Origin of the sequence: Aneurinibacillus aneurinilyticus ATCC 12856, from assembly GCF_000466385.1 — a bacterium.
GTDB lineage: Bacteria > Bacillota > Bacilli > Aneurinibacillales > Aneurinibacillaceae > Aneurinibacillus > Aneurinibacillus aneurinilyticus.
Genome location: NZ_KE952847.1, coordinates 1 through 57,105, shown reverse-complemented (window position 1 = coordinate 57,105; position 57,105 = coordinate 1). Strand labels below are relative to the sequence as shown.

66 protein-coding genes and 1 pseudogene (1 of these 67 only partly in view) are annotated in these 57,105 nt (G+C 40.6%); 59 read left to right on the top strand and 8 right to left on the bottom strand.

What is annotated here, in order from left to right; all coding sequences use genetic code 11:
- The 4 genes in view from HMPREF0083_RS18310 to HMPREF0083_RS18295 are tightly spaced (at most 23 nt apart) and all read right to left on the bottom strand, a layout consistent with a single transcriptional unit that may run on beyond the window.
- Positions 1-631, bottom strand: the 5' portion of a protein-coding gene (locus tag HMPREF0083_RS18310) for a DUF2326 domain-containing protein (protein WP_021623134.1). 1,010 nt of this gene lie to the left of the window's left edge; only the first 631 of its 1,641 coding nucleotides appear in the window; it begins with the start codon at positions 629-631; its stop codon lies beyond the left edge, outside the window.
- Positions 609-848 (bottom strand): ABC-three component system middle component 7, encoded by a 240-nt coding sequence (locus HMPREF0083_RS18305; RefSeq protein WP_021623133.1) that lies wholly within the window; start codon positions 846-848, stop codon positions 609-611. Before HMPREF0083_RS18305 ends, HMPREF0083_RS18310 begins: the two co-directional genes overlap by 23 nt.
- Entirely contained in the window at positions 832-2,070 is a 1,239-nt protein-coding gene (locus HMPREF0083_RS18300) for an ABC-three component system protein (protein ID WP_021623132.1), read from the bottom strand. Before HMPREF0083_RS18300 ends, HMPREF0083_RS18305 begins: the two co-directional genes overlap by 17 nt.
- Before the next feature lie 23 nt (positions 2,071-2,093).
- Complete coding sequence (locus HMPREF0083_RS18295; protein ID WP_021623131.1) at positions 2,094-2,312, bottom strand: helix-turn-helix domain-containing protein; 219 nt, start codon at positions 2,310-2,312, stop codon at positions 2,094-2,096.
- Between the two features lie 488 nt (positions 2,313-2,800).
- On the opposite strand from HMPREF0083_RS18295, the gene HMPREF0083_RS18290 reads away from it, so the two are divergent.
- The 6 genes from HMPREF0083_RS18290 to HMPREF0083_RS18265 all read left to right on the top strand — a co-directional run bounded on the left by HMPREF0083_RS18290 (position 2,801) and on the right by HMPREF0083_RS18265 (position 7,622).
- Positions 2,801-3,370 carry an ECF-type sigma factor gene (locus HMPREF0083_RS18290; RefSeq protein WP_021623130.1) on the top strand — a complete coding sequence of 190 codons (570 nt, stop codon included), beginning with the start codon at positions 2,801-2,803 and terminating at the stop codon, positions 3,368-3,370.
- A gap of 46 nt (positions 3,371-3,416) precedes the next feature.
- Entirely contained in the window at positions 3,417-3,635 is a 219-nt protein-coding gene (locus HMPREF0083_RS18285) for a hypothetical protein (protein ID WP_000682242.1), read from the top strand.
- Entirely contained in the window at positions 3,610-3,933 is a 324-nt protein-coding gene (locus tag HMPREF0083_RS18280) for a hypothetical protein (protein ID WP_021623129.1), read from the top strand. Before HMPREF0083_RS18285 ends, HMPREF0083_RS18280 begins: the two co-directional genes overlap by 26 nt.
- Positions 3,926-5,074, top strand: a complete 1,149-nt coding sequence (locus tag HMPREF0083_RS18275; protein ID WP_021623128.1) for a DUF2800 domain-containing protein — start codon at positions 3,926-3,928, stop codon at positions 5,072-5,074. Before HMPREF0083_RS18280 ends, HMPREF0083_RS18275 begins: the two co-directional genes overlap by 8 nt.
- Entirely contained in the window at positions 5,067-5,615 is a 549-nt protein-coding gene (locus HMPREF0083_RS18270) for a DUF2815 family protein (RefSeq protein WP_021623127.1), read from the top strand. The genes HMPREF0083_RS18275 and HMPREF0083_RS18270 overlap by 8 nt, the downstream gene beginning before the upstream one ends.
- Positions 5,616-5,687: 72 nt before the next feature.
- Entirely contained in the window at positions 5,688-7,622 is a 1,935-nt protein-coding gene (locus HMPREF0083_RS18265) for a DNA polymerase (protein WP_021623126.1), read from the top strand.
- A 139-nt stretch (positions 7,623-7,761) separates the two neighbouring features.
- Here the strand turns inward: HMPREF0083_RS18265 and HMPREF0083_RS18260 are convergent, their stop codons facing one another.
- A complete protein-coding gene (locus HMPREF0083_RS18260; RefSeq protein ID WP_021623125.1) occupies positions 7,762-8,271 on the bottom strand; it encodes a MepB family protein in 510 nt (169 codons plus the stop codon).
- A 207-nt stretch (positions 8,272-8,478) separates the two neighbouring features.
- Between HMPREF0083_RS18260 and HMPREF0083_RS18255 the strand changes: the two genes are divergently transcribed.
- The 44 genes from HMPREF0083_RS18255 (at position 8,479) to HMPREF0083_RS18045 (ending at position 50,268) form a co-directional block, all read left to right on the top strand.
- A complete protein-coding gene (locus HMPREF0083_RS18255) occupies positions 8,479-9,231 on the top strand; it encodes a phage antirepressor KilAC domain-containing protein (RefSeq protein ID WP_021623123.1) in 753 nt (250 codons plus the stop codon).
- Positions 9,231-9,665, top strand: coding sequence for a DUF7768 domain-containing protein (locus HMPREF0083_RS18250; protein WP_021623122.1), 435 nt, complete (start codon positions 9,231-9,233; stop codon positions 9,663-9,665). The genes HMPREF0083_RS18255 and HMPREF0083_RS18250 overlap by 1 nt, the downstream gene beginning before the upstream one ends.
- Positions 9,662-12,028: a virulence-associated E family protein gene (locus HMPREF0083_RS18245; protein WP_021623121.1), complete on the top strand. Its 2,367-nt coding sequence runs from the start codon at positions 9,662-9,664 to the stop codon at positions 12,026-12,028. Before HMPREF0083_RS18250 ends, HMPREF0083_RS18245 begins: the two co-directional genes overlap by 4 nt.
- Positions 12,029-12,247: 219 nt before the next feature.
- On the top strand, positions 12,248-12,529 hold the full coding sequence (locus tag HMPREF0083_RS18240; RefSeq protein WP_040303634.1) for a VRR-NUC domain-containing protein: 282 nt from the start codon (positions 12,248-12,250) through the stop codon (positions 12,527-12,529).
- Positions 12,510-13,871: a DEAD/DEAH box helicase gene (locus tag HMPREF0083_RS18235; RefSeq protein WP_021623119.1), complete on the top strand. Its 1,362-nt coding sequence runs from the start codon at positions 12,510-12,512 to the stop codon at positions 13,869-13,871. The genes HMPREF0083_RS18240 and HMPREF0083_RS18235 overlap by 20 nt, the downstream gene beginning before the upstream one ends.
- On the top strand, positions 13,868-14,089 hold the full coding sequence (locus HMPREF0083_RS18230) for a hypothetical protein (RefSeq protein WP_021623118.1): 222 nt from the start codon (positions 13,868-13,870) through the stop codon (positions 14,087-14,089). Before HMPREF0083_RS18235 ends, HMPREF0083_RS18230 begins: the two co-directional genes overlap by 4 nt.
- Entirely contained in the window at positions 14,086-14,499 is a 414-nt protein-coding gene (locus HMPREF0083_RS18225) for a DUF1492 domain-containing protein (RefSeq protein ID WP_021623117.1), read from the top strand. Before HMPREF0083_RS18230 ends, HMPREF0083_RS18225 begins: the two co-directional genes overlap by 4 nt.
- 155 nt (positions 14,500-14,654) lie before the next feature.
- The gene (locus HMPREF0083_RS18220; RefSeq protein WP_040303629.1) at positions 14,655-15,014 is read left to right on the top strand and encodes an HNH endonuclease; all 360 of its coding nucleotides are present in this window, start codon (positions 14,655-14,657) and stop codon (positions 15,012-15,014) included.
- Positions 15,015-15,125: 111 nt separating this feature from the next.
- Positions 15,126-15,677: a P27 family phage terminase small subunit gene (locus HMPREF0083_RS18215; RefSeq protein ID WP_012102995.1), complete on the top strand. Its 552-nt coding sequence runs from the start codon at positions 15,126-15,128 to the stop codon at positions 15,675-15,677.
- A gap of 20 nt (positions 15,678-15,697) precedes the next feature.
- A complete protein-coding gene (metK, locus tag HMPREF0083_RS18210) occupies positions 15,698-16,873 on the top strand; it encodes a methionine adenosyltransferase (protein ID WP_148316014.1) in 1,176 nt (391 codons plus the stop codon).
- Positions 16,854-18,110, top strand: a complete 1,257-nt coding sequence (locus HMPREF0083_RS18205) for a site-specific DNA-methyltransferase (RefSeq protein WP_021623114.1) — start codon at positions 16,854-16,856, stop codon at positions 18,108-18,110. The genes metK and HMPREF0083_RS18205 overlap by 20 nt, the downstream gene beginning before the upstream one ends.
- A 100-nt stretch (positions 18,111-18,210) precedes the next feature.
- A complete protein-coding gene (locus HMPREF0083_RS18200; RefSeq protein ID WP_040303621.1) occupies positions 18,211-18,903 on the top strand; it encodes a hypothetical protein in 693 nt (230 codons plus the stop codon).
- Positions 18,900-19,127, top strand: a complete 228-nt coding sequence (locus HMPREF0083_RS18195; RefSeq protein ID WP_021623112.1) for a DUF4314 domain-containing protein — start codon at positions 18,900-18,902, stop codon at positions 19,125-19,127. The genes HMPREF0083_RS18200 and HMPREF0083_RS18195 overlap by 4 nt, the downstream gene beginning before the upstream one ends.
- A 23-nt stretch (positions 19,128-19,150) precedes the next feature.
- Entirely contained in the window at positions 19,151-19,339 is a 189-nt protein-coding gene (locus HMPREF0083_RS18190) for a DUF5049 domain-containing protein (RefSeq protein WP_021623111.1), read from the top strand.
- Positions 19,340-19,427: 88 nt separating this feature from the next.
- Complete coding sequence (locus HMPREF0083_RS18185) at positions 19,428-21,032, top strand: terminase large subunit (protein ID WP_021623110.1); 1,605 nt, start codon at positions 19,428-19,430, stop codon at positions 21,030-21,032.
- Positions 21,033-21,075: 43 nt separating this feature from the next.
- A complete protein-coding gene (locus HMPREF0083_RS18180; RefSeq protein WP_040303612.1) occupies positions 21,076-22,320 on the top strand; it encodes a phage portal protein in 1,245 nt (414 codons plus the stop codon).
- Positions 22,321-23,010 (top strand): head maturation protease, ClpP-related, encoded by a 690-nt coding sequence (locus tag HMPREF0083_RS18175; RefSeq protein ID WP_021623108.1) that lies wholly within the window; start codon positions 22,321-22,323, stop codon positions 23,008-23,010.
- A gap of 19 nt (positions 23,011-23,029) precedes the next feature.
- Positions 23,030-24,223 carry a phage major capsid protein gene (locus tag HMPREF0083_RS18170; protein WP_021623107.1) on the top strand — a complete coding sequence of 398 codons (1,194 nt, stop codon included), beginning with the start codon at positions 23,030-23,032 and terminating at the stop codon, positions 24,221-24,223.
- A 12-nt stretch (positions 24,224-24,235) separates the two neighbouring features.
- Complete coding sequence (locus HMPREF0083_RS18165; protein ID WP_000121277.1) at positions 24,236-24,448, top strand: head fiber protein; 213 nt, start codon at positions 24,236-24,238, stop codon at positions 24,446-24,448.
- Positions 24,449-24,474: 26 nt separating this feature from the next.
- A complete protein-coding gene (locus HMPREF0083_RS18160) occupies positions 24,475-24,795 on the top strand; it encodes a head-tail connector protein (RefSeq protein ID WP_000257312.1) in 321 nt (106 codons plus the stop codon).
- A gap of 1 nt (position 24,796) precedes the next feature.
- Positions 24,797-25,132, top strand: a complete 336-nt coding sequence (locus HMPREF0083_RS18155) for a head-tail adaptor protein (protein ID WP_019155112.1) — start codon at positions 24,797-24,799, stop codon at positions 25,130-25,132.
- Between the two features lie 5 nt (positions 25,133-25,137).
- Positions 25,138-25,569: an HK97-gp10 family putative phage morphogenesis protein gene (locus HMPREF0083_RS18150; RefSeq protein WP_040303601.1), complete on the top strand. Its 432-nt coding sequence runs from the start codon at positions 25,138-25,140 to the stop codon at positions 25,567-25,569.
- Complete coding sequence (locus HMPREF0083_RS18145) at positions 25,566-25,907, top strand: hypothetical protein (protein WP_021623104.1); 342 nt, start codon at positions 25,566-25,568, stop codon at positions 25,905-25,907. The genes HMPREF0083_RS18150 and HMPREF0083_RS18145 overlap by 4 nt, the downstream gene beginning before the upstream one ends.
- A gap of 3 nt (positions 25,908-25,910) precedes the next feature.
- Positions 25,911-26,501: a major tail protein gene (locus HMPREF0083_RS18140; RefSeq protein ID WP_018664396.1), complete on the top strand. Its 591-nt coding sequence runs from the start codon at positions 25,911-25,913 to the stop codon at positions 26,499-26,501.
- 11 nt (positions 26,502-26,512) lie between these two features.
- On the top strand, positions 26,513-26,899 hold the full coding sequence (locus HMPREF0083_RS18135) for a hypothetical protein (RefSeq protein WP_021623103.1): 387 nt from the start codon (positions 26,513-26,515) through the stop codon (positions 26,897-26,899).
- 47 nt (positions 26,900-26,946) lie between these two features.
- Positions 26,947-27,087 carry a hypothetical protein gene (locus tag HMPREF0083_RS28800; RefSeq protein WP_000525096.1) on the top strand — a complete coding sequence of 47 codons (141 nt, stop codon included), beginning with the start codon at positions 26,947-26,949 and terminating at the stop codon, positions 27,085-27,087.
- Between the two features lie 14 nt (positions 27,088-27,101).
- Complete coding sequence (locus HMPREF0083_RS18130; protein WP_021623102.1) at positions 27,102-29,522, top strand: phage tail protein; 2,421 nt, start codon at positions 27,102-27,104, stop codon at positions 29,520-29,522.
- A gap of 13 nt (positions 29,523-29,535) precedes the next feature.
- Positions 29,536-30,387, top strand: coding sequence for a phage tail family protein (locus tag HMPREF0083_RS18125; RefSeq protein ID WP_040303594.1), 852 nt, complete (start codon positions 29,536-29,538; stop codon positions 30,385-30,387).
- A gap of 2 nt (positions 30,388-30,389) precedes the next feature.
- The gene (locus HMPREF0083_RS18120; RefSeq protein WP_040303591.1) at positions 30,390-32,327 is read left to right on the top strand and encodes a siphovirus ReqiPepy6 Gp37-like family protein; all 1,938 of its coding nucleotides are present in this window, start codon (positions 30,390-30,392) and stop codon (positions 32,325-32,327) included.
- A gap of 17 nt (positions 32,328-32,344) precedes the next feature.
- A complete protein-coding gene (locus HMPREF0083_RS18115) occupies positions 32,345-32,848 on the top strand; it encodes a hypothetical protein (RefSeq protein ID WP_021623099.1) in 504 nt (167 codons plus the stop codon).
- 13 nt (positions 32,849-32,861) lie between these two features.
- On the top strand, positions 32,862-35,216 hold the full coding sequence (locus HMPREF0083_RS18110; RefSeq protein WP_040303656.1) for a phage tail protein: 2,355 nt from the start codon (positions 32,862-32,864) through the stop codon (positions 35,214-35,216).
- Between the two features lie 76 nt (positions 35,217-35,292).
- Entirely contained in the window at positions 35,293-35,733 is a 441-nt protein-coding gene (locus tag HMPREF0083_RS18105) for a phage holin family protein (protein ID WP_021623097.1), read from the top strand.
- Entirely contained in the window at positions 35,730-37,229 is a 1,500-nt protein-coding gene (locus HMPREF0083_RS18100) for a hypothetical protein (RefSeq protein ID WP_021623096.1), read from the top strand. Before HMPREF0083_RS18105 ends, HMPREF0083_RS18100 begins: the two co-directional genes overlap by 4 nt.
- A 17-nt stretch (positions 37,230-37,246) precedes the next feature.
- Positions 37,247-37,948: an N-acetylmuramoyl-L-alanine amidase gene (locus tag HMPREF0083_RS18095; RefSeq protein ID WP_021623095.1), complete on the top strand. Its 702-nt coding sequence runs from the start codon at positions 37,247-37,249 to the stop codon at positions 37,946-37,948.
- Between the two features lie 181 nt (positions 37,949-38,129).
- Positions 38,130-38,369: an SHOCT domain-containing protein gene (locus tag HMPREF0083_RS18090; protein ID WP_021623094.1), complete on the top strand. Its 240-nt coding sequence runs from the start codon at positions 38,130-38,132 to the stop codon at positions 38,367-38,369.
- 61 nt (positions 38,370-38,430) lie between these two features.
- Positions 38,431-39,993, top strand: a complete 1,563-nt coding sequence (locus HMPREF0083_RS18085) for a recombinase family protein (protein ID WP_040303587.1) — start codon at positions 38,431-38,433, stop codon at positions 39,991-39,993.
- Positions 39,994-40,407: a recombinase family protein gene (locus tag HMPREF0083_RS18080; protein ID WP_021623092.1), complete on the top strand. Its 414-nt coding sequence runs from the start codon at positions 39,994-39,996 to the stop codon at positions 40,405-40,407.
- 27 nt (positions 40,408-40,434) lie between these two features.
- Positions 40,435-41,982, top strand: a complete 1,548-nt coding sequence (locus HMPREF0083_RS18075; protein WP_429635944.1) for a recombinase family protein — start codon at positions 40,435-40,437, stop codon at positions 41,980-41,982.
- 154 nt (positions 41,983-42,136) lie between these two features.
- On the top strand, positions 42,137-42,658 hold the full coding sequence (locus HMPREF0083_RS18070; protein WP_021623090.1) for a hypothetical protein: 522 nt from the start codon (positions 42,137-42,139) through the stop codon (positions 42,656-42,658).
- Between the two features lie 2 nt (positions 42,659-42,660).
- The gene (locus tag HMPREF0083_RS26545) at positions 42,661-43,419 is read left to right on the top strand and encodes an HNH endonuclease (protein ID WP_021623089.1); all 759 of its coding nucleotides are present in this window, start codon (positions 42,661-42,663) and stop codon (positions 43,417-43,419) included.
- 168 nt (positions 43,420-43,587) lie between these two features.
- Positions 43,588-44,424, top strand: a complete 837-nt coding sequence (locus HMPREF0083_RS18060; protein WP_021623088.1) for a hypothetical protein — start codon at positions 43,588-43,590, stop codon at positions 44,422-44,424.
- A 19-nt stretch (positions 44,425-44,443) separates the two neighbouring features.
- The gene (locus HMPREF0083_RS18055) at positions 44,444-45,358 is read left to right on the top strand and encodes a hypothetical protein (RefSeq protein WP_021623087.1); all 915 of its coding nucleotides are present in this window, start codon (positions 44,444-44,446) and stop codon (positions 45,356-45,358) included.
- 25 nt (positions 45,359-45,383) lie between these two features.
- Complete coding sequence (locus HMPREF0083_RS18050) at positions 45,384-46,127, top strand: hypothetical protein (protein ID WP_021623086.1); 744 nt, start codon at positions 45,384-45,386, stop codon at positions 46,125-46,127.
- Between the two features lie 1,048 nt (positions 46,128-47,175).
- Positions 47,176-50,268 carry a DEAD/DEAH box helicase gene (locus HMPREF0083_RS18045; RefSeq protein WP_040303585.1) on the top strand — a complete coding sequence of 1,031 codons (3,093 nt, stop codon included), beginning with the start codon at positions 47,176-47,178 and terminating at the stop codon, positions 50,266-50,268.
- Between the two features lie 336 nt (positions 50,269-50,604).
- Here HMPREF0083_RS18045 and HMPREF0083_RS18040 read toward each other — a convergent pair whose 3' ends face one another.
- From HMPREF0083_RS18040 to HMPREF0083_RS18030, 3 genes are read right to left on the bottom strand one after another with little or no spacing between them, the layout of a single operon-like run.
- Complete coding sequence (locus tag HMPREF0083_RS18040) at positions 50,605-51,504, bottom strand: GIY-YIG nuclease family protein (protein ID WP_040303583.1); 900 nt, start codon at positions 51,502-51,504, stop codon at positions 50,605-50,607.
- A 27-nt stretch (positions 51,505-51,531) separates the two neighbouring features.
- Positions 51,532-51,753: a hypothetical protein gene (locus HMPREF0083_RS18035; RefSeq protein ID WP_021623082.1), complete on the bottom strand. Its 222-nt coding sequence runs from the start codon at positions 51,751-51,753 to the stop codon at positions 51,532-51,534.
- A complete protein-coding gene (locus HMPREF0083_RS18030; protein WP_148316013.1) occupies positions 51,750-52,016 on the bottom strand; it encodes a hypothetical protein in 267 nt (88 codons plus the stop codon). Before HMPREF0083_RS18030 ends, HMPREF0083_RS18035 begins: the two co-directional genes overlap by 4 nt.
- A gap of 242 nt (positions 52,017-52,258) precedes the next feature.
- Between HMPREF0083_RS18030 and HMPREF0083_RS18025 the strand changes: the two genes are divergently transcribed.
- The 9 genes and pseudogenes from HMPREF0083_RS18025 to HMPREF0083_RS17985 form a co-directional block, all read left to right on the top strand.
- Positions 52,259-52,483 (top strand): helix-turn-helix domain-containing protein, encoded by a 225-nt coding sequence (locus tag HMPREF0083_RS18025; protein ID WP_021623080.1) that lies wholly within the window; start codon positions 52,259-52,261, stop codon positions 52,481-52,483.
- 15 nt (positions 52,484-52,498) lie between these two features.
- On the top strand, positions 52,499-53,179 hold the full coding sequence (locus HMPREF0083_RS18020; protein ID WP_021623079.1) for a hypothetical protein: 681 nt from the start codon (positions 52,499-52,501) through the stop codon (positions 53,177-53,179).
- Positions 53,172-53,579: a DUF6508 domain-containing protein gene (locus HMPREF0083_RS18015; RefSeq protein ID WP_021623078.1), complete on the top strand. Its 408-nt coding sequence runs from the start codon at positions 53,172-53,174 to the stop codon at positions 53,577-53,579. Before HMPREF0083_RS18020 ends, HMPREF0083_RS18015 begins: the two co-directional genes overlap by 8 nt.
- Positions 53,580-53,596: 17 nt before the next feature.
- On the top strand, positions 53,597-54,577 hold the full coding sequence (locus HMPREF0083_RS27350) for a PD-(D/E)XK nuclease family protein (RefSeq protein ID WP_081696112.1): 981 nt from the start codon (positions 53,597-53,599) through the stop codon (positions 54,575-54,577).
- 2 nt (positions 54,578-54,579) lie between these two features.
- Positions 54,580-55,587: a hypothetical protein gene (locus HMPREF0083_RS18005; protein WP_021623076.1), complete on the top strand. Its 1,008-nt coding sequence runs from the start codon at positions 54,580-54,582 to the stop codon at positions 55,585-55,587.
- A 56-nt stretch (positions 55,588-55,643) separates the two neighbouring features.
- Positions 55,644-55,853: a hypothetical protein gene (locus tag HMPREF0083_RS18000; protein ID WP_021623075.1), complete on the top strand. Its 210-nt coding sequence runs from the start codon at positions 55,644-55,646 to the stop codon at positions 55,851-55,853.
- Between the two features lie 11 nt (positions 55,854-55,864).
- The gene (locus HMPREF0083_RS17995; RefSeq protein WP_021623074.1) at positions 55,865-56,212 is read left to right on the top strand and encodes an HNH endonuclease; all 348 of its coding nucleotides are present in this window, start codon (positions 55,865-55,867) and stop codon (positions 56,210-56,212) included.
- Positions 56,184-56,624 carry a hypothetical protein gene (locus HMPREF0083_RS17990; protein ID WP_021623073.1) on the top strand — a complete coding sequence of 147 codons (441 nt, stop codon included), beginning with the start codon at positions 56,184-56,186 and terminating at the stop codon, positions 56,622-56,624. Before HMPREF0083_RS17995 ends, HMPREF0083_RS17990 begins: the two co-directional genes overlap by 29 nt.
- 93 nt (positions 56,625-56,717) lie before the next feature.
- Positions 56,718-57,105, top strand: a pseudogene (locus HMPREF0083_RS17985) (transposase); the annotation flags it as partial.

The window sequence follows — 57,105 nt, the reverse complement described above, 5'->3', positions numbered from 1 at the left end:
TTTTTTGGTTACTTTCAATTTTCTCTATATCCACTTTCTGGCGCTGACGTGACTTAAGTTGTGATGATTTAATTCCGAGTTCTTCCTCCATACTTTTTATAGAAGCAAGAATTCTGTAATGCCCAAATAGCTTTAATAGAAAATCTACAGCTTTTTCATCCTGCTCACGTGGTTTTACCAGCAACGGATACTTTTCAAGTGTATTTTCACGACCATAGATACGGAAAAAACGCTCGGTTATTTCTGAAAATGTAAGGGCAGGAAGCTCAATTTTATATTCCTGAAACAGAAATTTCCGAAAATCTTCTAGCGATAATTTTGTAATGAATCGGCCCTCTTCATCGCTTCGATATACGTTTTTAGGATCATCCGTACTTCTATAGAAATAGTATGGCTGTTCATCAAACTCGAAAGTGAAATAGATGATATGCGAACCCATTTCCTTTTTTATATCATCAGTTAGGGAGTAATAGCTTTCACCGCCGAATACATAATCTATAATCCATAGAAATGTTGATTTTCCGATTGCGTTGCTACCGCCTGCGCTACCTAAAACTGTATTTAGGCCTGAATTAAACCGGATAACTCGATGATCCGGTGCAAATTTATCACACTGAATTTCCTTTAACATAGCGAAGCACCCTCCCTTCCTCAATTAATTCAATTTTACCTAATGCAAACAAGCAATTTAAAGCACTCAGGAAATCAGCCATGTCCTTTTTACGAAAAGTTGTTATTTCAAACAATTCTTTAGGGGACATGTCCTGTTGTGCCAATGCCTCTAAGATATCTGGGAACAGAGCAATAACGCTATTAGTATAGGGAATTACTTTATTTGGTAATCTCATCGAACACCTCACACCTTTGTACGAAGTAGGAGATTATAATCTCACACGCACCTCTATATTTGCGGCCTGTCTTTTCAAACAATGTTTCAACAAGCAGATAGTAAATTTCGCTTTGCGATATATGTGATTCACTTGCATCTTCATACATCCGCCTAACATTTCTAGCAAATTTATCAACGTTTAAACTGTTTTCTCCTGCAAGCCTATATAATGAATCGTTGACCCCTTCATATAACTGCCGAACATCTCCGAGCACCCGGTCTTTCAACCGTTTTTCGGTAATTTTATTTTCTACCTTAACAGGTTCGATTTTTAACTGTGTATCATCGGTTACATCCATTAAATCGACTTCCCGAAGTACTTGTTCAATTTGCTTCTCTATTACATATCGTGAAGTAGCATCTCTTGCCATCATAAGATTTTCCAAGTCACGCTTGTCCGAGAGTAAAGCCAATTTCTCTTCTTCGGAGGCACTTTGCATTTCACGTTCACAATCAACACATAGAACCACTTCATCAGTTTCTGAAAGGCGAACGACCTTAGCGTAGTTAATGTCGTTGCCTTCTTTTTTTATACCTAAAACTCTTCCGCACTTTTGGCATTTGCCCCCTGTTTCTGCAAGCAATACGAGGGAGTGGGCATCAATCGCAATTTCGTAAGCAGTCTTTGGAGTCAAATTACTATATGTATTAATAAGGCTTATGTCTAATCTTTTATCTTCAAAGGACTGTATGTATTCATTTGTTATCTCGCGAACACTACTTTCACAATTTCGATTTTCGACGTTAAGCACTGTATAAAGTAGGATGCCTGCAAGAAAGTCCTCTAATACAAAGGCATTACGCTTTATGATATCTTCCTTTGTCATGCTGTTTACTAATTCAACAACTGTATCAGGCTTGATAGAGTCATCAGATGCAATAATGTCCTTCAAGGCTAAAACGATTAGATTTCTCTTATTACTATCCAACATCTGGAGAATGTTTTGCTTAAAGTAATCTGAGATAGCATGAGGGTCTGCACCAGGAGCGGTATCGGTTACTATAGGGGATAAATTCTTTTTACCTAGTATTAAATCTGAAACGGTACCATCTTCTCCACTAATATCATAGGTAGGCGCAATAGAAAGCAGCATGGTACCACACAATCGTTTTTGTGAAATTCTTTTAGCCTTGCATCTCTTTAAAATTGTTGCAAAAGTACCAAAGCATAACTTTTTCATACATTGCGCCTCCTTCAATAGTTTTATTTCTTCGGAGTATCATCATCGATGTAGTCAACGATATCGCCTATGTTAACTTCAAGAGCTTTACATATTCTTCCTAACACATCCATGCTTACCGGTAAATCTTTCCCCATTTTTGCTAACGTTGTTGAAGTTAAATTTGTTCTTTCCATTAAATCCTTTTTCAACATCTTTTTATCAATTAAAAGTTTCCATAGTTTATTATAACTAAATGCCATTTTTAACGCCCTCCAAGCACTATTGGATGGTTTTTATTAATGCGTATTTACTATTATAGCAATTTACTAAGCGTGTTTCAATCAATAATCTAAAAATACTAAGTATTTCTTTACGAATGCTTAGTTTTTTGTCGTGGTGAAAATGAAAAAGATTTGCGGAGTATCAGCGGAGTATCAGCAGAGTGTCAGCTGAGGATTTCAGATGCCCAAATTAATAAAATTTAAATAGATGGTAAGACAAGCTTACTTTTAGCAAAAAAGAAAAACTCGTTCGCTTACCAGCTATAAAAATATCAAATGCCTGATTTGCAATAAGGGCAAAGGATACATATTGTTACGTTTCAGTCCGTTAAGGATTGTTATGCGTTGCAATAGAAGTACCTTACCTTGTTGCGCTCATTTTCAGGACAAAGGGTCTGTGTACTTCGAGGCACAGACCTATTTTTGTATCCTTTGCCGCCAATGCAGTCCGGCGGAAAGGATGCAAAATGAAAATTAGAATTATGTACGACAACAAACCTACCTATTTGGAGGTACCGGACGAGGACTTTACCTTAATGATTGATGCAGATTATGAGGAGAGGCTATCTTGTGCCGAAGATACGGAAACCGTGACTCGTCGTTCACCACAGGAGATTATGGACGAGCGTTTTAACAGGCCCGAGTACAATAACTGGCGTAAACTGGATCGTCATTCAGCTACTACTACCCCTCCTAAGAAACTTAATGGAAAAAAAGGCTACACAAAAGCCAATGACGATAATGAGGGTAAAAACATAAAGGAAAATACGATTGAGTTATATCCTGACAATTCAGATGAAGTGACTCGGGAGAAACAAGAGGAGTATGAATATCTCTGTGAAATTATCCGCAAGACCCTCAAGGAAAAACAAGCAGAGTTACTGATTGCTATATTCCTGGATGGCGTTTCTGTAACAGAGTATGCAGAGCGGGAGGGTGTTAGTAAAAGTGCAATTTCACACCGTTTAGATATAGCCAAGAAGAATTTCAAAAAAGTTTTTCCAGATTCCTCAACTTTCCCCTCTTGCCACGGCTAATAGGTAGAGGGCAGCACATAAACGCTCTCGGAAAGAGGTGAAGAACATGAAACACAACTTGAAAATCAGTGTTTCAAAAACTCCACAGTCTGGCGGGATTGTTTCCTGTCGTAATGTCACTATAAGGGAGCGTTTCCTTCGTTTCTTACTTGGTGATAAACAGAAACTGACTATTCTTGTTCCGGGTGACACCGTACAGGAACTCGCCATCAGTGAGATTAAGGAGGGAGGATTAAACCATGAGCAAAATCAAACTACTTCTTGATGTGGTTTCTGATATGCGCTCTTTGGCAGACAGCATACAAGCGGTTGCCGATGTAATGGCGGGCAATGAACCTGTCGAAGCAAAAGAACCGACTACACCTGTAAAAGAACCTGCGCCAAAGAAAAAGGAGATCACTCTGGAGGAAGTAAGAGCAAAACTCGCTGAAAAGAGTCAAGCCGGTCTTACTTCTCAAGTGAGAGAAATCATCAAAAAATACGGTGGCTCTAAATTAAGCGAAGTTGACCCAAAACATTATGCAGATATGTTGAAAGATGCGGAGGTACTAGGGAATGAGTGATCACGCAGTACTTTCCGCATCAGGGTCCCATAGGTGGTTGAATTGCCTACCATCTGCAAGATTGGAACTAGAATTTGAAAATAGCGAATCCAATGCAGCCGCTGAAGGTACCGCCGCCCATGCTCTCTGTGAACATAAACTTAAAAAAGCACTTCACATGAGGAGTAAGCGTCCTGTCTCGGCTTATAACACCGATGAGATGGAAGAACACAGCGATGCCTATGTGGAATTTGTAATGGAGCAGCTTGAACTGGCGAAACAAAGCTGTACGGACCCGTTAATACTTATTGAACAACGTCTTGATTTTTCCTGCTATGTACCACAGGGGTTCGGAACTGGTGACTGCATCATCATTGGTGACAAAAATCTTCACATAATTGATTTTAAGTACGGCATGGGTGTGTTGGTAGATGCGGTGGATAATCCGCAGATGAAATTGTATGCCCTTGGAGCTTTGGAAATCTACGATAGCCTGTATGACATTGAGGAGGTTTCTATGACCATCTTCCAACCCCGCAGGGAAAATGTCAGCACATGGACAATCCCGGTAAAGGAATTAAAAGACTGGGCAGAAAATGAACTGAAACCAAAGGCGAAGAAGGCATATGAAGGCGAAGGTGACTACCTTCCAGGTGAATGGTGTACATTCTGTCGTGCGGCTGTTAAATGCCGTGCAAGGGCTGAAGAAAAGCTGAAATTAGCACAGATGGAGTTTAGACTGCCACCCCTACTTACGGACTCTGAAATTGAGGAAGTTCTCTCTAAATTGTCCGACCTTTCAAAGTGGGCAAATGAAATCATTGCTTATGCTACGGATGCTGCCGTTAATCACGGGAAAGAGTGGCACGGTTTTAAGGTAGTCGAGGGTAGGTCTATCCGTAAATATAAGGACGAAGAGGCTGTGGCTGAAGCAGCCAAGGCAAACGGCTATAAGGATATTTACCGCCATAGCCTTATTACCCTTACGGAAATGCAGAAGCTGATGGGCAAAAAGAAATTTGAGCAAATTCTCGGTGGTCTCATACATAAACCACCGGGCAAGCCAACGCTGGTTCCAAATTCGGATAAGCGGCCAGCTATGAATATATCAAACGTAAAAAACGAATTTAACGAAATAACGGAGGAATTGGAATATGAATAATCAAAACAGAACTAAGGTTGTTACAAGCGTCAACACACGTCTTAGCTACTTTCACGGCTGGGAGCCCGTATCCATCAATGGCGGAGCGGAAAAGTACAGCGTATCCGTATTGATTCCCAAAACAGATAAGGAAACCATCAATGCTATCAATGCAGCAGTAGATGCAGCCATTGAAGAGGGCCTTGCAAAGTTTGGTGGTAAAAAGCCGAATAAGGCTGCTATCAAACTGCCACTTCGAGACGGTGACGTAGAACGTGATGACGAGGCTTACAAAGGACATTACTTTGTAAATGCCAACAGCAAGACTCCACCTCAAATAGTAGATAAAGCAGTCAGACCTATCTTGGATCGCAACGAGGTTTACAGTGGTTGTTATGCAAGAGTATCCCTGAATTTCTATGCTTTTAACTCTAATGGCAATAAGGGTGTTGCATGTGGTCTTGGCAACATTCAGAAGATTAGAGATGGAGAGCCTTTAGGCGGAAGAACCAATGCAGCTGATGACTTCACAACTATTGAAGATGATGATTTTCTAGCATAAAGAATAAATACAGACGAGGTGGTGGAGGTTGTTCTTCTGCCACCTCGTTTGCATTGGAAAGGGCGGTAATACATGAATTCTATTTCTATTGATATTGAAACATTTAGTAGTGCCAATCTTCAAAAGTCTGGAGTTTACCGTTATGCCGAGAGCGATGATTTTGAAATTCTACTATTTGGCTATTCGGTGGACGGTGGCAAAGTACAAGTTGTTGACCTTGCCAGTGGGGAGGAAATCCCAGGTGAAATTATAAACGCACTTATGGATGATTCCGTTACCAAGTGGGCTTTCAATGCAATGTTTGAGCGTGTGTGTCTATCAAAATGGCTTAACCTTACTGAATATCTTGGCCCCTCGTCCTGGAAATGTTCCATGATATGGTCGGCATATATGGGATTACCTCTTTCTTTGGAGGGAGTCGGTTCAGTTCTAGGTTTGGAGAAACAAAAGCTAACAGAGGGCAAAGACCTTATTAAATATTTCTGTACACCTTGCTCCCCTACTAAATCAAATGGCGGTCGAGTTCGCAATCTGCCAGAACATGATGCGGATAAATGGGAGCGATTTAAAGCCTATAATCTACGTGATGTGGAAGCCGAGATGTCAATACAGCAGAGATTATCTAAGTTTCCGATGCCTGAGGAGATCTGGGAAGAATATCATCACGACCAAGAAATCAATGATCGTGGCATTGCCATTGACATGACTTTCGTAAAACAGGCTGTCGAAATGGATGAACATTCCCGTGAAAAACTAATGGCTACAATGCAGGATATAACCAATTTAGAGAATCCAAACTCTGTACAACAAATGAAAGACTGGCTTACCGATAATGGGTTAGAAACAGAGTCCCTTGGTAAAAAAGCTGTTGCTGAGATGCTAAAGACAGCACCTGAACCACTAGGCACTGTTTTGGAACTCCGTCAGCAACTTGCGAAATCATCGGTGAAAAAATACACAGCAATGGAGAATGCGGTATGTAGTGACGGTCGTGCAAGAGGAATGTTTCAGTTTTACGGAGCCAACAGAACCGGCAGATTCTCTGGCAGGCTGATTCAACTGCAAAATCTCCCCCAAAACCATATGCTCGATTTAGAACAGGCCCGTGCTTTAGTTCGAAGCGGAAATTTTGACGCTCTTACTTTACTTTATGATTCAATCCCAGAAGTACTGTCGGAACTTATCCGTACTGCTTTTATACCCCGTGATGGTATGAAGTTCATTGTGGCAGATTTTTCAGCGATTGAGGCTCGCGTCATTGCCTGGCTTGCAGGCGAAAAATGGAGAACAGAGGTATTCCAAAAGGGTGGTGACATCTACTGTGCCAGTGCTTCTCAGATGTTTAATGTACCTGTTGAAAAGCATGGTGTGAATGGTCATCTTCGTCAGAAAGGAAAAATTGCTGAACTTGCCCTCGGTTACGGTGGATCTATTGGAGCATTAAAATCAATGGGTGCTTTGGAGATGGGAATTGAAGAAGAGGAGCTTCAGCCTCTTGTAACGGCTTGGAGGCAGTCCAATCCCAATATTACAAAACTGTGGTGGGATGTTGACCGAGCAGTAAAAACTTGTGTTAAACAAAAAACTCCTACAGAGACACACGGCATTAAATTTATCTATCAAAGTGGAATGCTCTTTATTGTCCTCCCTTCTGGCAGACGGCTTGCCTATGTGAAACCTCGTATGGGAGAGAATATGTTCGGCGGTGAGTCGGTTAATTATGAAGGTGTCGGTGGGACGAAAAAATGGGAAAGAATCGAAAGCTACGGTCCCAAATTTGTAGAGAATATCGTTCAGGCAATTAGTCGTGACATTTTGTGTCATGCCATGCAGACATTAAAGAATTGTTCCATTGTGGCTCATGTACACGATGAAATTATCATCGAGGCAGATATGGGGATGCCACTTTCCGCTATCTGTGAGCAGATGGCCAGGACACCAACATGGGCAAATGGCCTGTTACTTAGTGCTGATGGCTATGAGTGTCAGTTTTATCAAAAAGACTAAATTAATTGGTATTCGGATTATCGTGTGGAAAAAGGTTAAAAGATTTTCAACTTTTAAATAATAAAAACAGGATAGCACTTATTTTATGATTAGTATGTGCTGTCTTGTTTGTTACATAAATGAGCCCGACTGCAGAGGTTTAAAGAGAATACAGTTCCATTATTTTTTCTAAGGGTAATTTATTCGGATTACACATATCAACAAAATATGGAAACTGCCATTTCTGAGTTTTCATCGCTTGTTTACTACTCGGACTATCCCAGCTAGGGTAAACTCTTATTGCCATTCTCCCCTTTGTTGAAGTAGACCTAAGAATGTTCTGTTTTAAAAGAATTTCTTTTGGAAAAATAAATTGCCCAAACTCATTTTCATTTTTAAAGGTAGTTATAACTAATAAATCTGGGGCTTCCTCATATGAGTAAGGTTGATTTTTATTATTTTCGTCTTTTTCCCATAATGCAACAAACTGCCCTACTTTGGTAGGAGTTATCTTCGCAACTCTGAATCGAACTGTTTTAGAAGATAATTGAAATGTACCAGCACCATACTTAGAATTTTGCTTTTCTTCTTGAACCGACTTTACAGTTAAGTGATTCGACTCATAAATCATTTTATTTACATAAGCTAATGCGGTAAAAAAATTATTCATTTCTTCACTCCTACCTCTCTACAATATGACCCATTTGTTGAAGTAAAAAACTGCTAAATCAATCTTTAAATCCATTTTAACATACACAAATTCCGCACGATAATCCGAATGCAAAATTAATTTTTCAAAATCCTCAACTTTCATTACCTCCTGTGGCTATTAGGTAGAGGGGTTTCCTCTCTGACTATATTGCAGGAGGTAATTCGTATGGACGAATTAGTAAAAATCAACTATGAAAATCAACGAGCAACCGTACTCGGTCGTGATTTACACGAAGCCTTGGAAGTAAAAACCGCTTATAAAGATTGGTTTCCAAGAATGTGTGAGTACGGATTTGAGGAAGGGTCAGACTTTAGCTCATTTTTGAGCGAAAGTACTGGAGGCAGACCAAGCATAGACCATCAGTTAACAATTGACATGGCAAAAGAACTATGCATGATACAACGTACTCCAAAAGGGAAAGAGTGTCGTCAATACTTTCTTGAAATAGAAAGAAGATGGAACTCTCCAGAGGCAATCATGGCAAGGGCACTTCAGATTGCCAATCAACAGCTAACTCAAGTAAGGAAACAAAATAAAGTGCTTGAAGGTACGGTTGCTGTTCAGAATCAGCAAATTACAGAAATGAAACCGAAAGTCTCTTATTACGATGTGGTTTTAAATTGCAAAGACCTCATTTCCACATCAGCAATTGCCAAAGATTACGGCAAGTCAGCTATTTGGATGAACCGCTATCTTAATAAAAAGGGCATCCAGTTTAAACAAGGTGGTATCTGGCTTTTATATCAGAAGTATGCGGAAAAAGGCTACACCAGTACTAAGACACATAGCTACCTTGGCAGTAACGGTGAACAGCATACAAAGGTCCATACATATTGGACTCAAAAAGGCAGACTCTTCATTTACGAACTCATGAAGGCGGACGGTATTTTGCCTCAGATAGAAATGGAGGGTGTGTAATGGGGATCAACAAATTTAACCATGAAGGATACCATGACCCAACTCCCCATGAAGCACTGACCAACATAATGAGAAAGGAAAAGGCAGAGAAAAAATCTGCCTTTAAGCCACTTGTATATATCTGTTCTCCCTATTCCGGTGATGTAGAAGGAAACATTAAAAAGGCTCGTAACTTTTGTAGATTTGCCTTGGAAAGTAATTGTATCCCAATTGCTCCCCATCTTATGTTTCCGCAGTTTATGGATGATGAAAACCCAGAGGAACGTGAGCTTGCCATATTTATGGACATCGTGCTTATGGGCAAATGCTCCGAGGTGTGGGTGCTGGGCAATACCATCTCAAGCGGTATGGCAAGGGAGATTGAAGTAGCCAAGAAACGCAGACAAACGGTCAGATATTTTAGTCCGGAGCATGAGGAGGTTGAAAGCTTATGAAAATTGCAGTGGGTAATAGCCGGATGGATAGGAAATGGAAAAACAAAGATATTTCATGGGAGGATTTTTGCTCCCGTGTAAAGACGACGCAACGGACCACAGAAACAGTACAAGAATATCGGAAACTTAAAAAAGGGCAGCAAGATGATATCAAGGATGTGGGCGGCTTTGTTGGAGGGCACTTAAAAGAAGGAAGGCGAAAGAAGGGCAATGTTTTGTGCCGTTCTTTGCTTACCCTCGATATGGATTATGGTAGGCCGGATATTTGGGAGCAAATTAGCATGCTTTTCGATTTCAAATGTTGCGTTTACTCCACTCATAAGCACACACCAGAAAATCCTAGACTCAGACTTATCGTTCCCCTTGCTCGTGAGATCAGCGAAGAAGAATATGCAGCTGTTGGACGTATGGTGGCAAAAGAAATTGGTATTGATCTTTTCGATGATACGACATATGAAGCCCATCGCCTTATGTATTGGCCATCCACTTCCTCTAATGGTCAATTTGTCTACGAAGAGCAGGATGGAGCATTACTTGACCCGGATATTTATCTTGCAAAATATGAAAACTGGCGAGATACATCAACTTGGCCAATATCAAGCAGGCAGTCTGAAGTTATTAATCGCAGTCTTAAAGAACAAGCCGATCCGTTTTTAAAGGAAGGTGTGGTAGGAACATTCTGTCGTGCCTACTCTGTTCGTGAAGCAATTGATAAATTTTTAGGTGCAGTTTATGAACCATCTGCTATGGGAGGGCGCTATGACTATATTCCAGCTGACAGTAGTGCGGGTGTAATTATCTATGATGATAAATTCGCATACAGCCACCATGCCACCGACCCAGCAAGCGGCCTGCTCCTCAATGCTTTTGACCTTGTTCGTATTCATAAATTCGGCTCTTTAGATGATAGAGCTTCCACTACTACGGCTCCTGGCAGGATGCCGTCTTTTGTGGCAATGTGCGAGTTTGCCATAAAAGATGAAGCGGTAAAAGCTGAATTTGCTAAGGAAAGACAGGCTCAGGCTGAAGAGGAGTTTAGTGAAGAGGATTGGCAGACAGGTTTGGAACTAGATAAGCAAGGCCGGATAAAAGACACTTTAGACAACATCGTCCTGGTTATTAGGCATGATGAGGATTTACAGCATATCGCTTTCAACTGCCACCGTGATGGTATCGATGCTAAAGGTGGTCTGCCTTGGGAACAGATTAAGGCTGGTTGGAATGATTCGGACAATGCCCTTCTTAAGGTGTACTTAAGCAGCAAATACGGAGTCTATTCTCCTACCAAGACCAAGGATGCTGTGTTAGCGGTAGCGGCTGAACGAGCCTACCACCCTGTTAAGGAGTATCTGGATTCACTACCAAAATGGGATGGCATTAGGCGTGTTGAAAACCTGCTTATTGATTATTTCGGTGCAACGGATAATTCCTATACAAAAGCAGTCATTCGCAAAACCATGGTTGCGGCGGTAGCCCGTATTTATAGACCGGGTACAAAGTTTGACAGCGTCCTTATCCTAAACGGTCCCCAAGGCATCGGTAAGTCAACCTTCTTTGCGAAACTTGCTGGAGATTGGTTTTCAGACAGTTTGACCATTACAGATATGAAGGACAAAGTCGGTCCTGAAAAATTGCAGGGATATTGGATGCTGGAACTGGGTGAGCTTGCAGGGATGCGTAAGACCGATGTGGAGGTTGTGAAGTCTTTTATATCAAGGTCTGATGATAAGTACCGTGCCAGTTATGGTGTCAACGTGGAAAGTCATCCCCGTCAGTGTGTAATTGTAGGTTCTACCAATGCAGAAAGTGGATTTCTTCGTGATATTACGGGTAACCGTAGATTCTGGCCAGTCCGCATTAGCGGTAACAGCAAAAAGAAAGCTTGGCAGATGACCAAAGAGGAAGTACAGCAGATTTGGGCAGAGGCATTGATGCTTTATGAGAAGGGCGAAAAACTCTACCTTGAAGGTGATGATGTATCCATGGCAACCAGTGAGCAGGCAGATGCCATGGAAACAGATGAACGAGAAGGACTGGTTCGTACCTACCTAGATACACTTTTACCGGATGATTGGGACGCTATGTCTTTGTACGAGCGTAGAAATTTCCTCGGCGGTAGCGAATTTGGCGGCGGCACCCGTGTTGGAACAGTAAAAAGAACCCTTGTCTGCAATATGGAGATTTGGTGTGAGTGTTTTGGTAAAGAGGCATCAATGCTAAAGCCTTCAGATTCCTATGCTATCGGTGCCATTATGAGAAAGATCAGTGAGTGGAACAAGTACACTGGGAACAAGAATGGTGTTGTAACGTTTCCTGTCTACGGAAAGCAACGAGCTTATTCCCGAGTCGAGGAACAACGCTAAGTTGTACCTTACCTTGTTCCCATACTGGTTCTTTCCCTAAAGTTAGTAATGATAAGGAAAATCAACGGTTCGGAACAAGTGGAACAAGAAGTATCCTATTTATTTATAAATAGTAAAAAGAAGTAATAGTAGCCTGTGCATACACGTATACACGCGCGTATAGGAAAATTGGGTCAAAGTTGTTTTCTTGTTCTGAGCCTTTTTATATGGGAGGTATTTATGCTTGAAAAATATATAGAAAAGAAACTGGTGGCTGAGGTAAAAAAGATGGGGGGCATTGCGGCGAAGTTTGTTAGCCCAGGTTTAGATGGGATGCCAGACCGCCTATTGCTTTTACCATATGGGAAGATGGCATTTGTGGAATTAAAGGCTCCCGGAAAGAAACCTCGCCTGTTACAGATTAGAAGAATAAAGCAATTACAGAAGTTAGGCTTTACTTGCTATGTAATTGATGATGTTAAGCAGATTGGAGGGATACTGGGTGAAATACAATCCTCATAAATATCAGACCTATGCAACCAATTTCATTTTAGAGCATCCCATTGCTGCGGTGTTTTTAGAAATGGGTCTTGGCAAAAGCGTCATTACTCTAACGGCTATATTTGATTTATGTCTTGATCGTTTTGAAGTTGGAAAGGTTCTGGTCATTGCCCCACTTCGAGTAGCAAGGGATACTTGGCCAGCTGAGATAAATAAGTGGGAGCATTTAAAAGGACTGGAGTTTTCGGTAGCCATCGGCACAGAACAGGAGCGATTGGCGGCTCTTAGAAAACCTGCAAGTGTCTATCTTATAAATAGAGAAAATGTGGACTGGTTGGTAAACAAAAGTGGCATCCCTTTTGACTATGACATGGTGGTAATCGATGAGCTATCATCCTTTAAATCCTATGGTGCAAAAAGATTTAAAAGTTTACTAAAAGTCAGACCAAGGGCAAAACGGATTGTGGGTCTTACGGGTACACCTTCCAGTAATGGGTTAATGGATTTGTGGGCAGAGTTTCGTATTCTCGACATGGGTAAAAGACTCGGCAGGTACATAACTCACTACCGCAATTCCTTTTTTACACCGGATAAACGTAATCAGCAAATCGTATTTTCATATAAACCGTTGCCAGGTGCTGAAGATGCCATCTATCGGCTCATTTCGGATATCACCATTTCCATGAAATCAGTCGATTTTCTGAAGATGCCAAAATGCATGATCAATGAAGTGCCTGTGTATCTAAATGAAAAAGAACAATCCGTATATGATCACTTTCGTGAAGAGATGGTTCTTGAATTTGCTGATGAAGAAATAGATGCCATGAATGCAGCCGTCCTTTCAGGGAAACTCCTGCAAATGGCAAACGGTGCTATCTATGATGATGATAAAAACCCCCATATTATCCACGACCGCAAGCTAGATGCTCTTGAGGATTTAATTGAAGGTGCTAACGGAAAACCTGTGCTTATTGCCTATTGGTATAATCACGATTTAGAGCGTATTAAGGCAAAATTCAATGTCAGAGAAATTAAGACTTCCAAGGATATCAAGGATTGGAACAACGGCGATATTTCTGTAGCGGTTATCCATCCTGCATCTGCGGGACACGGCCTTAACTTACAAAGTGGTGGTTCAACGCTTATCTGGTTTGGACTTACTTGGAGTCTGGAACTCTATCAGCAAACAAATGCGAGACTTTGGAGACAAGGTCAAAATGAGACAGTGGTTATTCATCACATTATTACTAAAGGTACGATTGATGAAGATGTGATGAGGGCTTTGAAACGAAAGGAAAAGACACAATCCGATCTTATCAATGCAGTCAAAGCAAATCTTGGGAAAGCGAGGGAAGTTGTATGATGGACGCTTTTGAAAAGCTGGCGAATGCCATTATTCTACAGGCGGTCAAGGATTATCGTTTTGCACTGAAAAGATTAGCAAAACACCCTCGCAATGATTCTGCTTTATATACGAAACGTGAGGTTGAGTGCTTCTTTCATTCTGGATTGTTCAATATCCTCACCTCTCTAAACCCTGACATGTTAATTCAACAGTTACAAGAGGAGGTGGTGCGATGATGACAGCTAAGGAATTCTTAAAACAGGCTTATCGTCTGAATGAATTGATTAATTCCGACCTTGAAGAGCTACAAAACTTAAGAGATCTATCAAGAAGTGTTTCATCTCCTGTGCTTGAGGAAAAAGTTAGTCGAACCAAGAGTACTGACCCGCCCTTTGAAAAATATGTGATTAGAATAGTAGATTTGGAGCAACAGATACAACAAGAGGTTGAACAATTAGTAAAGCTGAAATCGGATATTCGTGAAGCAATTAACCAGATGGAAAACGTGGATGAGAAGCTGATTCTTCGCTACCGATACATTAACTTTCTTAACTGGGAAGAAATCTGTGTCAACCTTAATGTTTCTATGAGAACTGTGCATAGACTCCATTCATCCGCTTTGCAACATTTAAAGGTTCCAAAATAAAAAGTTGGCATACTTTGGCACACATTGGCACAGGTTGACACTGTTTGTCCGTAGTGAAAGTTATATAATAGTAGTATGGAATATTAATAAACAGAAGCCTTCACGGGAGCATTTCTCCTGCGAGGGCTTTTTCTATGGGCAAAAGGAGGTGCAGTATGCCAAAGAAACCTAAGCGACCATGCTCTTACCCTGGTTGCCCAGAGCTGACTGACAGTCGCTTTTGTGAAGAACATAGCAAGAAGGAAGCTACACGGTATGAAAAGTATGACCGCGATCCAGCAACCCGTAAGCGTTATGGTCGTGCTTGGAAAAGAATACGTGACCGTTACATTGCAGCTCATCCTCTTTGCGAGGAATGCAAAAGACAAGGAAAGCTGACCCCGGCAACTGAAGTGCATCACATTCTTCCACTTGCAAGAGGTGGGACACACGATAGAAGTAATCTGATGGCTCTTTGTACTCCTTGCCACTCTGCAATCACAGCAAGAGATGGAGACCGTTGGGGAATCCGGTAGGGGGAGTCAAATCTCTACAGCTTTTTCTTTGTGTAACGGGCGTGGGGTAACGCGTGAAAATTCGCGGTTTCAAACGGGGTAATAGGTCCATCGATGAAAAGAGGTGAGTGAATGGCCAAAGACGGAACAAACCGAGGCGGCGCCCGTATAGGCTCCGGTCAAAAGAAAAAACCACTTGCTGACAAAATTGCAGAGGGAAATCCCGGTAAAAGAAAGCTTGAGGTCGTCGAGTTCAAGAATACTGCTGACCTGAAGGGGCAGGAAATGCCAAAGCCAAGGGCCATGCTCTCCGCAGTGCAAAAGGATGGGAAAACCTTAGAAGCGAGTGAAATCTATGAAATTACATGGAAATGGCTTGAGGAGCGAGAATGTGCCCATTTGGTACTTCCACAGCTTCTAGAACGGTATGCCATGAGTGCGGCCAGATGGATACAGTGTGAGGAAGCGGTAACCGAGTTTGGTTTTCTAGCAAAGCATCCAACTACCGGCAATGCAATTCAAAGTCCTTATGTAGCGATGAGCCAGAGCTTTATGAGTCAGACAAACAGGCTATGGATGGAGATATATCAAATCGTTAGGGAGAACTGTGCTACAGAGTACTCTGGTTTAAACCCACAGGACGATGTGATGGAGCGATTGCTATCTGCCCGCAGAGGAAAATAAAGATGAGGAGATACGGTGTAATGAGTAAGAGATATTTAACAGCAGAAAGTGTATGTGCTGGACATCCTGATAAACTATGCGACATCATAGCAGATAGCATTTTGGAAGCTTGCCTACGTAAAGATAGGGCATCAAGGGTGGCTTGCGAGATTATAGCGACTAAAGGAAAAATTATCGTGGCGGGCGAGATCTCCTGCAGCGGGAAAATCGACATCCGATACATTGTTAGAAATGTCCTAAAAGAGATTGGATACAACCCTCTAAAATTTTTGATTTATGTATATATACATAGTCAAAGTGTAGATATTGCGGCTGGTGTGAATACCGCACTGGAAGTACGAAATGGAATAAACGAACAGTACGGTTCCATAGGTGCTGGAGACCAGGGGACTATGTATGGCTATGCTACAAAGGAAACAAGGGAAATGCTCCCCCTCCCTCTTGTACTATCCCACAGAATAGTAAAAAGACTGGATGATTGTCGCAAAGGAAAGCTGATAAAAGGGATTCTTCCCGATGGTAAAGCACAAGTAACGGTAGAATATGAAGCTGACACTCCAGTAAGAATAAAGACGATTGTGATATCGGTACAGCACGATAAGAATAAAACACAGGAAGAACTTAAGGCAGATATCCTTAACAATGTCTTATGGCAGTGCTTTGAAGACTTCCCTTTTGATGATGAAACAGAAATTCTCATCAATCCATCAGGTCAGTTCGTACTTGGTGGACCCGCTGCCGATACGGGTTTGACTGGAAGAAAAATCATGGTCGATACCTATGGAGGGCTTGCATCTCATGGAGGTGGTGCTCTTTGTGGTAAAGACCCAACAAAAGTTGACCGAAGCGGTGCTTACATGGCTCGGTATATTGCCAAGCATATCGTTTGGTGTGGCTATGCCAAGAAATGTGAAGTGAGTATTTCCTATGCCATTGGTAAGGCAAACCCAGTAGCCTTTACTGTAAATACCCTTGGTACTGGCACTATTTCTGATGAAATATTAACTCTTGCTGCCCAGGAAACTTTCAACTTAAGACCTGCGGCCATCATTGAAAAACTGCGTCTTAGAAATGTGATTTACTCTGACACCGCGGCTTATGGTCACTTTAACAGTTGTCTGTTCCCGTGGGAGGATGTAAATAAATACAGTGAATTTAGAAAGGCGGTGGAAAAGTATGTTGATAGAGAAGATTAAAACTAAACAACTCATCCCCGCTGAATATAACCCAAGGAAAGATTTAAAACCGAGTGATTCGGAATATGAGAAACTTAAACGCTCCCTTGAGGAGTTTGGTTATGTAGAACCCGTTATATGGAATAAGACTACAGGCAGAGTTATCGGAGGTCATCAGCGTTTAAAAGTCCTGCTTAGTATGGGTATAGATGAGATAGAATGCGTAGTAGTTGAAATGGATGAGCAAAAGGAGAAGGCGCTGAACATTGCACTAAATAAAATTAGTGGTGATTGGGATAAAGACAAATTAGCACTTCTCATCACGGACCTAAATGCTTCAGACTTTGATGTGTCTTTGACAGGTTTTGACCCGGGAGAGTTGGACGATCTTTTCAAGGATTCCCTTAAGGATAATATAAAAGAAGATGATTTTGATGTAGACAGCGAGCTGAAAAAGCCCGCTGTTTCGCATTTAGGGGATGTTTGGCTACTTGGACAGCATCGATTAGTCTGTGGAGACAGTACAAAGAAAGACACCTTTGATGTCTTGATGGATGGGAAAGCTGCCAATCTGGTAGTTACGGACCCTCCATATAACGTCAACTATGAAGGCACTGCTGGAAAAATCAAAAATGACAATATGGCTAATGAAGCGTTCTATGATTTTCTGCTTGCGGCATTTCAAAACACCGAAGCAGCGATGGCAAAGGACGCATCTATTTATGTATTTCATGCTGATACGGAAGGACTCAATTTTAGAAGAGCATTCTCCGATGCAGGATTTTATCTTTCCGGTACTTGTATATGGAAAAAGCAGTCCCTTGTTCTCGGTCGCTCCCCATATCAGTGGCAGCATGAACCAGTACTCTTTGGATGGAAAAAGAAAGGCAAGCATCTCTGGTATTCAGACCGCAAGCAGACCACCATCTGGGAGTTTGAGAAACCAAAGAAAAATGGCGACCATCCAACCATGAAACCAGTGGCACTTGTGGCATACCCCATTATGAACTCAAGCCTTAGTAACTGCATCGTGCTTGATCCCTTTGGTGGTTCAGGAAGTACACTGATTGCTTGTGAGCAGACCGATAGAATTTGCTACACCATTGAACTGGATGAAAAGTACTGTGATGTCATTGTGGAAAGGTATATTGAGCAAGTCGGAAACTCGGATGGTGTGTTTCTTTTAAGAGATGGTTCGAAATTTAGATATGGTGACCTGCCAAATGTTGATTTATCTACACAAAATACCGCCGATTAATAGAACAGTATTTTCTACAGAAAGATGCTCTAAATGACTTGATAATAACAGCTTTTAGAGTGATATATGTACGTACCGAAAATAGAAAGGCGGTATGAAAATGAAGATTAACTATAATGTTACAGGACCAAAAAGAAAAGCACTGGTTAACGCGATCAGCCAAGAACTGAATGTTCCTGTTAAATACCTCGGTGCACCTACATTTGCATATGAGGTGGCAGACTACAATGTTAACAAAAACGGAGTTCTAAGTGGACCAGATAATAAGGAACTGGTTGATGATCTATTGGGTCTCCACGACTTTAAAGCAATTTCGGAAGAATTTGACACAACACCTCCTAAGGCAGAAACCAATAAAGCGGAAGAATCTATCAATCTGATAATTCAAATGCCACGGGCGGATTTTACCGATACGGCACTCGAGAACCTAAAAGGACTGGTAGAGAGCAAAGCAACTCTAATAAAGAAAGCAATTGATACGGATTCCATTCCCATCATTGTATATGAGGAATTTGTAGCATTCCCTTGGTTTCAAGGTGAGTGCTCCTCAGAGGAGGTTAAGGCATACACCCATTTTGTCACGGCACTTTGCGAAATGGCGAAAAAACAGACCCGTGTCAACTCCACCGAGAAATCAGTAGAGAATGAAAAATATGCTTTCCGTTGCTTCCTGCTAAGGCTTGGTTTTATCGGACCAGAATATAAGATGGAACGAAAGATTCTCCTTTCCAAGCTTTCAGGTAGCTCCGCTTTCAAAAGCGGAACGGCCAAGCAGGAGGTGAGTGAACAATGAATATCATTCACCCAGAAATGCTAACGCAACTTAGAAGCTATTACACTCCAGGAACACGTGTGATGCTACTTAAAATGAACGACCCTTATACTAAACTTCAGCCTGGATCTAAAGGTACGGTTACTAGTGTTGATGACATAGGAACGATTCATGTCAGTTGGGATTCGGGTGGTTCCCTTGGAGTAGCCTTTGGTGAGGATTTATGCAAGAGAATCGAAGAGTAAACATGAATCGGAGGAGGTAATAAATGAATGAGATAATCAAAGAACAAATCCTTTCCATCCGAGAAAGTGGAGTCACAAATATGTTTGATGCAAACCGAGTCCAGTATGAAGCAAATGAACGAGGGTTTTATGAATTGGTAGTCTATTTAATAGACCATAAAACGGAATATGCTCATTTCATACTGACGGGGGAAGTGGATGAAAATAAGTAAATAAAATTAAACTAGGATAAGAAGTAGGGCTTCATCTATAGGATTGAGGCTCTTTTCTTTTGTCCTTTTTCATAAAGGGGCGGTGTTTATGCGGAAACTGAAGAAATATAAGCCGACCGCCTTTATAGCTGATGGTTCATATTACGATGAGGATGCTGCTGATTACGCTGTAGCTTTTATCGAAGCACTCTCCCATACGAAAGGTTTATGGGCAGGTAAGCCTTTTGAACTTATCGATTGGCAGGAGCAAATTGTCCGTGATTTATTCGGTATCTTAAAACCTAATGGATACCGGCAGTTTAACACGGCTTATATAGAAATACCTAAAAAGATGGGAAAAAGCGAGCTTGCAGCAGCAATCGCACTTCTCCTCACTTGTGGAGATGGTGAAGAACGAGCAGAGGTATACGGTTGTGCCGCAGATCGCCAGCAGGCATCAATTGTATTTGAAGTAGCAGCCGATATGGTGCGGATGTGTCCAGCGCTGAATAAACGAGTAAAGTTGCTTGCTTCAACTAAGCGATTGGTGTACCTGCCGACCAACAGCTTCTATCAGGTATTGTCGGCTGAAGCCTACTCCAAACACGGCTTCAATATACATGGTGTTGTTTTTGATGAACTTCATACTCAGCCAAATCGGAAACTATTTGATGTTATGACGAAAGGATCTGGGGATGCAAGGACCCAACCGCTGTATTTTCTTATCACCACTGCGGGGACGGATACTCAGAGTATCTGCTACGAAACACACCAAAAAGCGGTTGATATTATTGAGGGCAGAAAATACGACCCTACCTTTTATCCCGTAATCTATGGTGCCAAAGAAGAGGATGATTGGACAGATCCAAAAGTGTGGAAGAAAGCAAATCCAAGCTTGGGAATTACGGTGGGGATTGACAAGGTAAGGGCTGCTTGTGAAAGTGCAAAGCAGAACCCAGCTGAGGAAAATAGCTTCCGGCAATTGCGCTTGAATCAATGGGTTAAACAGTCTGTCCGTTGGATGCCAATGGCAAAATGGGATGCCTGTGCATTTCCAGTTATTCCAGAAAGTCTTGAAGGGCGGGTATGTTATGGAGGTCTTGACCTATCTTCTACAACAGACATTACAGCCTTTGTGTTGGTGTTTCCACCGGAGGATGAAACAGATAAGTACGTTGTTCTTCCGTATTTTTGGATGCCAGAGGACAACATTGACCTCCGAGTCCGAAGAGACCATGTGCAATACGATCTTTGGGAGAAGCAAGGGTATATTCTAACTACAGAAGGCAATGTAGTACATTACGGCTACATTGAGCGGTTTATTGAGGAACTTGGAGAAAAGTATAACATTCGAGAAATTGCTTTTGACCGTTGGGGAGCTGTTCAAATGGTTCAGAACCTTGAAGGATTAGGCTTTACTGTCGTTCCTTTCGGTCAAGGCTTTAAAGATATGTCACCACCAACCAAAGAACTGATGAAATTGACATTAGAAGAAAGAATAGCACACGGTGGGCATCCAGTGCTTCGTTGGATGATGGACAACATCTTTATAAAAACTGATCCGGCGGGCAACGTGAAGCCGGATAAAGAAAAAAGTACAGAAAAAATAGATGGCGCGGTGGCAACTATCATGGCACTTGATCGTGCTATTCGTTGTGGCTCAGGTAATAGTGGAGATTCGGTGTATGACGAGCGAGGTTTGATTGTCTTTTAAACCTTAATGGTTAGCACAATGTTTATATTCGGAGGTGATGCCTATGAATCTAATAAAAGGACTGTTTCGTTCAAGAGACAAACCGCAAAATCGTGTGGGTAGTGCGTTCTCCTTCCTGTTTGGCGGTACGTCATCTGGCAAAATGGTTAATGAACGTACTGCAATGCAGGCAACAGCAGTGTATGCCTGCGTAAGGATATTAGCTGAAGCGATTGCCGGACTGCCACTTCATGTATATAGATATCGTTCTGATGGAGGTAAAGAAAGGATTCCTTTCCACCCGTTGTATTACCTTCTTCATGATGAACCAAATCCAGAGATGACTTCATTCGTGTTTCGAGAAACACTGATGAGTCATCTTTTACTTTGGGGAAATGCCTATGCACAGGTGGTCAGAAACGGTCGTGGGCAGGCAGTTGCACTTTATCCCCTACTTCCTAACAAGATGGAAGTTAGTCGAGTAACAAACGGAGAGCTGGTCTATACCTACTATCGTGATACTGATGAAAGTGGCCTAAACCCAAAAGGTGGCTATGTCACACTCCGTAAAGATGAAGTTCTACACATACCTGGCTTAGGTTTTGATGGACTCATTGGCTATAGCCCAATCGCTATGGCGAAAAATGCAATCGGAATGTCACTTGCTACTGAAGAATACGGTGCGGCATTCTTTGCCAATGGTGCTAATCCGGGAGGTGTGCTGGAACACCCAGGAGTAATCAAAGATATACAGAGGGTCAAGGATAGTTGGAATAGCGCTTACCAAGGCACAGGAAATGCTCACAAAATTGCTGTGTTGGAAGAAGGCATGAAGTTTCAAGCTATTGGTATCCCGCCGGAACAGGCGCAATTTCTTGAAACACGGAAATTCCAAATTAATGAGATAGCGAGGATTTTCCGAGTACCGCCTCATATGGTGGGTGATCTTGAGAAGTCTAGTTTTTCCAATATTGAGCAGCAATCGTTGGAGTTTGTAAAGTACACCCTCGATCCGTGGGTGGTGCGATGGGAACAAAGTCTCCAGCAATCACTTATTTTGCCTTCTGAGAAAACTTCACTGTTTATCAAGTTCAATTTGGACGGTCTGCTTCGTGGTGATTACCAAAGTCGTATGAATGGCTACGCTACAGGTCGACAAAATGGCTGGATGTCAGCCAACGATATCCGTGAACTGGAGGATATGAACCGGATACCGGCTGAGGAAGGCGGCGATTTATATCTGGTTAACGGAAATATGACGAAACTGGCTGACGCAGGTGCGTTTGCCAAAACCGAAGGAGGTCAGTAAATGAGGAAGTTCTGGAACTGGGTGCGAGATTCAGATGAAGTACGTACCCTCTATTTAAATGGAGTGATATCCGAAGAAACGTGGTGGGGCGATGAGGTCACACCTAAGATGTTTAAGGATGAACTGCTGGCAGGCACTGGCGATATTACGGTGTGGATTAATTCCCCTGGTGGTGATGTGTTTGCAGCAGCTCAGATTTATAACATGCTGATGGAGTATACCGGAAAAGTCACTGTAAAGATTGATGGGCTTGCGGCAAGTGCGGCATCCGTTATTGCAATGGCGGGTGGAGATGTGTATATGTCCCCAGTTTCCATGCTTATGATTCATAATCCATCAACGATTGCTATCGGTGACAGTGAGGAAATGTTGCGGGCAAAGGCTCTATTGGATGAGGTCAAGGAAAGCATTATTAATGCCTATGAGTTAAAAACGGGTCTTTCTCGAACAAAACTCTCCCATCTAATGGATGCAGAGTCATGGATGAATTCCAATAAAGCGATTGAACTTGGTTTTGCAGACAAAATCATGTTCATGGAAAGTGAACCACCGGATTTGACGGATAGTCTTATCTTTAGCAGGATGGCAGTTACTAACTCGCTTATCAGCAAACTGCCAAAACAACCAAAACAGAAAACAGGTACACCCATTGAGTCGCTAGATAAGCGGCTTTCTTTAATTTCGCACTAATTTAGAGGAGGAAATAACAATGAGTAAAATTCTTGAATTGCGCGAGAAACGCGCTAAAGCATGGGACGCAGCAAAGGCATTCCTTGATTCAAAACGTGGCGGTGATGGACTGTTATCCGCTGAGGACACGACAACCTATGAAAAAATGGAAGCCGATGTGGTGGCTCTTGGTAAGGAAATTGAGCGTTTAGAACGTCAAGCATCTATCGACTTGGAACTGTCGAAAGCAACCAGTAACCCAATTACGAACGAACCTACTAGAACTGGAGAGGAAAAGACTGGTCGCGCAAGTGCTGAATACAAAAAAGCTTTCTGGAATGCGATGCGTGATAATGTCAGCTATGAAGTAAGGAACGCTTTAAAGATTGGCACTGATTCCGAAGGCGGATTCCTCGTGCCAGATGAGTTTGAGCGTACGCTTGTAGAAGCCCTAGAGGAAGAAAATATCTTCCGTAGGTTGGCCAATGTAATCACTACATCTTCTGGTGACCGCAAGATTCCTGTTGTTGCAAGCAAAGGCACTGCAAGTTGGATCGATGAAGAGGGAGCTATACCAGAGAGTGATGACAGCTTCGGTCAAGTATCGATTGGTGCTTATAAACTAGCAACGATGATCAAAGTCTCTGAGGAACTGCTAAATGATTCCGTGTTTAATCTCGAAAGCTACATCACAAGAGAATTCGCCCGTCGCATTGGTAACAAGGAGGAGGAAGCCTTCTTTATAGGTGACGGTACAGGAAAGCCAACAGGAATTCTGAATGCTACTGGTGGTGGTCAAGTTGGGGTTACTGCGGCAAGTGCCACTGCCATCACTTTGGATGAGGTATTAGATTTATTCTACAGCTTAAAAGCACCGTATCGAAATAAGGCAGTATTCGTAATGAATGACGCCACTATAAAAGCTATCCGTAAATTAAAGGACGGAAACGGACAGTACTTATGGCAACCTTCTGTCCAAGCGGGGACACCTGATACGATTCTTAACCGCCCGCTGTACACCTCATCCTATGTACCTACTATTGAAGCAGGTGCAAAGACTATGGTATTCGGTGATTTTAGTTATTACTGGGTGGCAGACCGTCAAGGACGCGTATTCAAACGATTAAATGAACTCTATGCTGTTACAGGTCAAGTAGGATTTATTGCGACTCAGCGAGTTGATGGAAAGCTTATCTTACAGGAGGCCGTTAAGGTACTCCAACAGAAAGCCTAACGGAGGTGCTTTATGAGTTATAACACGAAGAATTATACCGAACAAGGCGGAGAAAAAACTGTCATCGGAGGTGTTTTAGAAATTAAAGAAGGGGCCTCGGTTATGGGGCTTCCTGTTGCTGAAAACCAGGCAGACAGCACCGCCACCGATGTTGCTGGTCTAGTTACGGACTTCAATGCCCTGCTTGCCAAACTAAAAGCAGCTGGGCTTATGGAGGCTGACTAAGGTGGAATGTAAAGGAGGTTGGTGGTATGGCAGTGGCAGATAATCTCTTGCCTAAAGTTAAAGCGAACTTAATTTTAGCACATGATCAGGATGATGCCCTCCTTATTGGATTTATCACTGCTGCAGTCTCCTATGCACAGAGCTATCAGCACGTTCCTGAAAACTATTATGAAACACATGCTATGCCTCCAACAACAGAACAAGCAGTGATCATGTTGTCGAGTCATTTCTATGAAAGTAGAGATGGCTCGACGGCAGGTTTCTTTGCTGATAGCGTACAGGCGGGACAACAAGTATGGAATACAGTGAACTTGCTTTTACGACTTGATCGAGAGTGGGGTGTTTAGTGTGAGCTTTGGGAAGATGAACACCTTCATCGATATCATTTGCACGATACCCACAAAGGATAAGGAAGGCTTCGCCACAAAAGATGACAACATACTCGCAAGTGTACTTGCTTACAAGGAAGATCGGCATGGCAGTGAGCGATGGACGAATATGGCATCATTTTCATCTGCAACTTCCCTATTCAGGTTTAGAAAAATCTTCGGACTTAAGGTGACCAATGAAATGGTTATCGTCTGCGATGATGGCAGATATCAAATTTTAAGTGTTGAAGATGTAAGAAACCGAGGGATGTATGTCGAGGTTTTAGCCGAAAAGCTAGAACCAACTGTGAGGTGATGGATATGGCAAAAGCGAATATAAAGATGCCAGAAGAATTCCTTTTAAAGGTATCTCGATTAGCTGACCAGACCGATGTGATTCTTCCTAAGGTTTTGGAAGTTGGCGGTGAAGTGGTGCTGGATAAAGTTAAGGGAAATTTGAGCAAGGTGGTTGGCAAGGACACGAAATATCCATCCAAAAGCACTGGTGAGTTGCTATCTTCACTGGGCCTTTCTGGTGCAAAACAGGATAGAAACGGAAACTTCAATGTAAAAGTCGGCTTTGCTGAGCCGCGCTCTGATGGTGAGAGCAATGCTAAACTTGCCAGCATTATCGAATATGGCAAACATGGTCAGCCTGCAAAACCCTTCCTAAAGCCTGCGAGGAATGCATCTAGGAAACCTTGCATCAATGCAATGGTCGCCAAGCTGGAGGAGGAAATCGAGAAGATATGAATATCTTAGAGGAATTGAATACACTTGTGACCGCTATACCGCTCCCCGTGGAAACCGGGGTTTTTTCAGGTTTGGCACCAGATGAGTATGTCGTGATTCTCCCTCTTTCGGATATTTTTGAAGTTCATGCGGATAACCGTCCAGGCTTTGATGTGCAGGAAGCGAGGATATCACTGTTCTCAAAAAATAACTACCTAGAGCGGAAAAGACAGCTCACAACGGCTTTAATAAATGCAGATTTTACTGTGACCGAACGAAGATATATCGGTCACGAGGATGATACTGGATATCATCATTACGCCATCGATGTGGCGAAAAACTATAGATTGGAGGATTAACACATGGCAACGATTGGTCTTGATAGACTGTACTATTCAAAAATAACCGAGGACGCTAACGGTGAGGAAACTTATGCCCAACCTTCTGTGCTGGCAAAAGCCATCACTGCTGAACTTTCGGTAGAACTGGTGGAAGCAATTCTGTATGCTGACGATGGTGCGGCTGAGGTTGTGAAAGACTTTAACAGTGGTACTCTCACTCTCGGTGTTGACGACATTGGTCCGACAGTTGCAGCGGATTTAACTGGTGCTTCTACAGATGACAACGGAGTATTAATCTCAGCCAGTGAAAATGTGGGTACACCAGTTGCAGTAGGGTTTCGTGCACAAAGGGCTAATGGAACATACCGCTATTTTTGGCTGTATCGCGTTAAGTTTGGACTACCAGCTACCAACTTACAGACAAAGGCTGATTCCATTACCTTTTCTACACCCACCATCGAAGGAACCGTTATGCGTAGGAATAAGCTGGATGGATTGGGCAAGCACCCATGGAAAGCGGAAGTTACAGAAGGTGATCCTGGTGTTTCATCGACCACCATAACAGGCTGGTTCACTGAAGTCTATGAACCTGTATATACACCTGAACCATAGGAGGGGAAATCATGGATAATGATAGAAGTGCCTCAATCAACATACGTGACAAAGAGTATGAACTGGTTTTAACTACACGTGCAACAAAGGCCATTGCCGGTCGTTACGGTGGTCTTGAAAACCTTGGAGAAAAACTGATGAAATCAGAAAACTTCGAGATGGCACTGGACGAGATTGTTTGGCTAATTACATTGCTTGCAAACCAGTCCATTTTGATTCGTAATCTTAAGAATAAGAACGCACCAGAAGAATTGCTTACAGAGGAAGAAGTGGAGCTTCTTACTTCACCGCTTGACTTAGCGGCATATAAAACTGCAATTACCGAGGCAATGTTCAAAGGTACAAAGAGAAATGTGGAAAGTGAGGAGGAAACTCCAAAAAACGTGGAAGTCGGGTAACGGACGCTGAGGTCTTTACCCGGCTTCTTTATTATGGAACAGTCCAGATGGGCATGGAGGCAGAGGAATTCTGGCTTCTGCCAATTGGACTGTTTTTTGATTTATGGGCTTGCCATAAGCAGTGGCATGGCATTGAAAAGCCAAAGAAAACTCAGACCATTGACGATATTATCCCACTAGGCATATAGGAGGAGGTGAAGGGATGGCGGATAATTTTGGATTAAAAATAGGTGTCGAGGGTGAGCGAGAATTTAAGAAGGCACTCTCCGAAATCAATCAATCATTTAAGGTACTAGGTAGTGAAATGGCCCTTGTAACCAGTCAATTTGATAAAAACGATAAATCCATTCAATCGATCACGGCTCGAAATGCCGTTTTAAATAAAGAAATTGACGCACAGAAAGAAAAGATTTCTACCCTTAAGGCTGCCCTTGATAATGCCTCCTCCTCTTTCGGTGAAAATGACCGTCGTACCCAAAACTGGCAGATCCAATTAAATAGGGCTCAGGCAGAACTGAACCTTATGGAACGTGAACTTGAGGAGTCTACAATTGAAGCGGATAATCTCGGTGAAGAGTTAGAGGATTCAGGTAAAAGTGCAGAGGATGCTGGTGGCAGGTTTGAAAAGCTTGGCGGTGTACTCAAGGGAATTAGTGTGGCGATGGGTGCGGTTGCAGTTGCAGCCGGAGCCGCTGCTATTAAGTTAGGTAAAGAAGTAGTCACGCAGTTTGGAGAGCTGGAACAAAACCTGGGCGGCTCAGAAGCGGTTTTTGGTGCATACGCTGCATCGATTCAGAAAACGGGTGAGGAAGCTTATAAAAATCTTGGTGTTTCCCAAAGTGAGTACCTTGCAACTGCCAACAAAATGGGCGCGTTATTCCAAGGTTCTGGTATACAGCAACAGAGAAGTCTTGAGCTAACTGAAAAGGCCATGCAACGTGCGGCAGACATGGCATCTGTTATGGGTATTGATATGTCCTCGGCATTGGAGGCAGTCACTGGGGCGGCAAAGGGTAACTTTGATATGATGGATAACTTAGGTGTTGCGATGAACGCTACAAACATCGAAGCCTATGCTCTCGCAAAGGGTCTGGATTTCACTTGGAATACTGCAACACAAGCGGAAAAAGCCGAAGTAGCAATGCAAATGTTCTTTGAGAACACAGAGCAGTATGCAGGTAACTTTGCAAAAGAATCAACCGAGACAATCTCCGGTTCTATTGGGTTACTACAGGCCGCACTTGGTTCATTTACAGCTGGACTCGGTAATGCCAATGCTGATATGACGAATCTGACTGAGAATCTTGTTGATGCTTTCGAGGCGGTTGTCACTAATATTGTACCGGTTTTAGAAAATATCGTAGCCGCCTTGCCAACAGCGACAGGCGCAATATTAGCGGCGGTTGCAGACTTGCTACCAATGCTTCTTGAATTGGTTACAAATATATTCGCGCAAGTACTGGAAACAATTTTGAGCCTTTTACCCGAACTTATTCCAGCGACGGTAAGTGCTCTAATGACGATTGTCGGTGCATTAATTGATAACCTTCCACTGCTAATAAATGCAGCAATTGAATTAGTAACAGCACTTGTGGAGGGAATCGGCATAGCGTTACCACAACTCATCCCTGCGGCAGTTTCTGCAGTTATGCAGATTGTCCAAGGATTGATGGATAACCTACCACTCATTTTGGATGCCGCTTTGCAGTTGATTATAGGGTTAGCACAGGGATTGGTAGAGGCAATACCTCAGCTTACTTCTGCCTTACCGGTCATCATCAAAGCAATAGTGGATTTTATCATTGCATCTATTCCACAGATTATTGATGCGGGTATTCAATTATTGACCTCACTGGTCACAGCTTTGCCTACCATTATTACAGCAGTTGTGGAAGCAATTCCGCAAATTATCGATAGTATCATCAGTGCTGTTATTGGGTCGATTCCTTTGATTATTGATGCAGGTATCCGGCTTCTAATATCACTCATACAGGCATTGCCACAGATTATTACTACTGTTGTAGGTGCTATTCCCAAGATTGTTAGCTCGCTGGTCAATGCCATTATTGGTAACATCGATAAGATTATCTTAGCGGGTGTACAACTGTTTGTGGCACTGATTGCAAATCTGCCAAGGATAATCGTGGAGATCGTAAAAGCCGTACCGCAGATTATCTCTGGACTGGTTAGGGCCTTTACTGGCTATATCGGTCAAATGGCACAAGTGGGCGGCAATTTGATTAAAGGGTTGTGGAAGGGTATATCAGACGCAGGTGCATGGTTATGGGGTAAAATATCCGGGTTTTTCGGAAATGTTGTATCGAGGATAAAAGACTTTTTCGGTATCCGCTCCCCTTCAACTCTATTTGCTGGAATTGGCCACAACATGGGTGAAGGTATCGGTGTAGGTTTTGAGGATGCAATGACAGCAGTTTCAAGGGATATGCAAAATGCAGTACCAACCAGCTTTGATTTTAATTACAGAGGTGTATCTGGACAAGGTAATGCCACGGGTTCAAGTATCACTCAAAATATTTCAGTTGTGACACCTAAAGCTCTATCAGAAAAAGAATTAGCACGGGAGTTTAAGAACCTATCCCGTAAACTGGCACTTGAATTGTAAAGGAGGTACGGAAATGGAGCTAACATACACCAATAGAGATGGAGAGAGTATTACGCTTAAGCAAAGCCGACCGTACTTTCTTACGAAGGTAGACGGTACTGGAAATATTCGTCAAACCGTCAACACTTTCAAGGCGCCGGATCAGGATGGCGCTTTTTATATTTCCTCCACACTAGATATGCGAAACATAACGATTGAAGGTACGGTTGTTGCTGATACTCCCGATGAAGCCTTTAAAAGGAGACAACGATTCCTTCAAATATTCAGCCCAAAGCTACTAGGGACCCTTCAATACCGTGACCGACAGATATCCTGCGTGGTGGAGGAGGCGGGTTTTAGTGTTTCTAATCGGCAACGAATACCAAACTTCTTTGTCAGTCTACTCTGCCCATCCCCTTTCTTCGAGACATTAAATGAGGTGCGAGAGGAACTGGCATCATGGATACCGCTATTTGAGTTTGAATTGGAAATTCCTATGAGTGGGATGGAGTTCGGAATGCGTCAACCTAGCCAAATCATTACAGTGGAAAATATCGGGGATGTATCTTGTGGATGTGAGATTGTATTCCGAGCCTTAGGTACTGTGTCGAACCCTGAACTATTAAACATAGACACGGGAGAATATATCCGACTTCTCACTACAATGAGCGCTGGGGATGAACTTCGCGTATACACCCACTTCGCTGGTAAGCGTGTGGTCCAGATTAATGGGTCAACGATTACAAATGCTTTTTCACTGTTGGATACCAATTCGGTGTTCTTTCAACTCGCGGCAGGTCTTAATACACTACGATACGATGCTTCAGTCAATATGGAACTGCTAGAGGTTAGTATTTACTTTCGTCCGCAGTTTCTGGGGGTGTGAAAATGGAACTGTATATCTACAATTCAAACCGAGATCTTGTGGGCATTGTGGAGTCCTTCGAGTACTTACGCTGGACGAGACGCTATTCCCAGTGTGGCTCATTTGAGTTAAAAGCGATTGCAACTTTGGAAAATACAGAACTATTAAAGGAAGGGAATATCATCTGGAAAAATGATGATGAGGAAGTCGGGATCATCGAACATCTGGAACTTTTTCAAACCGAGCATGAAATTATTACTGCAAGTGGTCGGTTTGCAACTTCCTTCCTCTCCCGCCGCATTGTTTGGCAAACGGAGAAATTGTCTGGTGATATTTCTACTTGTGTTGAGCAACTTTTAAATAATAATCTTATCAATCCTTCTGATGTAGCAAGGAAGATTGCGAACATATCCTTTTCTGCTCCAAACTTTAATGTTCCTATCAGCACACAGGTATCGTATCGAAATTTGATGGATGCTGTGACGGAACTATGTGTTGCATCGGATGTTGGCATTAAGACTGTGTTCACTCCTACTACAGGGGTTTTTACCGTAGCGTTATATATGGGAACGGAATCACAAGCTGTATTTTCTAAGGAATATGAGAACCTCACGGAACAGATTTATACAATAAGTGCTGGAGATTATGCCAACACTGCCCTTGTTGCTGGCGAAGGAGAAGGTACAGAGCGTACCTTTGTTGCCATTACAAGTGGCTCAGGTGAGACAAGACATGAGATTTTTGTGGATGCTAAGGATTTGCGGGCGGAAGACTTTGGTTCGGATTACATTGATACACTAATCTTTCGAGGTCAAAGTAAGCTTAGTGAGCAGGCAATACGCTATTCATTTGATACATCAGTCAATCCACACGGCAATTTAACATATAAGATAGACTTCGATCTTGGGCAGACCGTCAAAGTTATTTCCAAAGCGTGGGGTGTATCCATGACGACACGTATCACCGAAGTCGAGGAAACCTATGACGCAGACGGTCAGAGCATCAGTGTAGTGTTTGGAAAAGCGGAGTTAACGATAGCACAAAAAATCCGCTCTGACTTAAGCGAGGTTAAAACAGCGATATTGGCTCCAATGGGCATATCCGAAATTGCACAGGCTATAGGGACCGTGGAGGAAACGTTGGGAATTGTGGAGGAAACCTTAGGTGACTTGACTGAGGTAGATTCAGAGATTCAAGGAGACAGCGTAGCATCTACTATCAATAATCTGTATGGTAAACTACCAGCACTCGAAATTAATGTGGGTGGAGGTACTATATCCATTGGACAATATGCGTTGTATCATATGAACTCTGGGGATGCCTTTTATTTCACCTCATGGAGTGGCAATAAGTTTAGTGACCAGCCAAGTGATGACGGTCATGTCTTTTTGGTAAAGCATAACGGGGATAACACGGGGAATGGCTATCAGCGGGCAATGGGTTTCTTTATTTCTCGTAATACCATGACATTTTATGTGATTTCTGTTTTCGTATTTAACAACCCTTCTGGTCAAGCAAACTGGCTTAATATCAATAACGAACCTGTAACTACTGCAAGGATTGCCAATGGAGCAGTCACTGGCTTGAAAATTGCAGACCGTACAATTACAGCCACTAAACTGGCTTCTTCCTTTAGCGACTACTCAACTACAGAACAAAACACAGGGCGGCTATGGATAGATGGCAAGACGATTTATCGTAAAGAGATAAATCTCGGTTCGCTTACGGATACAACACCAAAACATGTACCTCATGGTATAGCAAACCTCAGCACTGTTGTCAGTTTAACCGGTTTTGTCACGAATGGGAGTGTTTTCTTGCCACTGCCCCTTGCTCGTTACAACAACTTTGCATCTCAAATCGGACTCTTCGTGAATATGACCGACATTGTAGTCGAACCAGGCAATGATAGAACTGCATATACAGGCTATGTAGTTATAGAGTACACAAAAACCGTTTAGTAAGGAGGGAATAGTTTATGGAGAAAAGTGGATTTTTCAACTCATCTGATGGAGATAGAATCTATGACGCAACAGATTTCGCTGCATATTTTGGAAGCCTTGTCTCGAATGGTGTATTTTATGCGACACCAACAAACTTACTGGTATCTCCTGGGATTGGATTAGCAGTAACCATAGCACCGGGCAGTGCATGGATTAATGGTTATCGATATGAAAATACGGATGTATTAAATAAACCCCTTGCTACAGCAGATGGGAGCAATCCTCGCATAGACAGGGTTGTGGTTCGTTTAAGTCAAATTACGAGAAGCATTCAGCTCGCCATTGTTACTGGTACTCCAACGGCATCGCCCATAGCTTCGGAGTTGACAAGAACAAGCGATGTCTATGAACTAGGTATTGCTGATGTTCTAGTACCTTCGGCTGCTACATCGATTTCAGTAAATAACATTATAGATACACGATTGAATACTAGTCTTTGCGGATTGGTAAACTCGCTAGTTTCGGCTGTTTATGAATAGGAGGTGAATGAAAGTGGCGGATATTAACGGCATAACTCTGCAGGCGGGTTCTAGTCCGACCGTTCATTACACGATTACTTATACTAAAAGCCGTCCTAACAATAGCCAAATGACATACAACTTCACCATATCCGCTGCGTTGGGATCATCAGGTTCTTTCATTCATAGTGGTTATGCACTGCTTTGCACTATGACTGTAAATGGATCTTCTTCACAAGTACGTATTAAAGCGGCGGATGGAGATAACTGGGACGGAACTACACCAAGGCTCAGGTATGTTTCGGTGACTTGTGCTTCTACTACAGGTAATGCAACGCAGCCAGTCACATTCAAAGTGGTATCTGACGGACGTTTGCCATTATCCTCTGGGGTAATTACTAATTCGAGCTATACGGTATTAAGTTCTCCATTGCTTACTACAGCTTGTGGAGCACCGACATCTTGTACGGTTTCTCCAGTACTTGCGGAAGGCAATGTGACTCTTTCATGGAGTGGAGCTTCTGGGGGCATCAATAATTCGATTTCCAGTTACGAGATTCAATATAGTGACTCTGCTGATAACGTCACGTGGGGAGCATGGACTGCTCTGACCACGGTGACCACCACAGCATCAAGTAGCAGTGTATCAGTTGCACCACCCTCCACGCGAGGTAATTTTCGAAGGTTTCGGGTACGGACGCGTGGTACAGCAGGAGCTAGTTATTACTCTAGCTGGAAAGTATCCACAAACATTGTCCGCAGAAATACGGTGCCAAAGCCAGCGACGACTGCTGTTGCCTCCCCGGCAGCATATAGCGATGAGACTATCACACTTACTTGGAGTGGAGCATCAAGCGGTACGAGTCCCATTAAGGGGTATCAAATTGCCAGTCGCACATCCACAGATAACAGCACATGGAGTGCGTGGAATGTGTTGACCACTTTGATATTGGCGGCAAGCGGTGGTAGCTATCACCCAATTGTATCGAGGACCCCAGGAACATATACACAATTTGGTATTTGGACAATTGACACATTTGATGTTTACTCAATAGAAAAAGTCAGTAATAGCATTTATTGCAACATCACTGCCTGTTCAGCACCGACTGCCTGCACGGTAAGTGCAACTTTATCAGAAGGAAACGTTACTCTTTCGTGGAGTGGAGCAGCTGGTGGCGCAGGTAATCCCATCACTTCCTACGAAATACAATATAGTGATTCGCCAGATAATAGCAATTGGGGTGCTTGGTTGGCATTGGCGATAGTCAATACTTCTGCAACAAGCAGTATTTTAAATGTCAGTCCACCTGCTACACGTGGTCATTATCGTCGGTTCCGAATAAGAACCCGTGGTACAGCTGGAGAGGATTTTTACTCAGGCTGGACTATTACCAGTAATACTGTTCGTAAAAACATACTACCAATACCGCCGACTTCTTTTACCGCAAATCCTCCTATCTATGAAGTAAATACAATAAACCTTTCGTGGAGTGGAACGGTACCTGGAACCAGCTCCATCAAGCAATATGTTATTCAACAGGCCACTTCGATAGATGGACTAAATTGGTCTGCTTATGAAGCACTGACGACAGTTATTTCCAATGCGACTTCAGGCACTCTTCAGGTAAATGCCTCACAGGTTGCCGGTAGATATACTCGTTATCGAATCAGCGTCACAGATGCGCTTGATGCAGTGTCTGCCTATGTTGTTAGTAACGCGGTAAAGAAAAACAGCCCGCCTGTAGCACCGATAGTGGACTGTCCAATGTCTGGCAATTTTACTTATAATGCTACACCACGTTTTATGATCACAACAGGAATTGAACCGGATGGACAAACACAAATAGTGGAGGTAAGGATTGACTCTGGTTCATGGCAAAACAGCTTAGACAATCCTGAGCGGTTTTCTGTAAGCGGCTATCTTGGTAATGGGGTCAAGACAATTTACCAAGCTGAACCGCTTTCTGCAGGTAATCATACGGTTACCTTCCGTTGTCTTGACAGTGATATCGAATCAGCAAGTATAGAAGTTGTTCGTACTTTTACGATATTGGCATTACCTTTTGAAATCATTACTCCAAATGTGACGCATGTAAAGGCAGCACATATTCAGACGATTCGAACTGCTGTAAATAGGGTGCGTAGCTATTACAATCTATCCCCTATGACTTGGAAAGAGGAGATCATTGCAGGAAAGACCACTATTAAGAATTGGCCATTTCATATCGTTGAAATACGCAAGGCTATTGATTCGATTATTTTAATGGTTAATAGCTTTGATTCTTCCCAGACATTCGATATACCACCTGTCACATGGCTACCTATCGGTACAGGACGACCAAAAGCGGATGTGATGCAACAAATACATGATCTAATTCAAATAATGTAAAGGTAACATTCAGCGCTCTTGTCATTTGCAGGGGCGCTTTTCTATATGGAAACACACGAAATGGAGGTGTCTATTAATGAAAGAGATTTGGAATTGGATACAGCTGGCTATTGCCGCTGTAGGTGGATTTCTTGGATGGTTTCTCGGAGGTTATGATGGATTTCTTTATGCGTTGGTTGCCTTTGTTGTCATCGATTATGTGACGGGAGTGCTTTGTGCCATTGTGAATAAAAAGCTGTGCAGTGACATTGGTGCTAAGGGAATTTTCAAAAAGGTGTTTATCTTTGCAATGGTAGGTATTGCTCATATTATCGATACACAAATTTTAGGTAGCATTGGAGACAATAGTGGAGCCTTACGCACAGCAGTAATCTTTTTCTACCTGAGTAATGAAGGAGTATCCATTTTGGAGAATGCCGGACATATTGGACTACCCATCCCAGAGAAACTAAAATCAGTTCTACAGCAGTTACATGGACGTGATGAAGAACCCCGTAAGCCAGGTGATGAAGTATGATTGACATAACGAAAGCAGTAACGGTGTCCATCGGTCGTCGAGGTGAGCATCACTATCGAAATATTGAATTTGATGTATCTAGCTTATTGGAAGAAAAATACCCCAGTGCCTCGTTAAATGCAATTTACAAAAGACCGGATGGTAATGCTTATCCAGTGATCACGAGCTATGCTGACGGAGTTCTTACATGGTCGCCTAGCGCAACGGATACATCTATTGTCGGTGTCGGTCGTCTAGAAATAAGGGTCACTTATGGAGAGGTGGTCGGAAAAAGCATTCAGATACTAACCATTGTTGAGGATGCTCTTGTTGACGGAATTGCCGAGCCGCCCGAACCTCCTGCACAGGAATGGCTTAATCAGGTTCTTTCTGCATTAGCTGAACTAGATATTAATGAAACATATAATCTATTAAACCTTATCTACAGCCTTTTAAATAATAACTATGATTTGCTAAACACCACACATGGCAGATTAAATGATACCTATGGTTTAGTCAATGATAACTATGCAATTTTAAATACAACACACAGTCTGTTAAATGATAACTATAATTTGCTAAATACCACACATGGTCTAATCGAGGATATGAGAGATACTCTATACACTCGGACTGGTATTATCCTTAATCATTTGCATCCGATAGAAACTGCTACTGCACCGGATATGGTAAGCCGGAGAGCATCCATCACATTTACGAGCATAAATAGCGGCAATAACGTAGTACTTGGCACGGTAACCTATACATTTGTTACATCCTTGGGCAGTCCGACAACAAACAATGTGCAGGTGTTAATCCAAGGCACTCTCCGCAATACTGTCAAGAAACTTGCCGAAGCCATAAGGGGTATTCAAGATGTAGCGAACATTGCATATGGGTCAGGAACATCACCAAACCCAGCAAGCACAGCCTATTGGACGAGTCGAGTTTTCTCCATTGGTGATGCTACTATTCCTTCTGGTGAGAGTCTATTCATATTGGAAAGAGCGGAAAATGCTACGACACCATTGCCCCTTACCTCTACCGCAACATCTACTATCAACGCATTTACTAGGGCAAGCTATTTGAGATATGTTTTGAGCGGTAATGCTACAGGCGGGGGCGGTATTAACAGCGTTCGAGGACCTTTGTACACATTATTGCCAATTGGTAGCGTGGTTATAGGCGGGCAGGGTGGATTGCTTTATCCAACAGCTTATGATTGTCATTTAGTTACCCTTTGCCGCCAATCGGATACAAGTGAAAAAGAACTAGACTTATATATATCAAATGATGAAGTGAACTTTACCAGAATCTCACGTAGCACACCTATAGGTGCTGATAGTTCAAACGCTGGGTTGCATATTCATATTCAAATGCGTCAAAGCCGGGTGCCTTCTGGTTATGGATTGTATATCAGTATGGGAAGTGATGGAACATCGGCGAATGCTTTTTGTGATTTGAAGTTTACCTATCATCTATACCCTGTGGCTCTTGCATCTGACACAAATTCTTGATTAGTGAGGTGACCGTAATGAATCTGCATAAGTTAATACTTACAAATAATGCCTGTTTCAAAGCAGGAAAAACAATATTGCCGAAGGGCATCATGGTCCACTCAACTGGAGCTAACAACCCGTGGCTCAAACGATATGTTGGCCCTGACGATGGCTTGCTAGGAAAGAACCAATATAACAACCATTGGAATCAAGACAAACCTGGAGGCCGTCAAGTATGTGTCCATGCCTTTATTGGTAAATTAGCAGATGGTTCCATTGCAACCTATCAAACATTGCCTTGGAATCACCGAGGTTGGCATGCTGGAGGAACTGCAAACAATTCTCATATTGGATTTGAAATTTGCGAGGACGGTTTGACCGATGCCTCGTATTTTTCTGCTGTTTACAAGGAAGCCTTGGAGCTTTGTGTATATCTTTGCAAACTCTATGGGTTTAGCGATAAGGATATTATCTGTCACAGTGAAGGTTATAAACTAGGCATCGCTAGTAACCATGCAGATGTGATGCACTGGTTTCCTAAGCATGGAAAGAATATGGGTACCTTCCGAGCAGATGTGAAGAGACTACTAAGTGAAGAAAATAAACCAGCAGAATCAGTGAAAAAGAAATATTACCGTGTACAAATTGGTGCATACTCTGTCAAAACAAATGCTGAGGCACAGCTTGCCAAAGCTAAAAAAGCAGGCTTTACTGATGCATTTATTAAGTATGATTAATCAAATGGAGCGAGTTAAAAATCATCGAGATTCCTAAATAAAATATTAAACTGTTAGATTATCTAGCCTGTAGGGGTTCTTCCCTTGCAGGCTCTTTTTTTTATGCTCTGATTCAAATTAAATTTTACAAATCCTCAACTTCGACCTGTTCCCACGGCTATTAGGTAGGAGGTGATTCTTAGTGAATCAGCACGAGGATAAAAAAGTTACGAAGATCTCGGATGAGGTTGTAGACAAAAGCACCACCGTACTTAAGAGAGTATCACAGGAACAGTTACAACGTGAGTTTGATTATATCCAAGCAGAAAAATTGCTGAGAAAGATGCTCGAAAAAGGCTTAATAACTGAAGTGGAATTCAACAAAATAGACGCATTAAACCGCCAAACATTCTACCCCTTTTTAGCTGAGATAATGCCCTGAAGCCGTTGATATATAAGGGTTTCAGAGGTAATATGTGACCTACCAAGAAGGAGGTGAGAGGATGAAAAAGATAACGAAAATAGAAGGAAATCCAGCTAATACTTTTATTAAGCCAAAAACACGAGTAGTTGCCTACTGTCGAGTTTCTACAGATAGTGATGAACAACTAGTCAGCCTGCAAACACAAAAGGCTCATTATGAGACTTATATAAAGGCGAATCCAGAATGGGAATATGCAGGCTTATATTATGACGAGGGAATCAGTGGCACGAAAAAGGAAAAACGCTCTGACCTGCTTAGAATGTTATCAGACTGTGAAACTGGGAGAATTGACTTAATCATTACAAAGTCCATCAGCCGATTTGCGAGAAATACTACAGACTGCTTGGAGATGGTCCGAAAACTGATAGACCTTGGGGTTCATATCTATTTTGAGAAGGAAAATATCAATACGGGTTCAATGGAAAGTGAATTGATGCTCTCCATTTTAAGTGGGCTTGCAGAAAGTGAGTCAATTTCCATTTCAGAAAATACGAAGTGGGCCATTCAAAGACGATTTCAAAACGGAACCTTTAAAATTTCCTACCCGCCATATGGTTATCAAAATAATGACGGTCAAATGATAGTAAACCCCAAGCAGGCTGAAGTTGTGAAGTATATTTTTGCAGAGGTATTATCGGGCAAAGGCACACAGAAAGTTGCAAATGATCTTAATCAAAAGGGTATCCCATCAAAAAGAGGCGGTCGTTGGACAGCTACTACGATTAGAGGGATTCTGACTAATGAAAAATATACTGGTGATGTTATTTTGCAAAAGACTTATACGGACAGCCATTTTAATAGGCACACCAATTATGGTGAGAAAGATATGTATCTAGTAGAAAACCATCATGAGGCAATTATCAGCCATGAAGATTTTGAAGCCGTAGATGCCGTTCTCAATCAGAGAGCAAAGGAAAAAAGCATCGAAAAGCGCAACAGCAAATATCTAAACCGATATGCTTTCTCTAGCAAAATTATCTGCTCGGAATGTGGCAGTACCTTTAAAAGAAGGATTCATTCATCTGGAAGGAAATACATCGCTTGGTGCTGCAGTAAGCATATAAGCCAGATAACGGAATGTTCCATGCAGTTCATACGGGATGACGATATAAAGACTGCATTTGTTACGATGATGAATAAACTCATTTACGGTCAGAAGTTCATATTAAGACCACTTTTGAATGGGTTACGTAACCAGAATAATGTAGCGAGTTTTCGTAGAATTGAAGAGTTGGAAACTAAGATTGAAAACAACATGGAGCAGAGTCAGATGCTGACGGGTTTAATGGCCAAAGGATATCTGGAACCTGCTCTGTTTAATAAAGAAAAGAATTCACTGGAAGCAGAAAGAGAAAGGCTTCTTGTCGAAAAGAATCAACTTACTCGTTCCGTCAATGGGAATTTTACAAAAGTTGAAGAGGTTGACCGTCTGCTTAAGTTTGCAACTAAGTCCCAAATGCTTACAGCCTATGAGGATGAACTGTTTGAAAATTACGTAGAAAAGATTATGGTCTTTTCACGAGAGGAAGTGGGATTTGAATTAAAATGTGGAATCGCATTGAAGGAAAGGTTGGTGAATTAGATGGGTCACACACCGTATGGATATAGAATTGAAGATGGAAAGGCTGTTGTAGATGAAATAGCAGCAGAACAAGTAAAAGAATTATTTTCAGGATACTTGGCAGGACTTTCTTTGAAGGGTGCTACTAAAAAAGCTGGGATAGACTGCTACCATGCCACAGCAAGTAAGATGTTGCAGAACAAGCATTACTTGGGCGATGAATTCTACCCCCCAATTATTGATGAAGAGACCTTTGAAAAAGCCAGAGTAGAAAAACGAAAACGAGCAGAAAAGCTCGGAAGGATATGGGAGCCTAAAGATGAACCGGTAAGGGATTACCCTGTAAAGTTCAAAGTAAAACCTCGGGTGCAAAAATATGAAGATCCATACAAGCAGGCGGAATATGCTTACAGTCTGATAGAAAGTGAGGTGTAACAAGTGGCGGTAAGTAGGAATGTAACAGTGATTCCGGCAATTAAACGGGTTGGAAATAATAAAAATAGTGAAAGCAAACCCAAAATACGAGTGGCTGCTTACTGTCGTGTTTCAACGGATAGTGAAGAGCAGGCTTCAAGTTATGAAATTCAGATCGAGCATTATACAAAATATATTAAGAAGAACAAGGAATGGGAACTGGCAGGTATTTTTGCAGATGACGGCATCACAGGTACAAATACCAAGAAGCGTGAAGAGTTCAACCGCATGATTGAAGAATGTATGGCAGGAAAAATTGACATGATTATCACAAAATCCATCAGCCGATTTGCCAGAAACACGTTGGATTGCCTTAAATACATCCGTCAGTTAAAGGATAAAAACATAGCGGTATTCTTCGAGAAAGAGAATATCAACACCATGGATTCTAAGGGTGAAGTATTGCTGACCATCATGGCATCCCTTGCCCAACAGGAAAGTCAATCCTTAAGTCAGAACGTTAAGCTGGGAATTCAGTATCGATATCAGCAAGGCGAAGTCCAGGTCAATCACAAGCGTTTCCTTGGTTACACCAAGGATGAAAACAAGCAATTAGTGATTGACCCAGAGGGTGCTGAGGTTGTTAAACGGATTTACAGGGAGTACCTAGAGGGAGCCAGCCTTTTACAGATAGCAAGAGGACTAGAAGCAGACGGTATTCTAACAGCGGCAGGCAAAGCCAAATGGAGACCAGAAACACTGAAAAAGATACTGCAGAATGAAAAGTACATCGGTGATGCCCTTCTACAAAAAACATATACGGTTGATTTCCTTTCTAAAAAGCGAGTAAAGAATAACGGCATCGTTCCCCAGTATTATGTAGAAAACAGCCATGAGCCTATCATTCCACGTGAGCTTTTTATGCAGGTTCAAGAAGAGATGGTTCGAAGAGCAAATCTTCGCGGGGGCAAGGACGGTAAAAAGCGGGTCTATAGTAGTAAGTATGCTTTATCGAGTATTGTTTACTGTGGACAGTGCGGTGATATTTACCGCCGGGTACACTGGAATAACCGAGGTTACAAGTCTATTGTTTGGAGATGCGTCAGCCGTCTGGAGGAGAAGGATTCTGAATGCACTGCCCCTACCATAAACGAGGAAACATTGCAGACAGCAGTAGTTAAGGCTATTAACGAACTTTTGGCTAACAAAGAACCCTTCATCCAGGCGTTGCAGAAAAACATAACTACTATACTTAGTGAAGAAAATGATAATGCCACCAATGATATTGATAGCAAATTGGAAGAATTACAACAACAGCTTCTTATCCAAGCAAAATCCAAGAATGACTATGAAGATGTGGCTGATGAAATCTACCGCCTTCGAGAATTGAAGCAAAATGCACTTGTTGAAAATGCAGAGCGTGAAGGAAAAAGGCAACGAATCGCTGAAATGACTGATTTCTTGAATGAGCAATCCTGCGAGCTGGAGGAATATGATGAGCAGTTAGTAAGGCGGCTTATTGAAAAAGTTACGGTCCACGATGACAGGATTGAGGTGGAATTTAAGTCAGCCATTAGTATAGACATTGAAAATTGAATAGCAAAATGTTATTAGAATCTAACACCTTGCTGAAATGCAGGGTGTTTTTCGTGTTCCTGTTGATGAGTCAATACAAATTAGTTGATTAGTATTTACAAATTACAAATCAGTGGTATAATTTGTAATAGAGTAATTAGCGGAGGTGTAAACGGTGAATAAGAGCGTTACCTTTACAGTGGATGCAGATGTATATGAGAAGTTCCGCATCGCATTGAATTTAACTAATGAAACACAAGACACCGCAGTGGAAAGTTGTATGCGTTGGTATATTGCAAAAACTTTTGAAAAAGCATCACAAGTCTATAACCCAAAGACAGTAGCAAGACAGAATGAGGATACAAACAAGGATTTTTACGGAAAAGCAAATCAACGAATCCCAGTATGGGCTGTTAAGCCGAATCAATATAACCATAAAATCATCCGTGCTTATTTTAAGGCAGTGGCTACCACAGGTCGTGCTACTATAGACATGATGGAACGCTTATGCAGTGACGAAAACAACCCGGAATTGTACGTGCCGACTTTTAAGAATAATTACTCACAGATGAAGTTGGATGGGCCTAAGAGCCACGGTAAAGTATTTGAGGATGACGGTGAAACGGTAACAATCTGGCATGAAGTTGAAGATACGTTATTGAAATACAAATCAAGTTTTTATAACGAAGAGGTGTAGCGATGATAACTATAGATATAAAATTTTTTAATGTGTACTATTTTTGTCATCTTGCTAATGAAAGTATGGGGAAGTTTGAATACGTTACCACTAATGCTGAATTTACGGAACGGCAGTTTGAAATAGAGCCAGAAGAGTTTCCGAAAGTATCTGTATTGAGGGAATATTGTTCATGGCTTATTGAAAGGGTTTTTTATGAGCAGGCAAATCATATAGCAAATTCAGGAGAAATTGTGGAGTTTAATCCTATCTCTTGGATAAATCAAGCTATTCTAAAATATAGAGGGACAGACATTTCTTTGAGCAATGATTTTAAAGTTGACCATGAGGATTATCTGGAAACATACAATGAATATATAGAATACCTTAATAGATATGAAGATGGGATGTTTGATGGTGTCATATATGATATTGCCATTGAAGTCGAATATATCTTGTTTCAAAACAGAGATTTCCTACTAAGATTTAATAATCAGCAGGCTGTTGCATTTGAGGACAACCCAAGAAAAAGAGTGTATATTCCAGAATGGGTAAAGCGTGCAGCACTGTTTAGGGACAAAGGTCGTTGTGTTTTCTGTAAAAGGGATTTAACTGGATTATATTCATTGTTAGAAGATAATGAAAAACATTTTGATCATATTGTATCATTAAATGAGGGCGGAATAAATGACGTGTGTAACATTCAATTATCATGTCAAGATTGTAATTTAAAAAAATCAGATAGTAGTAAAACAAGCACATTGTATCAAAGTGCGTATTAAATATTGGTAAAATTAATGTTATGTAGAAATAACGGAAATGCATCACTTGAAATTGAGGACTTCGAAAAGTTTTATGAAGCAAGAAAAGCCATGATTACGGAAAGAATACGTGAGTTGTGAGGGTGATATGTTTGCTCCATGAGAGCGAAAAAGCTTGAGGTGGTTTAAATGCTAAGTATTGAGGAATACATTGCACGAAGAAAAAAGGAAGATAAACTCAATGAATTTGACATTGATGCACGTGCACAAAATATGAAAATCTGTGTTGATTATGTATTCGAGTATTTTAACAACTATCTGAATATTACGGAAGCTGAAGAAAAAACAGTACTCCATAATGAAAAGCTAGAGAAGTATCGGAAGCAGCTTAGGGAGTATGATTCTGAAGTTCGAGAATGGGTTGTTGGTATTTACAATGAATACGGGAAGCAAGTGCACAGATACATCGGAAACATTATGAAGGAGAATGAGTTCTTCTTTCTGTATAGTACTGATAGTGAATTTAGAAATGCTTCCTATGATTGCTATTCCCAGCTCATTAAAAAGTTACCATTTCTTAAAGACCAAACAGAGATGCTTTTTCTTTTTATTAAAGACTATCATAGAGTTGAAAGCGAGCAAAGGTTTAATTTCGGAATACCATCGATATCAGAAGAAATAACTGATTGGATCGACAAGACATGGGCAAAGTATCAGGTTAATCTGCTTGCCTTTGCTTATGGTTGGGTAAATAGTTTTTTTGAAAACGAGGATGTTTGGCCATCAACGCATAGAAAGAAGAGTCAATATACTTGGAGAAAGTACGATTATGATTACAAGCAAAAAAGTAATCTTTTTAATCTCGATTCCCTATATAGAAAGATGCCGAAAAAATCCTTCACAAAAGGAAGAAAGCAAGAATTTGAAATACTGTTAATGTACTATTGGCTTCATGACATGGAAGGGGATAATGATTATTGGCAGGAGTATTTGGAGATGGTGCTACCTGCTTTGAAAAAGTATTAAACATTAATGGGGTGAAAAAATGAATGATAAGGAAATAATTCTTTCAAAAATTGCGGAAATTCTTAGCAGGCCAGGCTTTTTTATAAGGAAAAATTCAGAATTTAAGGCTAGATTAAAATGCGTTGGACTTAATGATCTTTATGAAAAATATATGGATTACCTAGTGCCGTATTTCTACAATCAAGGCTATGCGCACAAATTTGAGAATAATAACGAGGAATACGATGTGTTTCTAGGTTTAGATAGTATTTTCTCGGATTTGTATAAGGAAAATAGGCATGAAGATATTATCAATCTGCTAAAAGAAATAACTAAATCCTTCAATGTAAGATGGATTTCTGAAGATAGCGATGAAGATTTTGAAGAGCTAGCTAAACTATACGAAATTTTAGGGTTAAGTATAGCCATTGAATTTGATAAAGTTAAAGTTTCTGCTTGTATGGAAAGCGACTTTTCCAGAGTAAGTGAGATGTTTTCTGTTGAGTCATGGATAAAAAATAACCATAAAGAAGTATATGATGCTTACAAATCTGCTATTGATGCTTATACACAGGGGCATTCAGGAGCTTGTATTGAATCATGTAGGACAAGTATTGTAAGTATATTTTCAAAATATAAGGGGACTGAAAATTTCGCAAAGTGGATGAGAGGTGTCTTTAACACCAGCGGAGACAGTGCAACTGCAACGGTTGCTGACTTAGATAGGGCTCTTAAGTCAGACCTGAAAAAAGAGGATTTAGCAGATTTTTTCAATGAAAATAAAGACGGAAAGCTGACAAAGACCAAAGCAATTTATATGATTTACTCTATGATGTCTGATTACGGGACCCATAGGAATGAGAATACTATTGAATCACCAACAATTGAAGATGCGCTATTTTGTTTGAGACTAACAGATAGCATTTTATTTTGGGTATATTCAAAAAACAAATAGTGATTTGTGTAGGAGACAAGCAAATATGAAATTATTAGAATGGAATATACATAAGATGACAAATAAGGTTCTCGTTAAGCCATTTGTATATAATAGAATATTAGAACAACAGGCAGACATAATTTGCTTGGTGGAATATATAGATGATATTCGAATAAAGAATGCATTAAGTGGAGGTTATTGGATAAAAGAGAGTATTGCTCTCTCCGGTAATCAAATACTTATTGCAATAAGCAAGAAGATAGCACCTAATGGAATAGAATTAATAAGAGCTACCGAAGAGGCTTCATGTTATAATTTTTTGCATATTAGTTACACTAATAGTTGTAATAAGAAGTTTTCTGTTATTGGAGTTAGAATGTTATCACCTATTAATGCATCTTCACAAACTAAACCATTGAATAAATATTTGTCGCAATTAAAAGAGTCCTTTATTTGTACGGGAGACTTTAATATAAAGAAAAATCGTATGAGTCACTGGTTTCCAAAATGCAACATAGGAAAATTAAAGTATAATACACAAGAAATTGACAATTCAAGTATTGTATACGTAGAAAAGAATACTAAGCTTATTAATGGCTTTGGGGATGTTGACCATGTATTAGGAAGTGATGATTTGCAAATAACATCAGAATATAAGTGGGATTTTATTGAAGATGACGAGCAGTATCCGCAAAAAAGTAATATAAGGATTGGTGAAGTGTGGGATATTAAACCAGCGTATCCAGACCATGCAATGATGATTACGGAGATTGATATTCTTTATTAGTGATTATAGATATGCTTGGTTATTAAATTCCAATTTATTAATGAAATTATTAGCATAATCTTAATTTAAAATTAAGACGCATCTTTCTTTTATAAGATTATAGTGGATATGTTCCCGCCTACCGATAGTGCCAAAAACGTAGTGGATATGTTTCCGAGAACGGATACGCTCAAATGACATTCATTCTGTCCTCTCGAGCCATGTGGAGTGTGTTGTCTTGATGTCAAGGGTGTAATCCTTAAATTTACTGGGTTTGTTGGATTGCATCTATCTTGTCCACTCAACCTAAAGTGCCAAAATGTGTTTGCGGGAACATATCCATGGATGGAAAAAGAACCGAAAAATGATGTAGGGTTGAGTAGATAGATTAGATAACATCAGTAGGGTTGTGGAGATAGGATAGATGTATAATCAATCTGATTAGTTGTAATATAAGAACCTTTCAATGCATCAGGACAAACGGAAGGAAAAGTCGCAGGAAGCAAAGGCAGACTGTTTTTGACATTTTGGACATAGCGTATGAACAAACCGTTGCCACTGTTACATAATAGCAAGGGATCGAACATTCTAAGAATTCATAACCTTAGTAGGCTTATTTATGTATGGCCTTTTTATTATATCAGTAAATCATCAAAGAAATAAAAAAACGCTAACTAAGTAGATGCAATGCTTCGTTAGCTTGATGGCTATGGGGTCGGGGTCCCGCCAGCGGAAATTAGAAGTGATTGGCCGTGATACGCTTTGATGTGGATGGAGCCCTAAAGGCTGTTTTTCCGCCATCCGCCATAAAAGCACTATCACGGACACAAACAAGGTCAAGGGTGGTGAACGGGGGGATTTTCCACACTTGAACAGGCAACAAAAGATTAATCCGGGAAGGAGGGTTTATCTTAAAAAAATGATTTTTGTGTCTTGACAAAGGGATACATTACAGCTTTTATCGTTGCTTTTGCTTTGAATTGACTGATAATTTCTAGACATATAGAAGGTAGTTAATACAATTGATATATAAAATAATGTGCTGTAAGTGGGGGAAGAGAAAAAATTCATGAATAAAAAAGAAAATATTTTAAATGCTTGGATCACGATAGAGCAATTGTCCGAAGGTTCTATAGATAAAAAGGATAAAAAGTTAAAAACATTGCCTACAAAGCCAAATGAGTGGTTTAATTTTTTTTTAGAGTTTCTAAATGAGCAACTACAAAAAAGTTCAGAGAAGGATTTTGAGAAATCGGGAATAGTGTTGTATTTTAACATTTTTAACTTCCAAGAAATAATTGATATTCTAAGGAAAAAATATAATATTCCGGCGACTGACGAAGAGACAAGCAATTCTGATAAATTTACATTTTGTTTGTATTTTGATAAAGAATTAAATTTTATTGCAGAAAAATTTTTCCTTACGATGAGTGGATATGTTCGGGCTAACGGTGAACTTCCAAAGGAATTTATGGAAATAGAAAACAAATTTCGTGAAGACCTGAGTAGAAGATTTGATGATGAAGGTTTTAATACAACAATTTCAGAACTTTTCCAAAAATATAACGCTACTTTCGAAAATTTCCGTTATGGATTTGTTAAAAACTTAGAGTATGATGATGCGAATTTACATTCATTTTTTATTGATGATTTACAAAAAGCAAAGAACATAAAAACAGAGAATTTGAGTCGTTATTTTAATGGTTATTCAGGTGAAAGATTTAACTTTGATAGTAAAAAAGATTCATCGAATTTTAACCCGGACATTTTCAAGGAAATTTTACAGCCAAAAAATTATCCGTTAGGACGTTTTCCGAGTAATCCCGAATATGCACTTTCGCTTATGCAACAAACCGCGGTTAACTTAGCTTTGAAAGAAGATAACAACATTTGTGGCGTGAATGGTCCACCTGGAACAGGAAAGACGACTCTGTTGAAGGATATTTTTGCTGATTTAGTTGTTCAACAAGCATTAGCTATATGTCAACTATCAGATAAAAGTATCCAGGGTAGTTTAGTTTATTGGAAAAATGCCAAACTAGGAGTTTTACCACATTTAATTTCAGACAAGAATATCGTTGTTGCAAGTTCTAATAATGGAGCAGTTCAAAATATTGTAATGGAATTGCCAAAACAAAAAGATATCGGTATCGAATTTCAGGATTTATTAGCAGAAGCAGATTACTTTAGGGATATATCAAATTCAAAATTAGATGTTGATTATTCTAATAAACGAGAGCTAAAAAGTGAATTGATGGAAAAAGGAAACTGGGGAGTTTTTTCGTTAGAAGGTGGCGCGTCCAGTAACGTTAACAAACTACTTTTAACAATAGAGTTTATTGAACAATATCTTGAAAATGATTATCAACCTAATTCAAATATTTATGAAGAATTTATACAATTGTATAATGAATTAAGAGTTGAAAGAGATAGAATCCAAAAATATAGTGAAGAAATTAGGCCACTTTTAGATTTGAAAAATCAATATAAAAAGCAAAGCTGGGATTTTAAACAAGAGGAAAGTGAGAAACGAACAGAATTATTATCATTGGAAACAGAAATAACGAATGAAATAGAGAGGTTGAAGGAGCAAAATAATAGAATACAAAATGATTTGTTGGATGTTTCCGTTAAAATGGAAAGATTAGATAATGAACAAGCTCAGGCAGAAAGGAATTTTGATGTTATTAAGGAACAAAAACCGGGTTTATTATTGCTTCAAAAGATTTTTAATCGGTCTAAAGTTAATCAATATATCGACAAGCTAAACAATGCAAATGACACCTTGAATCGTATTACTGAACAAAAAAGGGAATGCTTAAATAATAAAGATACTTTACATGATGCAATGAAAGGAAATGCTATCAAAATAGATGCTAATAAAGAACAAATTAAAAAGGCTAATAATGCCTTTAATAGATGGTTGTCAGCACAACAAAAAGTATTACAAGATATAGAGCGAAATATAGTGTCATTGGAGAAAACAAAATCTCAAAGTGATATTAAAGAACTAGATTTTTCACAATCGTATGAAGAGCTTCAAAAGTCTAATCCTTGGTTTAATAAAAACTTTCGTATCTTGCAATCTAAGCTTTTTATATCAGCACTAAAAGTCAGAAAGCAATTTTTATTTGAAAATAAAAAACATTTAAGAGCCGCTAGAAATATTTGGAGTCGACAGTTGGATTACAATTCAAAAGATAATGGTTATCAATTAATATTAGAATCTTGGCAATGGCTGAACTTTACTATCCCTGTTGTAAGTACAACTTTTGCTAGTTTTGGTAGAATGTTTAAAAATCTTAATGAAAATTCAATTAGTCATTTATTCATAGATGAAGCTGGTCAAGCGCTACCACAGGCAAGTGTAGGTGCAATTTTTAGAAGCAAAAAAGTAACAGTGGTTGGAGATCCTTCACAAATTAAACCAGTATTGACGTTAGATTCAAATATTTTGAATTTAATCGGGAGAAATTTTAATGTTAATGAAAAGTATGTTTCAGCTAATGCATCAACTCAAACAATTGTGGATGATACGAGTCAATATGGATTCCGAAAGAATGAGAATGAGTGGATAGGCATTCCACTTTGGGTACATAGGCGTTCGAACTATCCAATGTTTACAATTTCAAATAAAATATCATATGATGGATTGATGGTACAAGGAAAGAATGAAGAAGAGTCATATGGAAAATCGGAATGGTATGACTCAACAGGAAAAGCGAATGATAAATTTGTGAAGGAGCAAGCCGAATTACTTAAAAATTTAATAAATGAGCGTTTGCAAGAAAATCCAGAACTAAAGGATGAAATTTATGTTATATCTCCATTTAGAAATGTGGCGTTCAAGCTTGCAAAATTTTTGGACGATATTAGATTTACAAAACGAGAAAAAGGAAAACCAACAAATGTAGGTACTGTTCATACTTTTCAAGGTAAAGAGGCAAAGATTGTTTATTTTGTACTCGGTGCAGATACCGATAGTAAAGGTGCTGCAAAATGGGCAGTTACCGAGCCTAATATGATGAATGTTGCTTCTACAAGGGCTAAAGAAGAATTTTATGTCATTGGAGATAAGAAGTTGTATGCTTCACTTGGTAGTAAAGTGGCAAATACAACGATTTCAATCATTGACGAATATAATAAACAAGAAAACGAATAGGCATGACTATAAATGATTCCAGTATGGGATTGTAGTTTTAGATTCATAAGGTACTTAGCAAGTTGATATATTCCCGTAGATGTAAGATTCCATAAAAAACGCTTAGACATCAAGCTTGGTGGTTTAAGCCATGTTGAGACGGTATGTTTGATGTCTAGAAAGTAAAGCCTAGAAAGTCTTGTGAATGCTAGGTTTAAAAAAATAAAAGTAAATCTATCAACTCGACTTTAACCCTCGATGTGTGTCTATGGAAACATATCGAGGGTATATTTTTGGGTGAAATTTTAACCTAAAATTAATCAGGGTTGAGTTGACAGATTAGATGTAAAATTAAGCTCAATTATCCTCATTATTTTCTATCTCTTTCAACGATACTCCATCTTTTGTTTTCCATTCTATTAGACCGTTTACGTGACCTCCAATGACAAAGGCAGCAGCATATGATGGGCTACGAACTAAGATGTCTTCTTGCAGTATTCCGTTCTCATCTATTTTGGCTTTTTGTCTACGTTCTTTAATTCCGGGTGGAATACTTTCGGAATCTATAGTTTCTATATGGCTGCCTTTTAAGACGACAAAGCCCTCATTTGTTTGTTTACAGCTTGCTTCAATAACAAGTCCGCTTTTGCGACTTTTTCGCTTCAGAAAGAGAAGTAACTCATCTTCAGGAGATTCTATGGGAACAGCTGCTTTAGGCTTATCTGTTAATGGTTCAAATAACTTATGTCCTAGAGCCCCCATTATAATTTTTGCGTAATCTATGAACTCTTCTAGTTCGCTTTCTTTTTCTTCTGTTATGTTACCTGGAGTGGGGTCATTGCCATTTTTAACTATATACCGACTGGCATCCACTGCAAGCCCACAGAAACGGTTCTCAAGATAACTTATCTCTGTAGGGCCAAATGAATTATTGGATGTAGTAAATACAATAGCCTCTGTCCAATAATCCTTATCCGGGTTTCGTTTATGTTCAATTAAGCGGCAGAGAAGACCCTCACCATTTTTCCGTACACCAGTTTGACTAACATATACCACATTGTCATCTGTTTGATCTGAAGTGCCAAATAAGAAGTAGACACCGCTTTGGGATAGATCGTCGCGTCCCTTACATTTATCAAGTTCTGTGCGCGGTATTTTGTAAGCGACACCTGTCCAATTAGCAAGGGTACACTTTATTCTCCCATTTGGTGTACCATCCATTAAAAACAGATTTATACTTTTTCCTCGTGTAGCCACGTTTACACCACCTCCTAGGTTTTTCCTTTATGGATTAACCTTTGGAGGATTTTCACGTGTTTCTGGTTTGTATGTTGTATTAAAGACCATATCTAATAACCACTTTTTGAAGGACTGATTATTTTTATTGCGTTTATCGCTTTCAAAAGCTTCATACAGTTCCATGTTGGTTGAGATCGTGTTCATAATAGCTTCAATCGTAGCACGATCACTTTCGTCACGTGCATTTTGAGCATCAGAGTATTTCATAGCGTTTTGATAAGCTTCATCCCGGCTAACGATGTCTGGTCGGCAACTTGACGTCTTATTCTATCTTCATCTGTCCAATCACAGTCCCCCCATATATCATGGAAAGTTTCAAGTATATGCGTTAATGTATCTAGTTCCGGTACGGGGATGCCCACATCTGTGCTTACTGGTATTGGGTCAATTTCTGCATTTTCATCCGCAAGAGAAATTGACATAGTTCCCTGTGCAACTACGCGGTAGCCTTCTAGATCGACACTTTCCAAAATGCCTTCTGACAAATCGTCTCCATTATTTGGTCTCGGTAGCTTGTTTACAAGAAGATTTAAAAATATGGATAGCTTCTCCCAATCCACAGAACCGTATGGCAATATAGCGGATAGGAAGTTATAAGTGCGGACAAAGGTCTTAGTTGCGGGTTTTGTTGTTTGTAAACATTTATATGTTAATATTGTAGATTGAAACCAAATGGTTTACGTTATTACTAGTGAGGTTTGGAGGAATTATAATGAAAACTTCGGACATGATACGACAGCTATGTGAACAAATGAATATCAGCGTTTCCGAATTGGCTAGACGGTTAGGCCAGTCCCCACAGAACTTCGGGAAGAAGCTGAAGCGTGAGACTATTACATTAGAAGAACTTAAGGCTATAGCAGATGTGATGGACGTTAAGTTTGAGCAGGCTTTCATTCTGCCCAATGGCAATAAAATAAAGACAGGAAATGAGTAAAGGAGGCGGCCTAATATGATGATTAGCCCGGAAGGATACTATGAAGAGTATCTCAAAGGAAAAACTGAAGAACAGATTCTGACCGTTATACGTGGGCTTAAGCAAGAAATAGGCCGTCTTAAAAATACAATGGAAAGCCCGGACTATGGCATAGTACCTATTGTGCATCCGAGTAAAGAAACGCGCCTTCACTGGACTCGTGAATACTTGGAAGGAGCCAAGCAAGCCTATGCTGAAGCTGGAGGAACTTATACCTTATCAAAGTCAGAAGAAAAGACCGCTGACTTTGATGCAAATATGGGTGCAATCTGCAAGATTAACTTTAGCATTGACGGTTTCTTTGGTGGCTACCGTAGTTATGTTATAGAACTATCAGATGAATTGAAAGCCTATACAAAATTATGGGAAGATAAAGAACCACTTTTCTTGTTAGATGATGCTAACAAGAAGCCATTTACAAAAGATACTTTCATAGCCGCACTTAAGGATCTTCACATCGGTGAATGGCGCAGGCGATATTCAACTAAGCGCTTTGGGTACATGGTGTGTGATGGTACGCAGTGGGAGTTGGAATTTGAATATAACAATGGCCATAAATCGGTAAGGTTTGATGGCGATAACTCATACCCGTATAACTTCGATAAGTTCCAGATGTTATTTGGCATTGACGATACTGAGGAGGGCAAGGATGAGTAAATTCGATATTTTGACAAAATACATACCTATGATCCAAGCGGATAGCATTGGTGAATGGGTTGTTGATAAAGAAAACAATGGAACACCAGGGCATCCGATACAGAAGCCTTTTGTGGGTTATTCCGAAATGGTACATAACTTCATTGACGATGTTTACACCTTTGAAGAAAGTAATAAAGATATTGAGCTTACTCGTTATGGAGATATTCTCAAAGCTAACGGCCTTGAATGGGGTGCGGAATCTATGAAGAATGCTGACGTTTCAAATTTGAATGCACAGTGTGTACTTGCGCTTATTATGGGTGCTGTTAGAGCCGAGCGCTTTAGCGATGGTGCATTATTAGATTTCTTTAAGAGTGGCTGTATATTGAAGTGGCTTGAAAGATTAAAACAGTATTAAGTAAAGGAGGTTTGACCTTGGATATTAATAAAATGAAAGCTTTACCGTATGATGAACTGCGGGCTTTATATAGGAACTTCCTACATAGCCAGAACATTTCAAAAGCAACAATCAATACTGCTTATGTGGACACCTTCTACCTTTGGAGAAAAGGAAGCAAAGAGCTGTTCTGGAATGCGGTGACCGCTACTGATTTTGAGAATGAGGCAAAGAATGCGTTAATAAAGGCTCTTTCTGAGAACTCGACCGGTAATGTTAGTTCACTTGTTAATGGTTACTTGTCTCATCTTAGAAGGTTCCGTTTATTCTTAGCTTCTGATGGAACTGCCGAGCCATCTGTGCTCAATCAGGGAAAAACTGCTAATCGTGCATATACTCGTAAGAAGAAAATGGATGTTGATGTTCCTTATCCGTCAATCGAGCAGGTTGAGTTTTATCTTGTAAAGTGGGACGGCCTTGAGAACTACCACCTGCAGGAGGATGCACTTAATAAACTGTTCTTTGAGCTATGCCCAAAGAATACAGACGTTATCGATATTCTTTTGAAGGCATCAACGCTTAATGATTTTTATAGTACGAACATTTTCTCAATCTATCCGGTGGCTAAGCATATATGCGCTCTGGATATTGATACGAGGCTTAAGGCCGGTGATGTTACCCTTGTTGGAGATATCCAGTATGTAACTATCGGTGATATAGAGAAGAATTTTTACTCCTTTGCCACAAAGTATTGTAGCCATCACAATCCACTCGATTATCCGATTTATGACAGCTACGTCGATGAGGTGCTTCGCTATTTTAGAAATCGTGATAGCTTCTCAGATTTCCAAGATGGAGATTTGAAAGACTATGTTAATTTCAAAGGCATACTGATTGATTTCCGTGCCTTCTATGGCTTGGATAAATTTAACCTGAAGCAAATCGACCAGTATGTTTGGCAGCTTGGGAAGGATTACTTCCCGAAGAACTACGGAAAGAAAAACAGAGGAGACAAATAGTTATGAAGATTCATTATTTCCAGAGATACCATGAGAAAGAAAATGTTGCTACAGCAAATACGATGTTGCTATTGTCTCGGCTTTATTCATATTCTTCAGATAAGTTCTTTCGCTTTTTGAAATCAGAGTTCTTTTCTGACTCCTTTGAACCAGAGATAGTTTTTAATTTACAGGAAAAAAGTGTCGAAAGTATTCCGGATGCTACTATCACACAGGAGAGCTTCAAAATTGTTGTTGAGACGAAAATGTCTGACTGGTTTTATACAGATCAGTTGCTCCGCCATTTGAAGTCTTTCAGTGATGAAAAATATAAAGTTATGATAACTTTAGCACCTGAGTTGATGAAATCAGAAAAGAAAAAAGAGTTCGAAGAGCATTTGAAGGCATATAACGCCACACAGACATATCCAGTAATGCACGTTAATACTACCTTCGAAGGGATTATTGATGCGATACGAGATGTTATTGATGACAGAGATTATGAAATGCAAGAGGTTCTGGACGATTACCTGAATTACTGCTATAACGACAAGTTAATTATTGTTTCAGATTCGTGGAAGCGTATGAGGGTTCAACTTGCTAGTACAACATTTGATTTTAATGTTAATGAAAACCTCTACTATGATAACATTGATCGTGGCTTCAGCGCCCATGATTATCTAGGGTTATACAAAAGAAAAAGTGTAAGAGCCATAGGAAAAATCATTGCAATCATCACAGCAGTCACTACGGAAGCTGGTATTGAGTATAAAGCTGAACTTGGAAAATTGACCGATGAAAGAAAGCAGCAGATAGCCAGAGCTATGGAAGACGGAAAGAAGTATGGATATGTGTTAGATGCTAACAGATACTTTTTTGTAGAAAAATTTTATGAAACTGACTTTAAGAAGATAACACCAAGAGCTCCTATGGGTTCACGAGTATTTGATTTGACACAAATTCTTGAGACAGAGCAGCTACCTGAAACTCTGGAAATCGCTGAACTTCTTAAATCTAAGACATGGGGTTAATTAAGCCTTGATATGTCCTTAAGGAACTTAAAAGTAAAGAGACATGAGGAAGAAAAATGTATCTTACACCGAGAGACGAAGAAATAATAGATATCATATTGAATGATCAGCGCGTGAGTATTCAAGCGGTAGCTTATGCAGCCTATGTGCAATTAACGCCAAACAATAAAAAGCCTGTTTCACATAGAGAATTCCATCAGATCTTCAAAGATAACTGGCAAGCATTCTACTCTTTGGAAATCGAAGACTCTGAACGTAATGACTAAAGGAGGTTGCTATGCCACGAAAAAGTAAGAATAAATTTAATATACATGGTGACATAATTTCAATAATGCGTGAGGGCTGGGAACAGATGGCTTTCGCAACGTATCGTGAGGATTATTATGAGGAGCTATCCACTCATACATGGACACTATCAAATGGGTATCCAACTAATGCCACACTTGGTGGAGGCCTTCACCGATATATGATGGCTAAGTGGTATGGTGATGATGTTCTTAGAGATTTGACAGAAAAAGGATATGTTGTTGACCATATGAATAATGACCATATGGATTGTAGGATATCTAATTTGGAATTCTTAAAGCATAACCGTAATGTCGCAAAAAGGACAGTATTTGGATAAAGAAGCTAAGCAAATGCGTTATAGGCTGGCGGTGAGCCTTTTTAAGGATTTCTCCACTGGGTGTTATCAGATTACAATCGGCTGTAATGATCACATTGTGGCGAAGGATAGCGTTGGGCAAGAGCGCCATATAAATACAATAAAGATTTTGTGCAATTGTGACTATTTGCTGGTAGTACTTGATGCAGAAGCTATTCTTACGGAATATGAAGCTGCGGGAAAGTTCTCTATAGCAAATTTACATTGTTGCGACAAACGAATTGAAGAGGCCATTGATATGAAGCTAACGGATGAAGAGAAAAATCAAGCCTTTGTAATCCGTGATGGTGTGCCGTATATGGTTATAGGAAATGGAAAGAACTTTCTAAATTCCATAAATTACGAAAAAGGATGGCTTCCACCGGGAAAGTAGTAAATGATGTTGATATGTTCCCGCCTACCGATAGTACCAAAAATGTCGTGGATATGTTTCCGAGAACGGACGGCTTGAAAGACATTCATTCTGTCATCTCGAGCCACGTGGGGTGCCAAGTTCGATACATATGGCAACAAAATCACCTGGTTTGGCTACAAAATTCATCTTGCTGTGGATACGGAAAGTGAGCTTCCCATTGCTGTAGAAGTCACACCTGCTCATGTAAATGACGGCGACATGGGACCCGCATTGATGAATAAAGCGGCTGAAGTTTCAGATATCGACATCGAATTTATCATGATGGATGCTGGCTATGACCAGCTAAAGAATTATGAAGCTGCCGATGAACTGAACGCACAAGCCATTATTCCACTTAATTTACGAAATGAAAAAGAGCCACCGACAGGGTTTTCCTCTAGCGGAACACCACGCTGCTCCATGGGGTTTGATATGGTATATTGGGGAGCAGACAAACGGT

Coding starts and splice junctions, on each gene's coding strand:
- HMPREF0083_RS17995 (WP_021623074.1), top strand. CDS start 55,865: ATGCCACGAAAAAGTAAGAATAAATTTAATATACATGGTGACATAATT.
- HMPREF0083_RS18245 (WP_021623121.1), top strand. CDS start 9,662: ATGAAAATTGCAGTGGGTAATAGCCGGATGGATAGGAAATGGAAAAAC.
- HMPREF0083_RS18105 (WP_021623097.1), top strand. CDS start 35,293: ATGAAAGAGATTTGGAATTGGATACAGCTGGCTATTGCCGCTGTAGGT.
- HMPREF0083_RS18285 (WP_000682242.1), top strand. CDS start 3,417: ATGAAACACAACTTGAAAATCAGTGTTTCAAAAACTCCACAGTCTGGC.
- HMPREF0083_RS18025 (WP_021623080.1), top strand. CDS start 52,259: ATGAAAACTTCGGACATGATACGACAGCTATGTGAACAAATGAATATC.
- HMPREF0083_RS18200 (WP_040303621.1), top strand. CDS start 18,211: ATGAAGATTAACTATAATGTTACAGGACCAAAAAGAAAAGCACTGGTT.
- HMPREF0083_RS26545 (WP_021623089.1), top strand. CDS start 42,661: ATGATAACTATAGATATAAAATTTTTTAATGTGTACTATTTTTGTCAT.
- HMPREF0083_RS18005 (WP_021623076.1), top strand. CDS start 54,580: ATGAAGATTCATTATTTCCAGAGATACCATGAGAAAGAAAATGTTGCT.
- metK (WP_148316014.1), top strand. CDS start 15,698: ATGAGTAAGAGATATTTAACAGCAGAAAGTGTATGTGCTGGACATCCT.
- HMPREF0083_RS18000 (WP_021623075.1), top strand. CDS start 55,644: ATGTATCTTACACCGAGAGACGAAGAAATAATAGATATCATATTGAAT.
- HMPREF0083_RS18095 (WP_021623095.1), top strand. CDS start 37,247: ATGAATCTGCATAAGTTAATACTTACAAATAATGCCTGTTTCAAAGCA.
- HMPREF0083_RS18135 (WP_021623103.1), top strand. CDS start 26,513: ATGGATAATGATAGAAGTGCCTCAATCAACATACGTGACAAAGAGTAT.
- HMPREF0083_RS18185 (WP_021623110.1), top strand. CDS start 19,428: ATGCGGAAACTGAAGAAATATAAGCCGACCGCCTTTATAGCTGATGGT.
- HMPREF0083_RS18295 (WP_021623131.1), bottom strand. CDS start 2,312: ATGGCATTTAGTTATAATAAACTATGGAAACTTTTAATTGATAAAAAG.
- HMPREF0083_RS18255 (WP_021623123.1), top strand. CDS start 8,479: ATGGACGAATTAGTAAAAATCAACTATGAAAATCAACGAGCAACCGTA.
- HMPREF0083_RS18195 (WP_021623112.1), top strand. CDS start 18,900: ATGAATATCATTCACCCAGAAATGCTAACGCAACTTAGAAGCTATTAC.
- HMPREF0083_RS18055 (WP_021623087.1), top strand. CDS start 44,444: ATGAATGATAAGGAAATAATTCTTTCAAAAATTGCGGAAATTCTTAGC.
- HMPREF0083_RS18060 (WP_021623088.1), top strand. CDS start 43,588: ATGCTAAGTATTGAGGAATACATTGCACGAAGAAAAAAGGAAGATAAA.
- HMPREF0083_RS18145 (WP_021623104.1), top strand. CDS start 25,566: ATGAATATCTTAGAGGAATTGAATACACTTGTGACCGCTATACCGCTC.
- HMPREF0083_RS18130 (WP_021623102.1), top strand. CDS start 27,102: ATGGCGGATAATTTTGGATTAAAAATAGGTGTCGAGGGTGAGCGAGAA.
- HMPREF0083_RS18150 (WP_040303601.1), top strand. CDS start 25,138: ATGGCAAAAGCGAATATAAAGATGCCAGAAGAATTCCTTTTAAAGGTA.
- HMPREF0083_RS18240 (WP_040303634.1), top strand. CDS start 12,248: ATGCTTGAAAAATATATAGAAAAGAAACTGGTGGCTGAGGTAAAAAAG.
- HMPREF0083_RS18300 (WP_021623132.1), bottom strand. CDS start 2,070: ATGAAAAAGTTATGCTTTGGTACTTTTGCAACAATTTTAAAGAGATGC.
- HMPREF0083_RS18250 (WP_021623122.1), top strand. CDS start 9,231: ATGGGGATCAACAAATTTAACCATGAAGGATACCATGACCCAACTCCC.
- HMPREF0083_RS18280 (WP_021623129.1), top strand. CDS start 3,610: ATGAGCAAAATCAAACTACTTCTTGATGTGGTTTCTGATATGCGCTCT.
- HMPREF0083_RS18170 (WP_021623107.1), top strand. CDS start 23,030: ATGAGTAAAATTCTTGAATTGCGCGAGAAACGCGCTAAAGCATGGGAC.
- HMPREF0083_RS18180 (WP_040303612.1), top strand. CDS start 21,076: ATGAATCTAATAAAAGGACTGTTTCGTTCAAGAGACAAACCGCAAAAT.
- HMPREF0083_RS18015 (WP_021623078.1), top strand. CDS start 53,172: ATGAGTAAATTCGATATTTTGACAAAATACATACCTATGATCCAAGCG.
- HMPREF0083_RS18115 (WP_021623099.1), top strand. CDS start 32,345: ATGGAGAAAAGTGGATTTTTCAACTCATCTGATGGAGATAGAATCTAT.
- HMPREF0083_RS18160 (WP_000257312.1), top strand. CDS start 24,475: ATGGCAGTGGCAGATAATCTCTTGCCTAAAGTTAAAGCGAACTTAATT.
- HMPREF0083_RS18045 (WP_040303585.1), top strand. CDS start 47,176: ATGAATAAAAAAGAAAATATTTTAAATGCTTGGATCACGATAGAGCAA.
- HMPREF0083_RS18265 (WP_021623126.1), top strand. CDS start 5,688: ATGAATTCTATTTCTATTGATATTGAAACATTTAGTAGTGCCAATCTT.
- HMPREF0083_RS28800 (WP_000525096.1), top strand. CDS start 26,947: ATGGGCATGGAGGCAGAGGAATTCTGGCTTCTGCCAATTGGACTGTTT.
- HMPREF0083_RS18270 (WP_021623127.1), top strand. CDS start 5,067: ATGAATAATCAAAACAGAACTAAGGTTGTTACAAGCGTCAACACACGT.
- HMPREF0083_RS18230 (WP_021623118.1), top strand. CDS start 13,868: ATGATGGACGCTTTTGAAAAGCTGGCGAATGCCATTATTCTACAGGCG.
- HMPREF0083_RS18220 (WP_040303629.1), top strand. CDS start 14,655: ATGCCAAAGAAACCTAAGCGACCATGCTCTTACCCTGGTTGCCCAGAG.
- HMPREF0083_RS18205 (WP_021623114.1), top strand. CDS start 16,854: ATGTTGATAGAGAAGATTAAAACTAAACAACTCATCCCCGCTGAATAT.
- HMPREF0083_RS18305 (WP_021623133.1), bottom strand. CDS start 848: ATGAGATTACCAAATAAAGTAATTCCCTATACTAATAGCGTTATTGCT.
- HMPREF0083_RS18100 (WP_021623096.1), top strand. CDS start 35,730: ATGATTGACATAACGAAAGCAGTAACGGTGTCCATCGGTCGTCGAGGT.
- HMPREF0083_RS18260 (WP_021623125.1), bottom strand. CDS start 8,271: ATGAATAATTTTTTTACCGCATTAGCTTATGTAAATAAAATGATTTAT.
- HMPREF0083_RS18165 (WP_000121277.1), top strand. CDS start 24,236: ATGAGTTATAACACGAAGAATTATACCGAACAAGGCGGAGAAAAAACT.
- HMPREF0083_RS18175 (WP_021623108.1), top strand. CDS start 22,321: ATGAGGAAGTTCTGGAACTGGGTGCGAGATTCAGATGAAGTACGTACC.
- HMPREF0083_RS18290 (WP_021623130.1), top strand. CDS start 2,801: ATGAAAATTAGAATTATGTACGACAACAAACCTACCTATTTGGAGGTA.
- HMPREF0083_RS18225 (WP_021623117.1), top strand. CDS start 14,086: ATGATGACAGCTAAGGAATTCTTAAAACAGGCTTATCGTCTGAATGAA.
- HMPREF0083_RS18275 (WP_021623128.1), top strand. CDS start 3,926: ATGAGTGATCACGCAGTACTTTCCGCATCAGGGTCCCATAGGTGGTTG.
- HMPREF0083_RS18125 (WP_040303594.1), top strand. CDS start 29,536: ATGGAGCTAACATACACCAATAGAGATGGAGAGAGTATTACGCTTAAG.
- HMPREF0083_RS18080 (WP_021623092.1), top strand. CDS start 39,994: ATGGGTCACACACCGTATGGATATAGAATTGAAGATGGAAAGGCTGTT.
- HMPREF0083_RS18020 (WP_021623079.1), top strand. CDS start 52,499: ATGATGATTAGCCCGGAAGGATACTATGAAGAGTATCTCAAAGGAAAA.
- HMPREF0083_RS18140 (WP_018664396.1), top strand. CDS start 25,911: ATGGCAACGATTGGTCTTGATAGACTGTACTATTCAAAAATAACCGAG.
- HMPREF0083_RS18035 (WP_021623082.1), bottom strand. CDS start 51,753: ATGAAATACTCTGATGCTCAAAATGCACGTGACGAAAGTGATCGTGCT.
- HMPREF0083_RS18085 (WP_040303587.1), top strand. CDS start 38,431: ATGAAAAAGATAACGAAAATAGAAGGAAATCCAGCTAATACTTTTATT.
- HMPREF0083_RS17990 (WP_021623073.1), top strand. CDS start 56,184: ATGTCGCAAAAAGGACAGTATTTGGATAAAGAAGCTAAGCAAATGCGT.
- HMPREF0083_RS18050 (WP_021623086.1), top strand. CDS start 45,384: ATGAAATTATTAGAATGGAATATACATAAGATGACAAATAAGGTTCTC.
- HMPREF0083_RS18120 (WP_040303591.1), top strand. CDS start 30,390: ATGGAACTGTATATCTACAATTCAAACCGAGATCTTGTGGGCATTGTG.
- HMPREF0083_RS18215 (WP_012102995.1), top strand. CDS start 15,126: ATGGCCAAAGACGGAACAAACCGAGGCGGCGCCCGTATAGGCTCCGGT.
- HMPREF0083_RS18190 (WP_021623111.1), top strand. CDS start 19,151: ATGAATGAGATAATCAAAGAACAAATCCTTTCCATCCGAGAAAGTGGA.